Genomic DNA, 55880 nt, shown 5'->3' with positions numbered 1-55880 from the left:
TTCGACGCGCGGACGGTCGTCGGGGTGGATGAGCCCGAGCGCGTCCTCGAGCATCAGCGTCTCGGTCGGGGGCAGCCCCCAGATGTCGTACCAGGTACGGGTGACGCGGACCTGACCGGTCGCCACCTCGAGCTGCCAGTTGGCGACCCGGGCGAAGGCTTGGGCCTCTTCGGTATGGGCTGGATACTGGTTTGCGAGTTCGCTCCAGGCGGTATCCATGACCATCACCAGCCATTGCGTCTCCTGGTCTTGGTAGGGCGATACCGTCAGCTGCGCCCTCAGCTGTCCGTTCTTGGTCGTCAGCAGGATATTCAGTCGCCGCGGCGATGCCTCGTGAGTGGCGATGTCGAACTGTGCGAGTAGCGCGGGGGAGGGGTTTGCCAGCAGGTCGCTGAAGCATGTGCCACGCAGGTCGGTGTTGGGCTTGCCGACCAGTTCGAGAAGCGGGCGATTGATTTCGGTGATGCGCAGTCCTTTGTCTAGGAGAAGCGCTCCTTGCGGGATGGCTGAGAGCAGAGACATAAAGGGATCGAGGGACGTTTTTTTTCGGTTCCGGGGAATGGTGTCGTTCCTGAATCGATCGGGGAGTTTGGCCGGTTCATATGATTTGGATGTCCGTTTTCCGGTCGGGGTTTACCAGCAGCCACTAACGCCGCCGCTACCGGATGCCCCCTTCTTCCCTGATTGGTCCAGGCTCAGTGTCGCGCACTTGGTGTCATGTGTGCTTTGTGCGCCGATGGGGATTGCTTCTATGGTGTAGGTGCTGCGGCTGAGGTCCTTGACTGAAATGGTGTACCTGGTATCCATGCTGTCGTCGCTGCTGCAGGACAGGTTTGGGACTGCGTCTGCATAAGACATTTTCTCGGTGTAATAACGCTCCATGAACTGAGCGTATTCGCCGATGCAGGACTTGGCTCGTCCACGATAGGTCTTGGTGACCTGGTCGATATAGGATGGATAAGCGATCGCTGCCAGTATTCCGATGATGGCAACGGTGATCATCAACTCGATCAGCGAGAAACCAGCGCTGTGATTCTTTCTCATGACCTAGTACTCCAGGATCTCTCGCCAGGAGGCGCGGTTGATCGAACTCTCCGGTGCACGGATCTGGATCGTCTCGGTGTCACTGTTGTCGAGAACGACCTGCATGAAGTTGGCGACGAAGGTCGGCTGGTTCGGAACGTGCGAGAATCCGACCCCGGATACCGGGATTGGCTCGCCGCTGACCTCGAGCGCGTCACTCTGGTCGAATTCTCCGTCTCGGTCAATGTCGAAGATCCCCTCGCTAAGCCTGGCTCCGGTGAAGGGGTCGATCGCCATGACGAAGCCGTTACCCGTGGGTTGGCAACTGTCACTCGAGTCGGGTATACGGGTGGTACCGAACAGGACCTCCCCTTGGAATTGGTTGGGCAGGGTCATGCGTTCACCCTCGCGACCATTGATCGGCGAGACGAGATCGATGTACCACCCGCTCTTGCCCTCGAGATCCTCGCTGTCACCGGCGGAAACGACCCTGACGGCCAGCTCGTCGACCAGCCCTTCGGCCTCGATCTGACGCGCGACGAGGTTGGAGCGGCTGGAGATGGTTTGACCTTCGTCGACCAGGCCGTACCAGCTTTGCACTTGCGTGTCGGTGATGTCGGTCTCGTTGAGATAACGGCCAGTGCCGAAGAAGACCCAGCGTAGGTCGCTGTCGGGATCGACGCCGACCAATGGCGCGACGGTGATGGGTTGGGAGGTGTTCGAGGCATCCGTTGCACTGAACAGTAACCTGCTCTGTGGGGTGTTGCTGGAGAGGTTCTCGAATCTCCACAGGTTGCCCTTTAGGTCGCCGGCATAGACAGTGTCGGTGAAGCCGTCACCGTTCGAGTCCCATGCATAGATCGCGGACAAGGCGTTGTCGGTTTCCGTCGTCGGCTCCACGCTTACCGCGCTGCCATCGGCCACGTCGATCATCAACAGTTGGGCCGTGCCGCTCTGGTTGTCCGGGCCGTTGCCGAGCAGAACGCGCCACTCGCCGTCGTCGACCTGAGCGACGATCGGCTTGCCGATGTTGCGACCGAGTCCGGGGATGTCCTGCTCATCCCTTTCCCAGAGCAGCGAAATGTTGGTCGGATCGGTGACATCCAGTGCGAATACCCCGGGGCCACCTCGCCCCAGGGTCCCGATCAGCACGCTCTTCCAGGCCCCGGAGGTATAGACGTCTGCCACCGTCAGCTCACCATCGACGAAGTAGCGATGGGCATAGTCGGGGTTGGCCAGGGATACGAGGCCCTTCGAGAAGACAGCGTTGGGGATGAATGCGTAGATCTCTTCTCCGGTGGCGGCGTCGAATGCGTGCAGCATGCCGTCGTTTGCGCCGACGTAGAGTGTTGCTGAACGACTCTGCTGGTTGCGACTGAAATTGGCATAGCTACTGGCGCCGAGGAAGGTTGCACCGACATAGAAGGACGGGTCGGGTGAGGACACATGGACCGGTGCTGAGTTGACGATGTCGCCGAGCAGGTGCTGGCGACTCCTCAGGGTTCCGCTCGGCGTTTCGTTCGAGGTGTCTCCACGGAGATAGTCGACGATCGAGCTCGATTGCAGGAGGGCTTGCTGAGCGCCGCTGAGATTATCCCAGGTGAAAGGTTCGGCGGTTTGCGAGTCCGGGCGGTTGAAGAAGATCTTGCGGGCATCCCAGGCAGGAAGGGCGTCGTTTGCGCTCCACTCCGGTGTTTCGCTGAGCACTCCGGTCTGGGTGTCCATGCTGAAGGCCTCGACATCTCCGTCCCAGGAACCGCTGACGAAGCTTGCCTGGTAGCTTCTGGTGTCGGTACTCAGCTCCGATGAGTTGGTCGCCAGTCCGCTCCCGGTTCCCACGGTCTCCTCGACGATGTTGCTGAATGCCTGGGTCAGGCTTTCGATCATCTTGTCGGCCTCGCTGGCGACATAGAAGTTGTCGGGGCGCTTGTCGCCTGTCGACAGGATGTCGCCGGTTGTGTGCCACCAGCTGTCGGGGAGTGGTTCGGTCTGCTCGTAGGTTCGGTAGTCGTTCGGTACGGAGAAGCCGCCGTACTTGGTGGCGAGCCAGTACTGGTTGCGCGCTCGGGATTCCAGTTTCTGTGCCTCGCGGACATCGACCCAGTAGGTCGACACGGTTTGCTTGTCGATAAGATCTGGACGGATATCGCGGGTATGGGCGTCATAGGCGAGCCCCACGATGTAGGCCGAGTTCTCGCGTCCGGTGAAGGGGGTGCTGATGGTGATGCCTTCGAGCAGTGCGACGCGCTGGGTTGCGGTTACGACGTCGATGCTGCTGTCACCGCTGACCTCGCTCGGTGTTGCTGGCTCGTCGCTGCTCCTGCTGTTTCCCGGGAGGTTCTTGTCCCTGTGGGTATTGGCGTCGCCGATACCGAGAATGACGCTCTTCTGGCAGTAGTGCTGGATGGGGTCCTGCCATGAGGTGATGACGGGGAAGCCATCGGCAAGCTGGTACTTCTGGTCGTCGGAGCCCGAGATGTCCGAGTATTCGGGGACATTTCCCTGATGCTTGAAGTAGCGTAGTGCGGCATAGAAGAGTTCGCTGACCGGGTCGATGCTCTTGTGGTTCGCACTGGTCATCTCGCCGAACTTGTTGAGATAGTTGATGACGCCGCTATCCTCGACACCAGCTGCGATGAGCGTCGAGGTGATATCCGATGGGGTTGGGTTTGGGGTCAGGACGCCGGTCGCCAGGTCCCATTCGGGGTTCGGGTTCTCGATGGTGAGCCCGGAGTCATCGATCATGTTCTCGCCGATGAAGCGCATCCCGGCCCTGAGTACTCCACCGTCCCGATATTTGTTCGAGTCGTTCAGATATCCGAAGACCGCATAGCGAATCCTGCTGGAGTACTCCTGAAGTAGCCCCTCTGGCTTGTAATGGCTGCCGTATCGCACGCAATTGTCTTCGAGGGAAACACTCGGGTCGCAGACCTTGACGCGGACATGAGCCTCGAAGGTGCTCGACTGGGAATCGGAAGACTTCAGCGGGTAGGGTATGTCGCTATCCGTTGTCGATACGGACAGGTTGTCGACATAATACGTGTGGCCGCCATGGATGACGATACGGTCGAAGCTGCTATAACTACTGTCGGTGATCCCGCTGATACTGCCGAGCTGCTGGTTTCTGTCGTCGTAGACCTCTAAGGAAATTTCGCCGTCATCATATGATGTAAGGACGAAGCGATACCATTCGTTTTCCGGTCTGTTCCAGCTCTGTCTAGAGCCAAGGGATGATGGGTTGCCATCGCTACGCTTCTCGATGCCAAATTGTGTGCTGGTGAATACGACGCCGTAGCCGTCGAAATCGGAGTCGCTGATGGAAAGACGGTCGGCATTTCCTCCGCCGCTGTTGGAAGGGCGATAAATCCAGCCGGTGAATATGAAATTTCTATCGACCGTCTGGGACATTGTCTTGTAGCCGCCGTTGGGGTCGTTCGAATCTGTCTTTCTTAGACTTCCTGTTATCGCGTCGACAGAGCGCGAACTGTCTCTTGAAACCTCTCCGTTGCGATATTGAATCCAGCCGGATGAGAAGTCAGAGTCGTCGAACACCTGTTGGCTCGTCTGTGTGTCACTAGTCGAGCTGAAATCGTTCGGCAAGGTGAAATACATCCTGTTGCCGAGGCCATTGATGCGAATGTTTATCCAGTCCGCCTCGAATGGGGTTGCGCCAGAGATAAGTGATGCATTACTTCCGGATTGAGGTGTTCTTCTCTCGGGATACACATTGGTGCCGCCTTGGCCGTCATGCCTCGCTTTTTGTAGCCAGGTTTCTTCGACAGTGTCGCGGTATCTGTATCCCCCCGAGAGTGCTGCGCGGAAGGGGTCAATGGTTTGGGTTGCTGCCCAGTTCATGAAGTTGCCACTCCATTCGCCATCCCCTGAGCATCTGCGATTATTCGTGGTGGATGAAGGGTAGAAGTGGCGCTCCTCCTCGGCTGAATCGATCCCTTCATAGCGATAGCATTTATTTGAATCGAAATAACCTGCGTAGGCGCGATCCTCGGTGTATGCGCCGAGATTGGCGACACTGTTGATCGTGGGCCATTCCACGGAAGGAACCAGCGCGAGATTACCGGGGACATTGGTTCCTACGGACAGAGGGATCTGTGAAACCATGTCTGCGCATGCAAGCTGTGAGATCAGGAGCGTGGCGAGTGTCAGCTTGATTCTGGCGGCCGATCTTCTGATGTGATTCTCGAGTTCAGTATGCATGGAGCTTGCCCCGCGAGTTCAGAGGTTCCTTTCGAAGATGCCGGAGAGGACGACGAGTGCGCGATCCTGTACCGCTGTCGGGCTTGCGCTTCGCGCGATGACGCGATAGTAAGCGACCTCGCCGCCGCTGCCGCTGCCGCCATACTGCATGTTGTTGGCACTGTTGCCGGAGTTGAGTGAGGTCGTACTGGGGGCTTTGCCGAGATAGTGGATCTGGTATTGTGGTGCACCGATGACCATGCCATCGTTGATTCGGTATTCGGTGTCGACGGTGATCCAGTTGGTGCCGTCGCTCTGGAAGGTTTCTGGTGGAACAGGGGAGCAGTTATTGGCACTGGTCGGAGAGCAGTCGATTCCACCGAGTGCGCTGATCTCCCAGTCCTCGGCGATCGCGCTCTGGGCTGCACGTAGCGCGGCCTCGCTCATCTGCATGGCGAGCGAGCGGTCGTAGGTGTTGGCGCTCATCTTCTCCTGGACCCTTGCCTGTTTGATTCCGGAGAGGCCGATCAGGGTGGCGACCATGAGCAGGATCATGGAGATGGCGAGCGCCGCGCCGCGCTGCGAGGATGGCGTGCCCGAAATCGGCTGCTTGATCGTGTTCATTGTGCGCGATTTCTCAATGAGACCAGATAGGTTTGCTGTCTGATGATCCGGCCATCCGTTGCGCTTGCGTCGACAGAGATGTTCTGTGCGGTACTGGCGAATGTCAGGGTGATCTCGACTGCGTTGACCTCATTCCAGTTCGTCGTCGTGTCGACGAACTGATCGCTGCCGGAGAGGCGGTAGCGCAACTGCATGTCGGTGACGCCGGGGATGATCTCGGTGGCGGATGATGTCGGGGTTCCTGAGCTTCCGACCTCAAGCATTGCGCGATACAGGCCTCGGCCGCCTTCAGTCGCTCGTCCATTGTTGCCGATATACCAGAAGGTGGCATTGAGCCTGGAGACAGAGGCGTTCTTTGGAAACTGGTGGTTCTTGGCCGCTGCCGGCTTGCATGCGTGGGGATGGTCAAGACCCGTGGTGCAGTTGCCGGGGGTCCCGCCCGTATCGCTGTAGCCGATGATCCCGGATGATTGGTTGTAGGTGTTCGCTTGGAAGAGTGTCGCGTGGTCGTTGTCGCAGACGATCAGGATCTCGCCAGCGTCGATGTCCGTGGATGCCGGGTCGATCGTGATCCGGGCATTGTCGACGTCGTGTGTGGAGACGGCAAAGCCGTTGTCGCGGATCGACTGCAACTGTAATGCATCGGTGCCATTGACGCGTCCGCCGTTGCTCGATGAAAAGTCGATCGCTGATGCGGCCTCGTCACCCTGATATCCCTGGATTGGACGCCATGTTGCCCACCACTCCGGGGAGGTGTTGAGTACGCTGGAAATCCGCTCGTTGCCACAGCCAGTACTGCCCGCCTGACGGATGTCCCGGCTCAACAGCTCGAAGGCCGTGCGTTGGTTCTCGATCGTCTCCGCGAGCGCCTCGATCGTTCGTTGACTCTGACGGTTGGCGATGAGCGCGCTGATCGTGCCGCCGGTGACCACCAGGCCGAGCAGCATGGCGATCATGAGTTCGACCAGGGTGAAGCCCTTGCTCGATCGGAGTGGAGTAAGCGGCTCTTTCACAGTAATAACTCGATGGTGAATTGCTGCTGATCGCTGCCGGACGTGCCGCGAGAGTCATCCCATTGCACAATGATGGTACAACTGTTGCCGGTGCACGAGACGCTGCCAGTTGCATCTTCCCCGAGCGTCGAGTAAATCTGGTCACGCCAATTCGCCAATGTGACCTCCGGGAAAGACGTGCCTGTCGGTTTGTCCTCGGTAAGACCGATGTCGAAATCACCAGCGGCGGCGCGGGCCGGGATCGCACGCATTGCCTCGGAAATCGAGTAAGCGTGAACGATGGCTGCGTTTCTGTTGATCGCGCTCTGATTGTTCATCAGTGCGCGCATCTGCAGTCCGGAGATGCCGAGCAGTCCGATCGAGAGGATGACGACGGCGACGAGCACCTCGATCAGAGTTGCCCCGGAGGACGATCTTTTTAAATTGATAGGCGACAGTTTGTTCATGACTAAGTCTTCGCCAGTGGTTTCAGCAATCGTCCTTATTCGTTTCGCTGCAGGTCCTGATCCTGCCGCTGGCACTGATGATGAGGTGGCGTGCCTTGTCTTGCAGGTTGACGCTGAAGGTGCCGCTGGATAGGCCGCTGCTGCCCTGGGAAAAACCGGAGGGGAGATAGCTGATGAAGTCCTTGAAGGAGTTCCCAGTGGTGATGGTGACGGCTGGGATGTTTTGTTCGTGTACGATGATGGTCTGATCGTTGCCGTCGATCTGACCTCTCGTGCCTCGGTCGGAGAAGATGATCCAGCCGCTTTCCCAGCCGGAGTCGCCGGTAGCGCAAGCGGGTGAGCTGCTCGATGTGGTGGTCGATTTGCAAACGGTGACGCGTGTGCCGCGCTTGATCGCCTCGGAACGCGCGACATGGAGCGCCTCCAGGAGGTCGTTGTTGATCACTGCGATACGGTTGGTTGCAATGATCTCGCGGAAGCTGGGTATCGCGACGCTGAGGATGATGGTGAGAATGCTGATGGTCACGATCAGCTCCAGCAAGGTGACACCTTGTTGACGGCTGGTGTCTCGAGGTGGTGGGAGTGCTTTCATAAGCCCTGGGCTGACCGCTGTCGGTTCGATCGTTGGCGACTGACCACGACACTAGTCTAGTGCAAGGGTCGTGGTGCCGATCGGGCATGCTCCACAGTTGAAGCCTAAACCCCAGGAAGGGTAGGGGTTCTGGGGGTACGATGAACCCCTTATACTGGCCGTCCATTCGATAACACTTATGTACGCGGAGACGAGGACGAGTCATGCATAACAACCGCACCACCATCACCCAGTACATCATCGAGGAGCAGCGTCACGTCGCCGGGGCCACGGGCGATTTCAGCGGGCTGCTCAACGATGTGGTCACCGCCTGCAAGGTGATCAGCAACATGGTCAACCACGGCGCCCTGGTCGGTGTGCTGGGCAGCGCCGGGCAGGAGAACGTGCAGGGCGAGACGCAGAAGAAGCTCGACGTGCTCTCCAACGACGTCTTCCTCAAGTCGAACGAGTGGGCCGGTCACCTCGCGGCGATGGCCTCGGAGGAGATGGAGGCGATCTACCCGATCCCGGCACGCTATCCGCGTGGCAAGTATCTGCTGACCTTCGACCCGCTCGACGGCTCCTCGAACATCGACGTCAACGTCTCGGTCGGTACCATCTTCTCGATCCTGCGTCGCCCGGACGACACCGCCGAACCGACCGAGCAGGACTTCCTCCAGCCCGGCACCGAGCAGGTCGCCGCCGGTTACGCGCTCTACGGCCCGTCGACGATGATGGTGTTGACCACCGGCAACGGCGTCAACGGCTTCACCCTCGACCAGAACATCGGCGAGTTCATCCTCACCCACCCGGGGATGATGATCCCCGCCGATACCCGCGAGTTCGCCATCAACGCATCCAACATGCGCTTCTGGGAGCCGCCGGTGCGGCGCTATGTCGACGAGTGCCTGGCCGGGCGCGAGGGTGAGCGCGGCGAGGACTTCAACATGCGCTGGATCGCCTCGATGGTCGCCGAGGTGCACCGCATCCTCACCCGTGGCGGGGTGTTCATGTACCCGATGGACGAGAAGATCCGCGCCAAGGGGCAGGGCGGCAAGCTGCGTCTGCTCTACGAGGCCAACCCGATGTCGTTCATCGTCGAGCAGGCCGGCGGCGCGGCGATCACCGGGCGCGAACGGATCATGTCGCTACAGCCCGAGGCGCTGCACCAGCGCGTGCCGGTGATCCTCGGCTCGCGCAACGAGATCGAGCGTATCCAGGGCTACCATCGCGAGAGCTGATAGCTGACGACGGCCCTCGCCCGATCGGGCGGGGGCCGTCGTCGTTCAGGGTCGCAGATAGACATAGCCGCGCGACTGCAGCTCGGCGATCCGGGTCACCCCGCCCTGTTCGACGATGCTGAAGCCGGGCACCAGGTCCTCCAGCGCATAGCCGTAGCCCTTGAGGGTGTTGCCGCAGATCTCCAGGGCGACGCCCTGCGCGCGCAGCCTCTCGGTGGCGTCGCGGATGCGGTCGGTGGTCTCGATCTGGTCGAGCGCGCGGATCGCCGGGCCGTGGGCGACCAGCACCACGTTGAGCCGCTCGGGCCCGCCGGCGCCGTCGATGTGGTTCTGGATGTTGTTGAGCACGAAGGCGACCTTGGCGGTCTCGGAGACGTGATAAACGACGTCGAGCGGGGGTTGCTCGGCGAGTGCGGCGGGGGCGATGAGCGCGGACAGCAGCGCGAGGGTGGCGCGGGCGTGCATGGTTGGCTCCTCCCGGTGCGGGGTGTCGGTTGTGCACCGGGAGGGGCGGACCCTGGGGTCCGCCGGCAGGGGTCACAGTGTCTGCGAGGCGAAGTCGGCCAGACGCGAGCGCTCGCCGCGCATCAGGGTGATGTGCCCGCCGTGCTCCCAGTGCTTGAAGCGGTCCACCACATAGGTCAGGCCCGAGGTGGTCTCGGTCAAGTAGGGGGTGTCGATCTGACCGATGTTGCCGAGACAGACCACCTTGGTGCCGGGGCCGGCGCGGGTGATCAGGGTCTTCATCTGCTTGGCGGTGAGGTTCTGCGCCTCGTCGAGGATGATGTACTTGTCGAGGAAGGTGCGCCCGCGCATGAAGTTCAGCGAGCTGATGCGGATGCGGTTGCGCAGCAGGTCGTTGGTCGCCTCGCGCCCCCAGTCGCCGCCGCCCTCGGGGCGGGTGAGCACCTCCAGGTTGTCCATCAGCGCGCCCATCCAGGGCGTCATCTTCTCCTCCTCGGTGCCGGGCAGGAAGCCGATGTCCTCGCCCACCGGGACCGTCACCCGGGTCATGATGATCTCGCGATAGCGGTTCTGGTCGAGCACCTGCGCCAGCCCGGCGGCGAGCGCCAGCAGCGTCTTGCCGGTGCCGGCGGTGCCGAGCAGGGTGACGAAGTCGAGCTCGGGATCCATCAGCATGTTGAGCGCGAAGTTCTGCTCGCGGTTGCGTGCGGTGATGCCCCAGACGTTGTGACGCGTCACCCGATGGTCCTCGACCAGCTCGATCACCGCCTCGGTCTCGGCGGGTTTGTCGCGCACGATCGCCTCGAAGCCGTCGTCCTGATCGAGCGAGAGACACTGCGCCGGGTACCAGTCGGCGATGTCGGGGCCGGAGACGCGGTAGAAGGTGTGGCCATCCTCCTGCCAGGCGTCGACCGCCTTCTGGTGTCGCTCCCAGAAGTCGGCGGGCAGCTCGTCGTGACCGCTGTAGAGCAGCTCGGCGTCGTCGAGCACGCGGTCGTTGCTGTAGTCCTCGGCGACGATGCCGAGGACCGCCGCCTTGATACGCAGGTTGATGTCCTTGGAGACCACGATCACCTGGCGGTCCGGGCGCTCGCGGCTGAGCACCTGGGCGATGCCGAGGATCTGGTTGTCGGCGACGGTGCCGGGGAGCGCCTCGGGCAGGTCGAGTTTGAAGGCCGTGGTCTGGAAATAGAGCCGGCCACTGGCCGCCTCGAGCCCGCCGCCGTTGCCGGCGAGCGGGCCGAGCGCTAGTCCGGCGTCGATCTCGGCCTTGTCCGCCCCGCCCATCAGCTGGTCGAGGAAGCGGCTGACCTGGCGCACGTTGCGCGCGACCTCGGACATGCCCTTCTTGCCGCGGTCGAGTTCCTCGAGCACCACCATCGGCAGGAAGAGATCGTGCTCCTGGAAGCGGAACAGTGCGCTCGGGTCGTGCATCAACACGTTGGTATCGAGGACGAACAGACAGGTAGTGTCGTTTTCGCGTTTGATCATGACGGTCTGCAGGGAGCGGTTGGGGCGTGGCCTGGCGCGCAGGGTTGCGTCGGTCGCGCCGTTGCGGACGCCCGCGCGCCGGGCCTCGGGGGGCGGGCGCGACCGGTCGGGGTCGTACCCGGCGGTACCCTGGAGGTCCGTCCGGCGGGGTGAGGATGGGGGGAGGCGAGGGGCCTGCGGCGGGCGTGGCGGGACATGATGCGATGGCGCGCCCTCTCCGCCTGCTACTGGGCCAGGCCCCTGGCCGCTTCAAGCACCTCGTCGACGTGCCCCTTGACCTTCACCTTGCGCCACTCCCGCACCAGGGTGCCGGTGGCGTCGATGAGGAAGGTGCTGCGTTCGATACCGAGGCTCTCGCGACCATAGAGCGTCTTGAGCTTGATCACGTCGAAGGCGCGGCAGAGCTGCTCGTCGGTGTCGGCGATCAGCTCGAAGGGGAAGGATTGCTTGGTCTTGAAGTTCTGCTGCGCGCGCAGCCCGTCGCGCGAGACGCCGAGGATGAGGGTGTCGGCGGCGCCGAAGTCGGCGTGGGCGGCGGCGAAGTCCAGCCCCTCCTGGGTGCAGCCCGGGGTACTTGCCCTGGGGTAGAAGTAGAGCACCAGGTTGCGGCCACGATAGTCGGTCAGCCGGATCCGCTGGTCGCCGGTGGCGGTCAGCTCGAGGTCGGGGACCGGGTCACCGATGGCAATGCTCATGCGTCTTGCTCCCTGTAGCGATGGCTCATCCGCCGATGTGCGGTCGCCGTCGCCGGATTGGAAGCGGGCATCGCCGTCGACTCAGCTCTTGAGCGGCTCGAGCACCGCGTCGAGGTTGAGTCCGTCGCAGTAGTCCATGAACTCGTCGCGCAGTCCGGCGATATGGATGTCGGCGGGGATGCCCACGGCGATATGCACCGAGAACATCGGGGTGCCGGTATGGGCCGCGGCATAGGTGCTGGTGGCCATGTCCTCGATGTTGATCCGGCGCTCGGCGAAGAAGGCGGCGAGGTTGTTGACGATCCCCGGATGATCCATCGACACCACGTCGACCGCATAGGGCAGCAGGTTGGCCCCGGCGTTACGCTGGCCAGTGCGCTTGGAGACGATGGTCATGCCGAGCTGGCGCTCGAGCTCGGGCAGCGCGTTCTCGATCTTGGCGAGGGTGTTCCATTTTCCTTCGACCAGCAGCATGGCGGCGAACTCGCCACCCAGGACGCTCATCCGGCTGTCCTCGATATTGCAGCCGTGCTCGAGCACGGTCCGGGAGATCTGATCGACGATACCGGGGTGGTCTTCGCCGAGCGCCGAGATCACGAGGTAGGTCTTCTGCCTGGTCATGTCCTTGCCGAAGGTGGAGGGTTGAGGAGACAACGCTGAGTGTAGCATGGCGTGTCTGCGCACCCCTATCGGCGGCTTTCGGCCGCCAGCTAACAGCCGCCAGCTACCAGCCGCCAGCTATCAGCGATCAGCCGCAGTGAGGCAGGGTCGGCTACTTTGGCTGGCGGCTGGCGGCTGGCGGCTGGCGGCTGATGGCTCGAATCCCCCTCACCCCGGCTCGGCCCACATCCGCAGCAGGTTGACATAGCTGCGGTCGACCCGCTGGGCGGCGGGGTCGTCGGGGGCGCGCTCGAGCAGGGTCTCGCGGGCCTGGCCGAGTTCGTAGAGCAGCTCGCGGCGGGCCGGGTCGCGCACCAGGCTCTGGATCCAGGTCACCGCCACCAGCCGCTCGCCCCGGGTCACCGGGGCGACCTGGTGGAGGCTGGAGGCGGGGTAGAGCACCGCGTCGCCGGCCTCGCCCCGCACCCGCTGCTCGCCGAAGCTGGTCCGGATCACCAGTTCGCCGCCGTCGTAGTCGTCCGCCGGGCTGAGCCACAGGGTCAGCGCCAGGTCGCTGCGCATCCGTCCCCCGGCCCCACCCATGATCGGCTCGTCGACGTGCTCGCCGTAGTGCATCCCCGGGCGGTAGCGGGCGAAGATCGGGTCGGCGACCCGCTCGGGCAGGGCGGCGGCGCGGAACACCGGGTGATGGCCGAGCGCCGACATGATGATGCGCGCGAGTCGCTGCATCCGCTCGGGGTCGGGTTGCAGCTCCTGGTTGTGCTTGACCCGTGCCGCGCTGCGCCCGGCGCTGCGGGTGCCCGCGACCGCCGGCAGTTCGGCCAGCGTGGCGTGGACCTTGTCGAGTTGAGCCGGGCCGAGTAGCTGGGGGATGATCTGCAACATGGGATCTCCTTGGTCGGGATCTCGGTGATGGTCGCCCCGCGCCCGGGGCGATCGGATTGGTCGAGACACGAGGGAGGCGGCGACATGATCCTGCAGGTCAGCATCGATGACCGGACCCATCGACTCGAGGTGCCCGAGGCGCTGCTCGAACAGGCGGCGGCGTTCTTCGCCCAACTCGATCGCGACATGGACCGTGGCTGGCAGCTCGGACGCACCTGGGTCGAGCACCCGGATCGCGAGCAGCGCTGCCGGATCGTCGCCGACAAGCTGCTCACCGCGATCGAGGACGGCAACACCCGGCTCGGGCTGCTGATGGCCGGCTATCTGCTCGATCGCCTGCCCGAACTCGAATCCGTGGCGCTCGCCGTCGATGGCGAGATCCACGACCATCGTTTCAATCTCGTCGTCGCGCCTGATGCCGCGCCCGTCGTCGATGTCGAGATCGCCACCCCGGCGCTCGGGCTCGACAAGCTCGCGGCGCTGGCACGCGCCGGCGAGGAGGTCACGGCGGTGTTCAAGGTCGGTCGCGGCTATCGCTTCTCGGTGTTCGACCACGCCAGCGGCGCCTGGCGCGACGGTCCGCTGTGCGGCGCCGAGGCGGAGGCGGCGCGGCTGCGCGAGGCGGCCTTCAAGGCACGCTATGAGGCGCTGCAGCGGGGGCGCGCCGACTGAGCGCGAGGCGGGCATGGAGGCGTTGACGCAACTCGACTGGCAGGGCTGGTTCAGTCTGGCGATGGTGGCCTGCTGCTTCGTGTTGTTCGCCTTCACCCGGGTCGCCCCCGACATCGTCACCAGTGGCGCGCTGACCCTGCTGCTGGTCAGCGGGGTGCTCACCGCCGAGGAGGCCCTGGCCGGTTTCGCCAACCCCGGCATGCTCACCGTCGGGGTGCTCTACGTGGTGGTCAGCGGGCTGGCCGAGACCGGCGCCATCGGCTGGCTCGGCCCGCGCCTGCTCGGCCGCCCGCGCGGACCGCGCGCGGCGCGGGTGCGGCTGATGGCGCCGGTGGCAGCGCTCAGTGCGCTGCTCAACAACACCCCGGTGGTGGCGATCTTCATCCCCGCGGTGCAGGACTGGGCCAGACGTCATCGTCTGGAGCTGTCGCGGTTGCTGATCCCGCTGTCCTATGCCGGGATCGTCGGTGGGACCTGCACCCTGATCGGCACCAGTACCAATCTGGTGGTCAACGGGCTCTATATCGAGCACCAGGGCGGCGCCGGGCTGGGGTTGTTCGAGCCGTTGTGGATCGGTCTGCCGGTGACCCTGGTCACCCTCGGCTTCCTGCTGCTCGCCGGCGACTGGCTGCTGCCGCGCCGCCAGCCCCCGGCGGCCGGCTACGGCGACCTGCGCGAGTACGTCGCCGAGATGCTGGTCGAGCCGGGCAGTGCGCTGGTCGGGCGCTCGATCGAGGCCGCCGGGCTGCGTCAGCTCCCGGGGCTGTTCCTGGTCGAGATCGAGCGCGGCGCCCAGGTGTTGCCCGCCGTCTCCCCGCAGGCGGTGCTCCAGGCCGGCGATCGGCTGGTGTTCGTCGGGGTGATCGACTCGATGATGGAGCTGCAGCGCACCCGCGGGCTGATCCCCGCCACCGACCAGGTGTTCAAGCTCGACCTGCCACGCCCCGGGCGCTGCTTCGTCGAGGCGGTACTCTCCGACAAGTCGCCGCTGATCGGACTGAGCGTGCGCGACGGGCGCTTTCGCAACCGCTACGACGCGGTGATCATCGCGCTCTCGCGCAACGGCCGACGGGTGCGCGGCAAGATCGGCGACATCGTCCTCGCCCCCGGCGACACCCTGCTGCTGGAAACGCGTCCGGACTTCGTCGAGCGCCAACGCAACGTCCGCGACTTCCTGTTGGTGAGCCAGATCGGCGACTCGCACCCGCTCGAGCACGGTCGCGCCCCACTGGCCATCGCCATCGTGCTGGCGATGGTGGTGGTGGTCGCGTTCGGCTGGCTGAGCATGCTCGAGGCGGCGCTGCTGGCCGCCGGCAGCATGATCCTCACCGGCTGCACCAGCGGGCGCATCGCCCGGCGCGCGCCCGACTGGCAGGTGCTGGTGGTGATCGCCACCTCCTTCGGCATCGGCGCGGCGCTGGAGAAGACCGGCGCCGCGGCGCTGCTCGCCGGCGGTCTGATCGGGCTCGCCGACGGCCAGCCGTGGTCGGCGCTGGGTCTGGTGTTCGTCGCCACCGCGCTGCTCACCTCGCTGGCCACCAACAACGTCGCCGCGGTGCTGGTGTTCCCGATCGCGGTCGAGACCGCGCGCACCATGGGGGTGGCGCTCGAGCCCTTCGTGCTGACGCTGATGATCGCCGCCTCGGCGAGCTTCGCCACCCCGATCGGCTATCAGACCAACCTGATGGTGTTCAACGTCGGCGGCTACCGCTTCGGCGACTTCGTCCGCGCCGGGGTGCCGCTGACCCTGCTGGTGGGCGTGGTGACCGTCGCGCTGACGCCGTTGGTGTGGCCCTTCCGGCCCTGAGTTAAGCTCGGGGCATCGTCCCGTCACTGGCCCGGAGGTCCGGATGTCGCCCTTGTGCTCTCGCCCGTTGCGTCCCCTGTTGCTGTTGTCGCTGTCCCTGGGCTGGTGCGCCGTCGCCGTCGCCAACCCCTGGCCCGGGGTCGAGCGCCCGAGCGCCGGTCCGGCGCAGGTCATCGGCGCCCCGGCCAATGGCTGTCTCGCCGGTGCCGTGGCACTGCCCGCGAGCGGGGTCGGTTATCTCGACGTACGCCGTTGGCGTGGTCGCTACTACGGCCATCCGCGTCTGCTCGCGCTGATCGAGGCGCTCGGCCGGGCGCAGCAGGCGCGCGACGAGCGGCTGGTGATGGTCGGCGATCTCTCGCAGCCGCGCGGCGGGCGGATGTCCGGCGGTCATCGCAGCCACCAGCACGGGCTCGACGTCGACCTGTGGCTGACCCTGGCGGCGTCGCCGACCGATGCGCGAGCGCTGCTCGACGAGGGCGACCCGCCGAGCCTGGTCGGCGGCGATCGGGTCAACGGGCGCTGGGGCGAGGATGCGCGCTTTCTCATCGAGTGGGCGGCGCGCCGCCCCGAGGTCGACCGTCTGTTCGTCAACCCGGCGATCAAGCGCGCGCTCTGTGACGCCACCGGTGGCGCCGGCGACTGGCTGCGCAAGGTACGCCCGTGGTGGGGACACGACGCCCACACGCACGTGCGTCTGGCCTGCCCGGAGGACAGCCCGGCCTGCGAGCCGCAGTCCCCGATCCCGGCGGGGCCGGGCTGTGGCGCCGAACTCGACTGGTGGTTCAGCGCCGAGGCGCGTAGCCCGGGCGGCGGAGGGCGCGCCGTCGAGCCGACCCCGCCGGCGGCCTGCGCGCTGCTGTTGCGCGCCCCCTGAGCCGGTCCGCCCGATGACGCGCCAGCCCGCTGGCCATGCGGGCTCGGCGCGTTTCGCTGTACCCGTTGCATGGCTTCCGGTATGTTTCTCGCATGCGTCTCGAAAAGATCAAACTCGCCGGCTTCAAGTCCTTCGTCGACCCCACCAGCGTCGCCTTCCCCAGCAACCTCGTCGGGGTGGTCGGCCCCAACGGCTGTGGCAAGTCCAACGTGATCGACGCGGTGCGCTGGGTGATGGGCGAGAGCTCGGCGAAGATGCTGCGCGGCGAGTCGATGGCCGACGTCATCTTCAACGGCAGCACCGGGCGCAAGCCGGTGGGCACGGCGAGCATCGAGCTGGTGTTCGACAACAGCGATGGTCGCGCCGGCGGCGAGTACGCGCGCTTCGCGCAGATCTCGGTCAAGCGTCAGGTCACCCGCGACGGCCAGTCGACCTACTTCCTCAACGGTGCGCGCTGTCGTCGGCGCGACATCCAGGACCTCTTCCTCGGCACCGGCCTGGGGCCGCGCTCCTACGCCATCATCGAGCAGGGGATGATCTCGCGGATCATCGAGGCTCGCCCCGAGGACCTGCGTCTGTTCCTCGAGGAGGCCGCCGGCATCTCCAAGTACAAGGAGCGCCGCCGCGAGACCGAGAACCGGATGCGCCACACCCGCGAGAACCTGGAGCGGCTCGACGACCTGCGCGAGGAGGTCGGCAAGCAGCTCGAACACCTCGAGCGCCAGGCCGCCACCGCCGAGAAGTACACCCGGCTCAAGGCCGAGGAACGCCAGCTCGGGCTCGAACTCAAGGCGTTGCGCTGGCGCGCGCTGGCCACCGAGATCGCCACCGACGATCGGCGCATCGCCGAGGCCGAGACCGGCGCCGAGGGCCATCTCGCCGAGCAGCGCCGGGTCGAGTCCGACCTCGAACAGCGTCGCGCTGCGCGCGCCGAGGCCGGCGAGGTCTTCAACAGGGTCCAGGAGCAGTTCTACGCGGTGGGCGCCGAGATCGCCCGCACCGAGCAGGCGATCGAGTTCGCCAGCCAGGCGCGCGCGCGCACCGAGTCCGAGCTGGCGCGGCTCGACCAGGAGCAGGGCGACGCGGTGCGTCATCTCGAACGCGATCGCGCCCGTCTGGTCGAGCTGGAGCAGGCGCTCGCCGCCGACGAGCCCGAGCTGGCCCGCGCCGAGCAAGCGCTCGCCGAGGTTGCCGGCTCGGTGATGACCGCCGAGGAGCAACTGCGGGTGTGGGAGGCGGAATGGGACCGCTTCAACCGCGAGGCGGCGCAGCCGGCCGAGCAGGCGCAGGTCGAGCGCGCGCAGATCAATGCCATCGAGCAGCGAATCGAACGCGATCGCGAGCGGCTGCGCCGGATCGAGGAGGAGGTCTCGCGGCTGCGCTCGGCCGACGTCCACGAGCGCATCGAGGTGCTGGAGGAACAGGAAGAGGTCTCTCTGGCGCGGATCGACGACTTCGAGCAGCGCCAGCACACCCACGCCGAGACGCTCGCCGAGCACGATCGGGCGCTGCGCGCGCTCGCCGCCGAACTCGATCAGGTCCGCACCGAGCTGCAGCAGACCAAGGGGCGTCACGCCTCCCTGCAGGCGCTGCAGGAGGCGGCGCTGGCCGAGGCCGACGGCGCGCGCGCGCAGTGGCTCGCCGAGGCCGGGCTGGAGGACGCGCCCCGTCTGCTCGACGGGCTGACGGTCGAGCCGGGCTGGGAGCGGGCGATCGAGTGCGTGCTCGGCGAGCGTCTCGGCGCGCTCGGTTGCGCCCAGCCGCAGCGCCTGCTCGCGCGGCCCGAGTCGATCCCGCCGGGGATGATGTTGTTCGACACCGCAGCAGTCGCCGAGCCCGCGCCGGCCCATGCCCTGGCGGCGCGGGTGCGCGGCGGCGGCCCGCTGACCGCGCTGCTCGCCGGGGCATGGGCCGCCGAGGACCTGGAGCAGGCGCTCGCCGATCGCGCCGGACTTGCCGCCGGCGCGTACTGGGTGACCCGCGAGGGGCTGCGCGTCGGTCGCGACTGGTGGTGCGCGCCGCCGAGCGACGACGACGGCGTGCTGGCGCGCGCCGAGGCGATCCGCGGTCTCGAGCAGCGGCTCGATGATCTGGCGGCGCGCGAGCAGGCGCTGCTCGAGGACGACGAGCAGCGTCGCGCCGCGCGCGCCGAGGCCGAGCAGGCGCGTGCTGCGAGCGCCGCCACCCTCGCCGAGTACCAGCGCGAGCTCTCCACGCTGCGCTCCGAGCTGGCCGGGCTGCGCACCCGTGACGAGCACCAGCGTGCCCGTCTGCAGGCGCTCGCCGAGGAGCGGACCGAGCTCGAGGAGCAGCGCGCCGAGGCGCTGCTGGAGATGGAGGACCGGCGCGAGCGCTTGCACGACCTGCTCGCCGAGGTCGACGCCCTGGCCGAGCGGCGCGAGTCGCTCGACGGCGAACGCGAGCGGCTGCGCGCGGTGGTCGCCGAGGGGCGCGAGCGCGAGCGAGGCTGTCGCGAACAGGCGCAGACGTTGCGGGTGCGGGTTGAGTCCAACCGCACCGCGCAGACCGCCACCCGTCACAGCCTGGACCGCGCCGAGGAGCGCGGCGCCCAGCTCGCCGAGCGGCGCGAGACCCTGCTCGACAGCCTGGAGGCGGGGGTCGAGCCGCTGGCCGAGCAGCGCGAGCGGCTGGAGGAGCAGCTTGAACTGCGCCTCGAGGTCGAGGCCCGGCTGGGCGAGGCGCGTGCCCGGGTCGAGACCCTCGAGGCCGAGCAGCGCGCGCTCGAACAGGAACGCCAGCGTCTCGAACAGCTGCTCGCCGGCGCCCATCAGGGCTTGGATGCGCTGCGCCTGGCGCGACAGGAGCGGTTGGTACGCCAGCGCACCCTGGAGGAACAGCTCGCCGAGTCCGCCGCCAACGCCCCGGCGCTGCTCGAGGGTCTCGACCCCGAGGCCACCGAGGAGGTCTGGCAGCAACGCCTGACCCAGACCGGCAATCGCATCCAGCGACTCGGCGCGATCAACCTCGCCGCCATCGACGAGTTCAAGGAACAGTCGCAGCGCAAGACCTACCTCGACGCCCAGCACGCCGACATCTCCGACTCGCTCGAGACCCTGGAGCAGGCGATCCGCAAGATCGACCGCGAGACCCGCACCCGTTTCAAGGCGACCTACGAGCAGGTCAACAGCGGCTTCCAGGCCATCTTCCCGCGGCTGTTCGGCGGCGGTCACGCCTATCTGGAGCTGACCGACGACGACCTGCTGGAGACCGGGGTGAGCGTGATGGCGCGCCCGCCGGGCAAGCGCAACTCCAGCATCCATCTGCTCTCCGGCGGCGAGAAGGCGCTCACCGCGGTGGCCCTGGTGTTCGCCATCTTCGAGTTGAACCCGGCGCCCTTCTGCATGCTCGACGAGGTCGACGCCCCGCTCGACGACGCCAACGTCGGGCGCTTCTGCGAGCTGGTGCGCTCGATGTCCGACCGGGTGCAGTTCATCTTCATCAGCCACAACAAGGTGACCATGGAGATCGCCGACCACCTGCTCGGCGTCACCATGCACGAGCCCGGCGTCTCGCGCCTGGTCGCCGTCGACGTCGACGAGGCGGTGCGCCTGGCGGCGGTGTGAGAGCGAGCGACCAGCGACCAAGGGATTGAACCGCCAAGGCGCGAAGGACGCAAAGAAAAGTCCATGCTTACCGCTTCAGCACTGGCGCCAATCCCCGCTGGTGGCTGCTTGCTGGTAGCTGATCACTTTGTTCATCCTTTGCGCCCTTTGTGTCTTTGCGGTTCACCGTTACTGATCGCGCTCGCGCGGCGCTGCCCCTCTACAGCGCCGGGCCTCGGCATTGTTATACTCATGCGCACGAAAACGCGGGCCTGGGGCCGAGTCGCGCCATGGCCGTCCGCTGGAATCCCGCGCCTCTGCGCGGGGCGAGATCCCGTCACCCGTGCAGCAACCGAGAGCCGAATGGACGCCGATACGCTTCGCCTGATTCTGTTGGTCGTGGGGGCCATCCTGATCCTTGCCCTCTATCTCTGGGAGCGTGGTCACGAGCTCGAGGACCCCGCCGGTCCCGATGACGATGACGACGCCGGGCCCGCGCGCGCCTCGACCCGCGCCAAGCGCGAGCCGGCGCTCGGCGACTTCGATGCCGGTGACGAGCCGCGCGATCCCCGTCATCGTGAGGCGCGAGAGGACGCCCCCGAGGACTTCGATGACGCGCTCGAGGCCGCGCACCAGCAGGCGCTCGAGCCGCCTGCGCCCTTGTTGCTGCAGGTGAGCGTGGTCGCCCCGGACGAACGGCCCTTCACCGGCGAGGCGCTGATGGACGTGGCCGAGACCTGTGGCCTGCACCCCGGCGAGATGGAGATCTTCCACTACACCGATACCCTCGACGGCGAGCCGCGTTACGCCTTCAGCATGGCCAACATGGTCAAACCCGGTATCTTCCCTTTCGATGAGATGGAGACCTTCTCCACCCCCGGGCTGTTGCTGTTCGCCCAGCTCGAGGGTGAGCCGGAGGATATGGCGGTGTTCGACGAGATGATCGCCACCGCCCGCAAGCTCGCCACCATGCTCGACGGCGAGGTCCACGACGATCACCGCAAACCGCTGTCGATCAAGAAAGAAGAAGAGATGCGCCGCGCAGTGCGTGAGAACGAGCGCCTGTGGGCCGGAGTGACCCTGAATTGAACCCGCCCGATTCGGCGCGCGCCCGCGCCGAGGCGCTGCGCGCCGAACTGCTCCACCACAACTATCGCTATTACGTGCTCGACGATCCGGAGATCCCGGACGACGCGTACGATCGTCTGTTGCGCGAGCTGCAGGCGCTCGAGGCCGAATACCCCGAGCTGGTCAGCCCCGACTCACCGACCCAGCGTGTCGGCGCCGAGCCGCTGGCGGCCTTCGCCGAGGTCGAGCACCGGTTGCCGATGCTCTCGCTCGACAACGCCAAGAGCACCGAGGAGCTGGCCGCCTTCGCTACCCGGGTAGGCAGGGCGCTGGGGCGCGAGGCAGTCGACTTCGTCGCCGAGCCCAAGCTCGACGGGCTGGCGATCAATCTCACCTATGAGGACGGGGTGCTGAGCCGTGCCGCCACCCGCGGCGACGGTCGCCGCGGCGAGGACGTCACCGCCCAGGTGCGGACCGTGCGCAGCGTGCCGCTGCGGCTGCGCGGCGCCGACTGGCCGCACCTACTCGAGGTGCGCGGCGAGATCGTGCTGCCGACCGCAGGCTTCGTCCGGCTCAACGCGCGGATGCGCGAGAGCGATCAGCGCACCTTCGCCAATCCGCGCAACGCCGCCGCCGGCAGCCTCCGCCAGCTCGACCCCGCGGTCACCGCGACCCGACCGTTGGCCTTCGTCTGCTACGGCTTCGGCGCGGTCGAGGGCGGGCCGGCGTGCGCGACCCAATATGAGATGCTGCAGGCACTGCGCGATTGGGGACTGCCGCTCTCGCCGCAGCTCGAACGGGTGCGCGGGCTGGACGGCTGCGATGCCTACCAGCGCCGCATCGGCGCGCTGCGCGAACAGCTGCCCTATGACATCGACGGGGTGGTGTTCAAGGTCGACGCGCTGGCCGATCAGGCCTCCCTCGGCTTCGTCGCCCGCGCGCCGCGCTGGGCGATCGCCTTCAAATACCCGGCCCAGGAGGCGCTCACCCGGGTCGAGGCGGTCGAGTTCCAGGTCGGGCGCACCGGCGCCGTCACCCCGGTGGCACGGCTCGCCCCGGTCCAGGTCGGCGGGGTCACGGTCGCCAACGCGACCCTGCACAACATGGACGAGGTGGTGCGCAAGGACGTGCGCATCGGTGACACCGTCTATGTGCGGCGCGCCGGGGATGTCATCCCCGAGGTGGTGCGGGTGCTGGTCGAGCGTCGTCCCGCGGACGCCGAGGCGGTGGCGCTGCCCGCACACTGCCCGGTGTGCGGGGCCGATGTCGTCCGTCCCGAGGGCGAGGCGGTGGCGCGCTGCTCCGGCGGGCTCTATTGCCCGGCGCAGCGCAAGGAGGCGCTCAAGCACTTCGCCTCGCGTCGCGCGCTCGACATCGAGGGGCTGGGCGACAAGCTGATCGATCAGCTCGTCGAGCGCGAGCTGGTGCACGGACCGGCCGATCTGTTCCGGCTCGATCAGGCACGGCTCGCCGGGCTCGAACGCATGGGCGAGAAATCGGCGGCGAACCTGATCGCCGCGCTCGATCGCGCCCGCTCGACCGATCTCGCCCGCTTCGTCTATGCGCTCGGCATCCGCGAGGTCGGCGAGAGCACGGCGCGCGCGCTGGCGCGTGGCTTCGGTTCGCTGGACGCGCTGATGGCGGCGCGCGAGGGCGACTTCGTGCAGCGGCGCGGGGTGCGCGGGATCGGTCCGGTGACCGCCGCGGCCCTGGCCGCGGCCCTGGCCGATGCTGCCGATCCAACCTCGGGGGTGACGCCGGTCGATTGGCTGCTCGGGCTCGGCGTACGCGGTCTGACCCGGCCCCGCGCCGAGACGCTGGTCGAGCACTTCGGCACCCTCGAGGCGCTGCGCGCAGCCGGCGCCGAGGACCTGCGCGCCGAGACCCGGAGCCTGATCGAGGGCATCGGTCCGGTGGTCGCGGCGCACATCGTCGCCTTCTTCGCCCAGCCGCACAATCGCGAGGCGATCGCGGCCTTGCGCGAGGTCGGCGTGCACTGGCCGGAGCAGGGCGCGGCGGAGGCCGATGACGCCCCGGTCGAGCCCGAAGCCCGACCGCTCGCCGGTCTGACCCTGGTCATCACCGGCACCCTGAGCCGCCCCCGGCCCGAGATCAAGGCGTGGGTCGAGTCGCTGGGCGCGCGGGTGAGCGGCAGCCTCTCGGGCAAGACCGACTATCTGCTCGCCGGCGAGGCCGCCGGCTCCAAGCTCGCCCGCGCCCGCGATCTCGGCGTCGAGGTCCTCGACGAGGCCGGCCTCGAGGCGCTGATCGGCGGCGCTGGGTAGGGGCGCCAGCCGCCAGTCGCCAGCCGTCAGCCGCCAGCAAATTGAACCGCTAAGACTCAAAGGGCGCAAAGAAAGCGTTTTAAAAGCGCTTTAGCGGCCGCTTTTCATGTGGAAGCTGGTACTCGACGACAGCGGTAAAGACGATCGAGACGAGCAGGGGAGGCTCTGCCCGCCAGTCACCAGTTGGTGGGCGGGCTCGTCTGTCGCCGCTGACGCCGGTGTGCACGCCCACTGGCGGCTGGGGGCTGATCGCTGGTAGCTGGCGACTGTCGCCCCTTCCCCCATTGCCCGGCGGCGGCGGCTGATGCAAGATTGGGGCGCGGGCTGGCGGTCTCGCCCGCGGGGTTTCACGGCGGCATGCCGCCCTCACCGCAGGGATCGATCATGAGCGAACTGTCCCCCGAGCAGCAGATCCTGATCACCATGCGCAAGACGCTGACCGCGATCGTGCGTGATCTCACTCCGCCGCAGGGGATGCGCCATCCTCTCTCGGCCTCCACCATCGACGACGTGCGTCGCTGTCTCGGCATGATCGCCGAGCGCGAGCGTCTGCTCGCCGAGCGCGACGGGCGCGGCGGCGAGCGTCCGGTCTATGCCGATCAGCCCGGCGCGGCGCAGGTGGTGCCGATCGACAGCCTCAGGTCGCGCAAGGACTGAGCCGGTGAGGAGCCAAAACCGGTGCGCGGTCGGGCTGGCCGTGCTGGCGGCGCTGTGGGGCGGCGGCGCGGTGGGCGATGACGGCCTGAGTTTCCCGGTCGATCCGCCCTGGGACTATGTCGGCGACGCCGGCCCGGAGCACTGGGGGGAGTTGGATCCGTCCTTCGCCACCTGCGCCGAGGGGCGTTCGCAGTCGCCGATCGATATCCGTGGTGCGCGCCGCATCGTCTACACGCCGCTGCTGTTTCGCTATCGCTCGCACCTGCTCGAGCTGGTCAACACCGGGCGGGGGATCCGACTGCTCACGCCGCCGGGGAGCGCGCTGGTCATCCGGGGCAGCGCCTACGATCTCTCCTACGTCGACTTCCATGTCCCTGGCGAGCACCGCATCGAGGGCGAGCGTTACGATGCCGAGCTGCAGCTGGTGCATCATGATCGTCAGGGTGGTCATGCGGTGGTGGCGGTGGGCCTGCGCGCCGCCGAGCGCGACAATCGCATCTTCGAGCGTATCCTCGATCATCTGCCGGCGCGCCCGGGCGAACGCACACGTCATCGTCAGATCGGGGTCAATCCGCTCTTCCTGCTGCCGCTCGATCGCGGCTATTTCCGCTATCACGGTTCGCTCACCCAGCCGCCGTGCCGCGAGTCGGCGCTGTGGCTGGTGTTCGGTGAGCCGCTCGAGGTGGGGGTGCGGCAGCTGCAACGGCTGCGTGCCGTGATCGGCGAGAATGCCCGCCCGGTTCAGCCGCGCAACGGGCGCGAGGTGCTGGCGCTGCCGCGCTACTGAACCGGGCGGGGGTGTCCCGCGTCCCGCCGGGACGCGGGGACTCGGGTCAATCCTCCTTGGGCGTGACCGTGACGATCTCCTCGTTGAGCTCGACCATGGCGCCGTCACGCATCTCGGTGAGCTGCTCGCCGAGCGCGCGACGCTTGAGCATGGCGCTGAGCTGCGGCTTGGCATCCTCGAAGCTCGGCGGCTCGGCCTTGCGGGTTTCCTGCAGTTCGATGACGTGCCAGCCGAACTGGGTCTGCACCGGCTTCTCGGAGTGGCTGCCGGGCTTCATCTCGGCAACCGCCTCGGCGAAGGGGGCGACCATCTGCCCGGCGTCGAACCAGTCGAGTTCGCCGCCGTTCTTGCCGGTCGGGCCGAGCGAGTGCTCCTTGGCCAGCTCGGCGAAGTCGGCGCCCTTGTCGAGTTGCTTGATCAGCTTCTTGGCCGTTGCCTCGTCCTTGACCAGGATGTGACGGGCCTTGTATTCGGTGCGGGCGGCACGCTCGACGACCTGGTCGTAGGCCTCCTTGAGCGCCTTGTCGGTCGGCTCGATGTCCTCGGCCATGGCGCCGAGCGCGGCGCTGGAGAGCACCTTCATGCGCTGCAGTTCAAGTGCCATGGCGACCTCGCGACTGTCGTCGAGGTCACGCCGCTCGGCCTCCTGGGAGGCCACCACCAGGTTCATGAACTCGTCGAAGGCGCGCTGCTGCACCGCCTGGGTGTCGGCCTCGGGGTTCTGCTGCAGCCGTTCCACATAGAACAGCCGGAAGAGGTCGAGCGGGTACTCGACACCGTTGACGGTGGCGATGACGGTGTCGGCGTCGGGCTCGGCCAGCGCGCTACCCGGTCCGGCGGCGAGCAGTGCGCAGACCAGGAGCGAGAGGGTGGATCTCTTCATGGTGAAACTTCCGTGGGTTGGGGTGAATGGGCAGGTGCCGGATCGCTCACGGGGCGACCTGTCGACGAATCCGCGTTCGGCGCTTTCTGCGACCCCGGACGGCGACGTCGGTTCCTTGGCGTTCAACCCGCCGTGGGCGGAAAGACCTGCTTGAAGGGGCGTACCTCGACCTCGGCGTAGACACCGGCGGCGCGATAGGGGTCGGCCTCGGCCCAGGCACGGGCGGCGTCGAGATCGGGGAATTCGGCGACCACCAGCGAGCCGGTGAAGCCGGCGCTGCCGGGGTCGGCGGCGTCGATCGCCGGGTGCGGACCGGCGAGCACCAGGCGCCCGGCGTCGTGCAGTTCGCGCAGTCGCTCGAGGTGCGCGGGGCGGGCCTTGAGGCGGCGTTCGAGGCTGTCCGGGGTATCGACGGCGATGATGGCATAGAGCACGTCAGTCGGCCTCCTGCGGGCGGGGTTCGTCTTCGATGTGACGGGCGAGATAGAACGCCTGGAGCAGCACGAAGACCAGGGTCATCCCCATCATACCGAACAGCTTGAAGTTGACCCAGATCTCCTCGCTGGCCTGGGCGCTGGTGCAGAGCGCGAGCAGCTCGCCCTGGAACTGGGCGGCGCAGCTGCTGAGGTCGACACTGGCAAGCCCGCTGCCGGCGAGCAGCGTTTGATGGGCGGCGAAGAAGCCGCTGGCGACATAGACCACGAACAGGTTGGTCAGTCCGAGCACCAGGAAGAAGACGACCCACATCAGGTTGAGCCGGCGCCACACCATCGGTTCGACGCTGACCGCGTGCCCCATGGTGCGCTCGACCAGGGTGCGTTGGCCGACCAGTTGGCTGGCGAGGAAGGCCGCGGCGAACAGCCAGTTGACGATGGTCGGCTTCCACATCACGAAGATCGGGTCGCGCAGGGCGAGGGTCATGCCGCCGAACACCACCAGCAGCCCCAGGGTGACCAGGTGCATGGTCTCGACCCGGCGCTGGCGCCACCAGGTCCAGCCGAGCTGCAGCGCCGCGGCGAGGATCGCCACCGTGGTGGCGACATAGATGCCGGCGAGCTTGTAGGCGACGAAGAACAGCAGGATGGGGAAAAAGTCGATCAGCAGTTTCATGGTGTGTGGTGGTGTCCTTCGTTGGCCTCTGGTCCGTGCCCGGCGCCGGATGGTCGCGCGACCGCTCCGGCGGCACCCGACTCCTCTTCAAGAGCATACGGGCAAGGGCCGGTCGCGGTAAATGGGGCCGCGCCGGCGTTGTAATCAACAGGGGCGGGCGCTGTATAGTGCCCGCTCGTCCTGAAGGCTTTGATTCGAGAGGAGGTGTGGATGGAATCCATGACGACATGGATCGGGGTGCTCAACGGCTGGGTCTGGGGGCCGCCGATGCTGGTGTTGATCCTCGGCACCGGGCTGTTCCTGCTGCTCGGCCTGCGGCTGATGCCCTGGCTCCGGCTCGGCTACGGCTTTCGCATGCTGTGGTCGGGACGGCGTGGGCGTGGCGAGGGGGACATCACCCCGTTCAACGCGCTGATGACCTCGCTGTCGGCAACCGTCGGGACCGGCAATATCGCCGGTGTCGGCACGGCGATCGCGATCGGCGGTCCCGGGGCGCTGTTCTGGATGTGGTGCACCGCACTGGTGGGCATGGCGACCAAGTATGCCGAGGGCGTGCTGGCGGTGAAGTACCGCGAGGTCGACGCCAAGGGCAACCATGTCGGCGGTCCGATGTACTACATCAAGAACGGTCTCGGGCGGCGCTGGTTGTGGCTGGGCGCGGCCTTTGCCGTGTTTGGTGCCATGGCCGGGTTCGGTATCGGCAACATGGTGCAGGCCAACTCGGTGGCCGACGCGCTCAACTCCAAGTTCGCGCTGCCCAAGGCCTGGGTCGGCGGGGTGATGGCGCTGTTGGTCGGGCTGGTGCTGATCGGCGGTATCCGCTGGATCGCCCAGGTCGCCGGCAAGCTGGTGCCCTTCATGGCGATCGCCTATGTGCTCGGCGGGCTGGTGGTGCTCGGGCTCAATGCCGAGGCGCTGCCCGGTGCGGTGGTGCAGATCGTCGAGTATGCCTTCTCGCCCACCGCCGCGGTCGGCGGGTTCGCCGGCGCGACCGTGATGATGGGCATCCAGATGGGGGTGGCACGCGGCGTCTTTTCCAACGAGGCCGGGCTCGGCAGCGCGCCGATCGCGCACGCCGCGGCGAAGAACGACAACCCCGTGCAGCAGGGCACCATCGCCATGCTCGGCACCTTCATCGACACCCTGATCATCTGCACCATCACCGGGCTGGTGATCATGGTCACCGGCGCCTGGACCAGTGGTGAGACCGGCGCCAGCCTCTCGACCGCGGCCTTCGGCGCCGGTCTGCCCGGGGTCGGCGGTTATGTGGTGGCGCTGGGTCTGGCGCTGTTCGCCTTTACCACCATCCTCGGCTGGAGCGTCTACGGCGAGCGTTGTGTCGAGTATCTGTTCGGGGTGCGCGCGATCCTGCCGTTCCGGTTGGTGTGGGTGGCGGCGATCCCGGTCGGCGCGATGGTCAAGCTGGAGTTCGTGTGGCTGGTGGCCGACACCCTCAACGCGATGATGGCGCTGCCCAACCTGCTGGCGCTGGTGCTGCTCAGCCCGGTGGTGTTCCGGCTGACGCGCGAGCACTTCGCCCGCGCCTGAGGTCGGGCTCCCGGGGTCAGGCGGCGCCGGAGCCGCCCTGGCAGGGCGGCGACTGCGGTGCGGCGCCGCCCTTCTCGTGCCATTCCTCCGGGGTCCAGGTGTGCTGACTGAGTGCGTGCAGGCCCTGCTCGAACTCGTCGGCGAGCAGGCTGTTGATGGCTCGGTGACGCTCGATCAGCGGCTGTCCGGAGAAGCCCTCGCTGACCACCAGCAGCTTGAAGTGCGACTCGGCGTCGGGGGCCACGGCGTGCATGTAGCTCTCGTCGACCACGTCGAGGTGCATGGGGTCGAATGCCTCGCGGATGCGGCGCTCGATGCGGGTCCGTCGGTTCATTGCTCATCTCTCCCTTGGTTCGATTGGATCGGCGGCGCTGCGCCGCCGGTGATCTCGATGTGCTCGGTCCAGCGCAGTGACTGTTGCATGGTCGCCAGGACCTGATCGAGCGCGGGGTCGTGACGCGGATCGGCGAGCGCGGCGTGGTCGATGCCCTCGACCCGGCCATAGAGCGCGCGGCGCAGGTGCTCGCGGGTGTGGATCTGGTGGCGCAGGTCCTCGATGAGGTGTTCGAGTTCGCTGCGGGTGGGCGCCTGACCGAGGGTATGGAACAGCTCGGCGAGCGCGGTGAACAGCCCCCGGGCACGAGTATCGAGCCCGAACTCGCGCGGATCCCAGTCGCGCAGCGTGGTGTCGCGTCCGACCCAGACCCGGTAGCTCTCCTTGTGCAGGGCGTGATAGAGCGCCTGCTCCGAGATCAGGAACACCAGCAGATGATGCCGGTTGGCGTCGTAGGGGGCGTCGCGTACCTGCCAACGGCACTCGCGCACCAGGCGATGGATGCGGATGTGTTCGCGGAAGTCGGCGGCCTGGAGCTGGTCGAGGATGAGCACCGTCGGTTCACCCTCGCTCTGCGCGCAGGCCTCGCTGACGGCAAGGTCCAGGGGCGCGATCGGCGGTTCCTCGCGACCGAGTTCGTCGCGGCTCGGTGGCAGGATCACCTCGGGCTGGGGAGGATGGGCGTCGGTGAAGTCGTGATAGACGATCTGGTCCATCCCCAGTGCCCGGGCCAGGGCGTTGGCGAAGGCGCTCTTGCGTCGGCCACCGTCGCCGGCGACATTGAGCGCGCGCAGCCCGCGCGGCCTGCTCTCGAGCAGACAGCGGATCTCGAATTCGTAGTCGTCGTTCGACTCGAACCCGTGCTCGGCCATGCGTTCGCGCAGACTGGACATGTACGGATGATAGCCGCTTGGTCGCGGCGGGAGCCAGCCTTCCAGCCGTCGGGCATTTGAGCCGCCGAGATATCAGCGACCAGCTATCAGCCTCCAGCGACCAGCGATCAGCCTCCAGCCTCCAGCCTCCAGTCGGGGAGACTGCGACTTGCCCGGTCTGCGGATCTGCAGACTGTCCGCTTGCTTTGCGTCCTTCGTGCCTTCGCGGTTCGAACCAGCTTCCAGCGATCGGCTTCCAGCCTCCAGTCGGGGAGACTGCGCCTGGCCCGGTCTGCGGATCTGCAGACTGTCCGCTTGCTTTGCGTCCTTCGTGCCTTGGCGGTTCGAACAGCTTCCAGCGATCAGCCTCCAGCCTCCAGTCGGGGAGACTGCGACTTGCCCGGTCTGCGGATCTGCAGACTGTTCGCTTGCTTTGCGTCCTTCGTGCCTTCGCGGTTCAATCCATGCTGGCGGCTGGCGGCTGGCGGCTGGCGGCTGGCGGCTGGCGGCTGGCGGCTGGCGGCGCCCAACCTAGCCGCCGGCGTCCGCCTTGGCAAGCAGGGCGTTGAGGCGCGCGACCTCGGCCTCGGCCTCGACCTGGTTGGTGACGTCGTGCTGGATGCCGAGGTAGTAGATCAGCCGCCCCTCGCGGTCGAACAGCGGGCGGATGGTGAAGCGGTTGTAGAAGCGGCTGCCGTCCTTGCGGTAGTTGCGCAGGGTGACGGTCACCGGGTGGTTGCCGACCATCGCCTCGCGGATCTGCGCCACCCCTTCCTGATCGTGGTCTTCGCCCTGAAGGAAGCGACAGTTACGTCCGAGGATCTCCTCGCGGCTGTAGCCGGTGATCAACTCGAAGGCGGCGTTGGCATAGACGATGGGGTTGTCGTCCTGGTCGGGGTCGGAGAGGGTGATACCGTTGACGCAGGTGTCGAGGATCTGCGAGAGCACGAAGGGGATCACCCCCGCATCTTTGTCGACGACGAATTCCATGTGGTGACCTCGCTACAAGATTGATGGATCGTGCCTCGCCGGGTGTTTGCCTCAGTGCTGCGATACGGCTGTCGGGGCCTGTTCGAGCAGCCCCCTGATGTTGCCGACGACGCGCTCGCCGCCTTCCTGGATGGCGGCGCGGATCAGCTTCTCGAAGGGACGCATGAACAGCTCGAGCCGCGACAGTTCGAAGACGAAGGTCAGGCGTGTGCCGTCGGCGCTCGGCTCGAAGCGGTAGCTGATGTAGATCGGGGCGCTGAGTCCCTGGAAGTCGATGCGACGGTCCTGCTCGAAGACGCAGACCTCGAAGGTCGCCTCGGTGCGGCGACCGTGATCGACCCGTACCTGTCGGCCGCGGCTGCCCAGCCGGATCGGACCGGGCGAGAGCGCCTCGAGCGAGACCACCTCGGGCGACCAGCGCTGGTAATTGCTGAAGAAGTCGAGGGCGACGAAGGCGAAGACCTGATCCGGCGGGCGGGCGATGTGCGTGCTCGCTTGTGTTCTGACCATGGGTATCGGCTGCCGTGTGGCTGGAGTCGGCGCGTCCGTGCGCGGGCGGACGCTGGACGGGCATGCGCGATCGGGCCCGAAACGGCCCGCTGGTCTATCTGGCGGCGGGGTGGGGGGAATTCCAGGGGGGCTGTCGGGGGGGACGAACCACAAAGACGCGAAGGACGCCAAGGAAATGTCCAGTCAGCGGTCTTCGTTGATCGCTCGGATTGAGCGACGCTTATGGCCGAGGACTGAGGGTTGACGCCGGTCCACGATCGTCTTGCTGATGCGTCCACCCTGCCTCCCTGCTGACAAGGGGGAGAGCAAGGTGGCGCTCGGAGGTCGAACGCTCGAAAAACCTTTGCGTTCTTTGCGACTTGGCGGTTCAGTCTCCTGAATACCGTACTCGATCAACCCGCCTGCAGCAGTGCGAGGATCTCGGGTTTGTCGTTGAGGCGTGCCCAGTCGGCGGCGGTGTTGCCTTCGAAGTCCTTGAGGGTGCGATCGGCGCCGTGTTTCAGCAGGGTCTCGACGGCGGCGGTGCGGCCCTGGGTGGTGGCCCAGATCAGCGCGGTCCAGCCCTTGGTCTGCTCCTGGTGGTCGATCATCGCGCCCTGCTGCAACAGCATCTCGACGATCTCGGCGTGGTTGTTGGAGGCGGCGAGCATCATCGCGGTGTAGCCGCCCTTGTCCTCGGCGTCGACGGTGGCGCCGGCGGCGAGCAGGCGCTCGACCACGGCGGTGTGACCGTTGAGCGCGGCCTTCATCAGCGGGGTCCAGTCACAGCTGTCGCGCACGTCGGGGCGTCCGGTGCGCGAGAGCAGTCCATCGAGCGCGCCGAGATCGCCCTGTTCGGCGAACTCGAGCAGGGCGGGGTCGCCCGCCCCCTGGTCGTCCGGACCGCCGCAGCCGGTGAGGGCGGCGAGCAGCAGGGTGACGAGAAGGAGAATGCGTGCGGGAGTCATGGCGTTTTCCGAGTTGAATGATTGGTTATTATTCACCCGGCCTGACGTCCCGCGACAATGCGAATCCGCAATCTGGCGCCGTTACAGCAGTCCGCGACAGAGGCCGTCGTGACACTGCACCAGGATGCTGTCGGTGCCCTCGCAGGGGACCTTGTGGATCTCGCCATCGGAGCGGTTGTCGATCAGCACCGCGCCCTCGTCGGTCAACACGCAACCGCGCAATCTCGCATATTGCTCGGCATAGGCCGCCCAGGTGACGTCACGCTGCTGCGGGGTGAGGCTGAGCATCTGGGTCTGCGCCTGCGGCGGCTCGGGCGCGAGCGGCGGTGCCTCACGGAGCATCGGTGTGGCGTCGATCACCGGGGCCGGTCCCTGCTGAGGGCGGACGTCTCGCGAGGCGTTCGCCGGGTTGTCGGTCTGTGTCGCTGCAGTCAGCGGTTGGCGCTGTGTGGTCTCGCTGCCCTCGATGGGCGCGGCGGGGATGGCCGCCAGCGTCCCTGCCGGAGTCGCCTCGCCGTCGGTGCTCGGGGCGGGTTGCGGCAGCGGCGGGGCGGCCTCGGCGAGTCGCTGGTGATGGGTCTGCCAGGCCCGTTCGAGCGCGGCGAGCGACTGGGTCAGCAGCGGCTGCAAGCGGCTGGTGACGTCGCGTCGTTCCGGCTCGGGCTGATCGGCGCGTGGGCGGATCAGGGCGGCGGCCGAGGCGACCCGCACGGCAGTCCCCTCGTCGATGAAATAGCTGGCGACCTCGAGTCTGGTGTCGGTCGGCAACTGCCCCGGGGGCAGGTCGAGGACACGGGCGAGCGTCGAGTCGGGCGTGACGGGGCGCTCGAGCAGCAGTCGTTCGGGGTCGCTCTGGGTGATCCGCCAGCCCTTGCTGCGGGCCGCGCCCATCGCCAGCGATCGCACCTGGTCGCGCTCGCTCGCCGCGAGCTGGATCTGGGGCAGGCTCGAGAGGTTGGCCGGGATCAGCGACTGGGGTCGGGTGTCGGGGCCGCTCGCGCAGCCGCCGAGCAGCCAGGCGGCGAGCATGAACAGGGGGAGATGGGCAGCCAGACGTCGGTTCACGCCGAGTCCTCTTGTCGGTTCTGGATGACGGGGAAGAGGCGGTCGCCTGATTGGGGGGGGGCGACGGGCAGGTCGGACACAGGACCGGCGGTCGCGTGTCCGACCCAGGGGCGGAAATCTACGCCAAGCGTCTGGCGCTGTCGAGCGGGGGAGGGGTCAGGCGGCGCTGCCGTCCTCGCCGATCAGCAGGGTGGTGTCGTTGAGATAGGTGTGCTTGGGAATGACCAGGTTGGTCGGGGCCGGCACGCCCTTGAAGACGCGCGCGGCGAGATCGAAGCGCGAGCCGTGGCAGGGGCAGAAGAAGCCGCCCTTCCAGTCCGCGCCGAGGTCTTCGGGGGCGAACTCGGGGCGGTAGGTCGGCGAGCAGCCGAGGTGGGTGCAGATGCCGATGGCGACCAGATACTCGGGCTTGATCGAGCGGGTCGGGTTCTGGCAGTACTCGGGCTGCTGCGGCACCTCGGAGGCGGGGTCGACCAGCTTGGGGTCGTTGCTCGCCAGCATCTCGAGCATCTTCGGTGTGCGATGCACCACCCACACCGGTTTGCCGCGCCACTTGACGCGCAGCAGCGCGCCGGGCTCGATCTTGCTGATATCGGCCTCGACCGGCGCGCCTGCGGCACGGGCGCGCGCGCTCGGGTTCATCGAGGCGACGAAGGGTACGAGGGCGAAGCCGGCACCGACGGCGCCGACCGCGCTGGTCGCTGCGACCAGCAGGCGACGCCGTGTCTTGTTGACCGCTGTAGCGCTCATGATTCAAGGCTCCTTGTGTGATGCGTATCCCTGCATGGATGTCGGGTGGCGCTCGGGGCAACCGTGATCGCCCGGCGTCCGCTCGGGATGCGTGTCGTTGCGAAAAAGAATCTCTTAACGATGAATCCCAGTGTCTCGCCTTTCTTGACTAAAACACCCTGATATTTGTCAATGCAAAACGCACATATGTGCGTTTGAATGCATCCTCGAACCTACCCGAGACAGCCAAGCGGAGGCACTGTGCCCGGTCGAAGACGACGCGTCCGCCGGATCGGACTCGATCCCGGGCGGATCTGTTTCAAGCCCTGTGGCCGCCACGGTCACACCCTGGAGACGGTGATGTTGCGCGCCGACGAGATGGAGGCGCTGCGGTTGTGCGATCTCGAGGGGCTCTACCAGGAGGAGAGCGCCCGGCGCATGGGGATCTCGCGCACCACCCTGTCGCGCACCATCGCCCGGGCCCGCGCCAAGGTCGCTGGCGCACTGCTCACCGGACAGCGGCTGGTGATCCAGATCCCGGAGCACGGGGAAGAGCCGCCGCAAGGTATCCAACACTCTGACAACGACCACCCCCGTTCGGTGCCCGGTTGTGCCGGACAGAGAGATGAGACCTGATGAAAAAGATCGTGATGACCGCCAACGACGCGCTCGGACTGGCCGGCGAGATGTCGATGCACTTCGGCCATTGCAGCCATTTCGTGGTTGCCCAGCTCGATGACACCGACCGGCTCGTCGGCGCCGAGGTGGTGGCCAACCCCTTCGCCGACGCCCATCAGCCGGGGCAGCTGCCGACCTACATCCAGTCGCTCGGCGCCGATGTGGTGCTCGCCGGCGGTATGGGCGCCAAGGCCATCGAGCTGTTCGCGCGCAATGGCATCGAGGTGGTCACCGGCGCCCGTCCCGGCGTCGGCGAGACCCTCAACGCCTATCTCGCCGGTGAACTGAACGGCGTCTCCCAATGCGCCCACGACCACGCCCACTGAATCGAACAACGAGGAATTGCCCCATGAAGATCGTGATCTCCGCAGCCGGCCAGGGTCAGGACGCCCCGGTCGACGCCCGACTCGGACGCTGCGCCTATTTCGCCGTGGTCGATACCGAGAGCGGTGACTTCCAGAGCATGCCCAACCCCTTCCTCGAGACCAACGGTGGCGCCGGCACCCGCACCGCGCAGTGGATCGCCGGCCAGCGCGCCGAGCTGCTGATCACTGGCCGCTGTGGCCCCAAGGCGGCGATGGTGCTCGAGCGCGCTGGGGTGCGGGTCGTCGAGGGTGTCTCCGGCACCGTGGCCGAGGCCGTCGAGCGCCATGCCGGGCAGGGCATGGCGCTCGCCGCCGCCGTGGCAGGCCGCGAACCCTGCGACGGCATTGCGCGCTGCGGTGGTGGTCGTGGCATGGCACATGGTCGTGGTGCCGGTGCCGGTGCCGGTGCCGGGCGCGGCATGGGCGTTGGTCGCGGGCTGGGCAACGGTCGCGGTCGGGGCTGAGCGATGCGGGCGCTGACCATCGCCGTGGCCAGTGGCAAGGGCGGCACCGGCAAGACCACGGTGGCGACCAATCTGGCGCTGGCGCTCGAGCGCGTGCAATACGCCGACTGCGACGTCGAGGCGCCCAACGGGCACCTGTTCCTGCGCCCGCACTTCGACCGGCGTGAGCCGGTCGGGGTGCGCGTTCCGCGCATCGACCCCAGGCGCTGTACCCTGTGCGGCGACTGTGTCGAGGCCTGTGCCTTCAACGCCCTGGCGCTCACGCCCGACGAGCTGATGGTGTTCGACGAGCTCTGCCACGGTTGCGGTGCCTGCGACTACGTCTGCCGTGTCGAGGGCGCGCTCGGCGAGGTCGAGCGCCCGATCGGCGAGATCGCCGCCGGTCAGGCCGACACCCTGCCGGTGCTCCAGGGCGAACTCGCCATCGGCGAGCGCTCGGCGGTGCCGGTGATCAAGGCGCTCAAGCGGCGTCTGGAGCCGGGCCTCGCGACCATCCTCGATGCCCCGCCGGGCACCGCCTGCCCGATGGTCGAGACCCTCGATGGGGTCGACTTCTGTCTGCTGGTCACCGAGCCCACCCCCTCGGGGCTGCACGACCTGGGCCTCGCCGTCGCGGTGGCGAGGGCGCTCGGGGTGCCCTGTGGAGTGGTGATCAACCGCTGCGACATCGGCGATCAGGGCGTGGCGGAGTACTGTCGCGCCGAGTCGCTCCCGGTGCTGCTCGAGATCCCCTTCACCCGCGCGCTCGCCGAGGCCTACGCGCGTGGCGAGCCCTGGGTGCGTACCGCGCCCGAGTGGCGCGCGCGCTTCCAACAGCTCTATGCACAGATCGAGGGGATGCTCCCGTCATGATGAAGGAACTCACCATCATCAGCGGCAAGGGCGGCACCGGCAAGACCACGGTGAGCGCCGCCTTCGCCACCCTGGCTCAGCACAAGGTGGTGGCCGACTGTGACGTCGACGCCGCCGATATGCACCTGCTGCTCGACCCGCGTGAACGGACCGGCGGCGACTTCGTCGGCGGCGCGACACCACGGATCGACCCCGAGCTGTGCGCCGAGTGCGGGGACTGCGCCGCCTGGTGCCGGTTCGAGGCGATCGAGCTCGACTTCGACGCGGGCTATCGCATCAACCCCTTCGCCTGCGAGCACTGCGGGCTGTGCGCACGGGTCTGTCCCGAGGAGGCGATCGTCCTGGAGACCCGTCCGAACGGTCGCTGGATGGTCTCCGACAGCCGTCACGGCACCCTGGTCCACGCCCAGCTCGGCGTCGGTGAGGACAACTCCGGCAAGCTCGTCACCCTGGTGCGGCGCGAGGCGCGACGTCAGGCCGAGGCCGAGGGCGCGACGCTGATCCTCAACGACGGCCCGCCCGGGATCGGCTGTCCGGTGAGTGCCGCCATCACCGGTGTCGATCTGGTGCTCGCCGTCACCGAGCCGACCCTCTCCGGGCTGCACGACCTGCAGCGCGTCGCCGAACTCTGCGTCCACTTCGCCATCCCCTTGGTCGTCTGCATCAACAAGGCCGATCTCAACCTGGAGAACGGTGTGACGATCCGGGAGTGGTGTGGTGCGCGCGACATCGATGTGATCGGTGAACTGCCCTTCGACCCCGTGGTCGCCCGCGCCTTGGTCGCGCGCAAGAGCCTCGCCGAGTACGACGGCGGTGCCGCATCACGGGCGGTGATCGAACTGTGGGAACGGGTGAGATCGCGCCTGGGGGTGGAGTGAGACGGGCGCTTGGGGAGATGGAGCCGATGAGCGGATTCGAACCGCTGACCCACGCATTACGAATGCGTTGCTCTACCAACTGAGCTACATCGGCTACTCAAGCTCGAGAATTCTAGCCAGCTTTCCGCCGGACATCAATCCCTGTCTGGGGAAAGCCTCCAGCCGCCGGAAGATTGAACCGCGAAGCCGCCAAGGACGTGAAGAAAGCGACCAGCCTTCAGCAAGCAGCCTCCAGTGTCGGTTTGCAGTCAACCTTGGCGGTACGAGATAAGCCTGTTCTTCTTGCCGGAGGCTGACCGTAGGAAGTCTTTCTTCTCTCCGTGTTCTTTGCGGCCTTGCGGTTCGATCCGCTGGCTGTCGCCTGATGGCGATGTTGGGTTGCCCGTCCTGGCATCCCGGCGATTCGTCGATCAGGTAGTGCATGAGCAACCCAACCGACGGGCTGGAGGCTGGTCGCTGAAGGCTTTTCTCCCCTTTGCGTGCTTTGTGTCTTTGCGGTTCGAACCAGCTTCCAGCGATCAGCTTCCAGCCTCCAGTCGGGGAGGCAGGTGTTGCATGATCGTCGATTGACAGGCAAGACGTTATCTTCACGGTTCATCATCCCGGCGGCTGGCGGCTGGCGGCTGGCGGCTGGCGGCTGGCGGCTGGCGGCTGGCGGCTGATCGCCCTCGATCAGTCCCGCGCGGCGTCGAGCGCATAGGGCGCGGCGTCGAGGATGGGGTCGCGCTCGAGCACCAGGTCGGTGAGCAGGCGGGCCGAGGCCGGGCCGGTGACCAGGCCGTTGCGGTAGTGGCCGGCGTTGAAATAGAGCCCGTCGATGCCGGGGTAGGCGCCGATATAGGGGATGCCGCTGGGCGAGCCGGGTCGCAGTCCGGACCAGTGGTCCTCGATCGGGGTGCGCTTGAGCAGCGGGTAGAGTTCGACGGCGGCGCGATAGAGCTCCTCCTTGGCCTCGGCGGTGGTGCGCTTGACGAAGCCGGCCTGCTCCAGGGTCGAGCCGAAGAGGATGCGACCGTCGCGCCGGGGGATGATGTAGCGCTCGCGGTGCAGGGTGATGTGATGGACCTGGCCGGGGTGGGCGTAGAAGAGGATCATCTGGCCGCGCACCGGCTGGATCTCGGGGCTGTTGCCGAGCTGTTCGAGCAGCTTGGCGGTCCAGGCGCCGGCGCAGATGATGACGCGCTCGGCGCGGATCTCGCCCTTGGGGGTGCGCACCCCGACCGCGCGCCCGCCCTCGATCAGCAGCTCCAGCACCTCCTCCTGCTCGCGCAGCGTCACCTTGCGCTCGATGGCGCGGCGCAGCGCGCGGGTCAGGCGCGGGTTGCGCACCTGGCCGATGCCCGGGAGCAGCAGCGCCTGCTCGGGACGGGGGCCGAGCTCGGGCTCGCTGGCGTGGAGCTGGCGGGCGTCGAGCACCTCGATGGCGGTGTCGTGGCGCGCGGCCCAGTCGAGTGCGCGCTGGCGCTCCTCGGTGTCGAGCACCAGCATGCCGTTGACGGTGAGCTCGGGGTCGATCCCGGTCTCGTCGAGCAGTTCGGTGGCCAGCGCCGGATAGACCCGCTGGCTCCAGGCGGCCAGCCGCCCGACCGCGTCGGGATAGCGCCAGGGGTAGAGTGGGGAGAGGATGCCGCCGCCAGCCCAGGACGACTGCTGGCCGGTCTTGCCCATCTCGACCAGGGTGGTGTCGACACCGGCGCGCGCCAACTCGCGCGCGGTCAGCAACCCGATGACGCCGCCACCGATGACCAGGATCTCGCTCATGCAACTCCTCTCCTCGCGGCCTGGCGGGCGCCGGGCCGTCTCGCTCAGGGACCGGGGCGGCCTGTCTGGCCGCCTCCAGCCTCATTAGGTGCGGTTCGGTCGGTCGAGGTGCAAGCGCGAGGGGCGGGGTTCAGTCCTCGGCCGGCTCCCTGGTCAGCTCGCGCGGCAGCGCGAACACCACCTGCTCGCGGATGCCGGGCTGTTCCTCGACCTGCTCCACGCCCCAGTCGCGCAGCTGGGCGATGACCCGCTCGACGAGGACCTCGGGGGCCGATGCGCCGGCGGTGAGGCCGATGCGCGAGATGCCCTCGAGCCAGCCGCGCTCGATGTCCTCGGGGCCGTCGATCAGATAGGCGCTGCAGCCGCGCTTTTCGGCCAGTTCGCGCAGCCGGTTGGAGTTGGAGCTGTTGGGCGAGCCGACCACCAGCAGCAGCTCGCAGCTCTCGGCCAGGGTCTTGACCGCGTCCTGGCGGTTCTGGGTGGCGTAGCAGATATCGCTCTTCTTCGGTCCCTGGATGGCCGGGAAGCGCTCGCGCAGTGCCGCGACGATGGTGGTGGTGTCGTCCATCGACAGCGTGGTCTGGGTGACGTAGGCGATGCGCTCGGGATCGGCGATCTCGAGTCCGGCGACGTCCTCGGGACGTTCGACCAGGTGCACCGGGGCGCCCTCGGGGTCGCACTGGCCGAGGGTGCCGTCGACCTCGGGATGACCGCGATGGCCGATGAGCACGGTCTCGATGCCGTTGCGACAGTGCCGGGTGACCTCGAGGTGGACCTTGGTGACCAGCGGGCAGGTGGCATCGAACACCCGCAGCCCGCGCGCCTCGGCCTCGCGCCGTACCGCTTGGGGCACGCCGTGGGCGCTGAACACCAGGGTGGCGTCGTCCGGCACCTCGTCGAGGTCCTCGACGAAGATGGCGCCGCGCGCGCGCAGTCCCTCGACGACGAAGCGGTTGTGCACCACCTCGTGACGGACATAAATGGGCGCACCGTAGCGTTCGAGGACGCGCTCGACGATGGCGATGGCGCGATCGACGCCGGCACAGAAACCGCGGGGATTGGCTAGCAGGATAGTCATGGCTCGGAACAGGATAGGCGGTCGGCGGGGATTGAAAACAGCGGGTGGTGTTCGGGGTTATTGCGCGCGGCCGGTGGCGCCGGCCGCGCCCGGGTTCAGGTCTCGACGGAGAGAATGGCGATGCGTAGCTGTAACGCGCGTCCGGCGAAGGGGTGGTTGAAGTCGACCCGCACCCGCTCGCCCTCGGTCTCCAGCACCATGCCGCTGGTCTCCTGGCCGGCCGGGGTCTCGAAGGCGATGACCTTGCCCGGCTCGGGCTGGAGTTCGGGCGGGAATTCGCTGCGTTCGAGCCAGAAGACATTGTTCTCGTCGTAGGTGGCGAACAGCTCGGAGCCGTCGCCGGCGAACTCGGTCTCGCTGCCGGCGAGCAGTCCGTCGATGGCCGTCTCCAGTGCCGGGGTCAGGGTGCCGTCGCCGACGGTGCAACGAATCGGTTCTTCCTTGAAGGTGGAAAAGGCGACGAAACCGTCCGGGAAGCGGACCTGGAGGTGAAAGGCGATGCGTCGTCCCGCGGCGACCGCGAGCGGTGGCTCGCTGACGGTCTCGGCGGGCGTGGACAGGGTGTCGTTGATGACCATGGTGCAGTGGGTCCATTGCAACGGCGAGGGCGGGACCGGATGGCCCGCAAGGGCTCGACGTCTCCCGCCCCCGCTACGGATAGGGTGGGCGCCGCTACAACAGCTCCTGGGTCACGAAGAGGTAACCGAGCGAGGTCGCGACGACCGCGATCGCGACGTACGGGATCAGGACGCAGACGCCGGGCAGGTCGTTGCAGAGTGCGCTGAACTTGCAGAGTTTGCAGTGCTTCATCTGTCTCGACCCTCCTGTTGCCATGCGCCCGGGCGCCGGCCTGTCCGTGTTCGCGCCGCGCCATTGGCGCGCGCGGGGGCGATCGCTGCCAGTATCGATCCCGCCTCGGAGTCCTGGCCGTGTCACGTCTCTTCAAGCGTGTCCCGTGATGCCGTCGCGTTAGATGGCAAACGCCGCTATCGTTACCGATATACAGGGGACGATCAAGCACGACGCGTCGCCGCGATGACGTGCGCCCGGTCTCGGCTGGGCGATAATGCCCGCCAGTCCCCAACCGCAACCAGATCAGCGAGCTTCATTTGGACATCTCATCCCCATCCGCCGCCGTGCCCACCGTGGGCTTCGTCAGCCTCGGCTGCCCCAAGGCCACGGTCGACTCCGAACTCATCCTCACCCGGCTGCGCGCCGAGGGCTATCGGGTGGTGCACGACTATGACGACGCCGAGCTGGTGGTCATCAACACCTGCGCCTTCATCGACGCCGCCGAGCGCGAGTCGCTGGAGGTGATCGGCGAGGCCCTGGAAGAGAACGGCCGGGTCGTGGTCACCGGCTGTCTCGGCGCCCGCGCCGAACGTATCCGCGCCGCCTATCCCGAGGTGCTGGCGATCACCGGACCGCACGCGCTCGAGGAGGTGATGGCGGTGGTGCACGAGGCGCTGCCTGCCCCGCACGACCCCTTCACCAGTCTGGTGCCGCCCCAAGGCGTGCGGCTCACCCCGCGTCACTACGCCTATCTCAAGATCTCCGAGGGCTGCGACCATCGCTGCACCTTCTGCATCATCCCCAGCCTGCGCGGCGACCTGGTCAGTCGTGGTCTCGGTGAGGTGCTCGGCGAGGCCGAACGGCTGGTCGAGGCCGGGGTGCGCGAACTGCTGGTGGTCGCCCAGGACACCAGCGCCTATGGCCGCGACCTCAAGTACGCGCCGGGCTTCCACGGCGGGCGACCGCTGCGTACCGACATCACCACCCTGGCGCGCGAGCTCGGCCAGTTGCCGGCGTGGACGCGACTGCACTACGTCTACCCCTATCCCCAGGTCGACGAGCTGATCCCGTTGATGGCCGAGGGGCTGATCCTGCCCTATCTCGACATGCCGCTGCAGCACGGCAACACCCGGGTGCTGCGCGCGATGCGCCGTCCGGCAGCCACCGAGCGGGTGCTCGAGCGTCTCGCACGCTGGCGCGCGCAATGTCCCGAGCTGGTGCTGCGCAGCACCTTCATCGTCGGCTTCCCCGGTGAGACCGAGGCCGAGTTCGAGTCGCTGCTGGACTTCCTCCGCGAGGCGCGGCTCGACCGCGTCGGCTGCTTCCCCTACTCGCCGGTGGACGGCGCGGCGGCCAACGATCTGGCCGATGCGGTGCCTGCCGAAGAGCGCGAGGAGCGCCGCGAGCGCTTCATGGAGGTCCAGGCCGAGATCAGCCGCGACAAGCTCGCCGCGCGGGTCGGCGAGCGCATGACGGTGCTGGTTGACGAGGTGCACGAAGACGAGGTGGTGGCGCGCAGCTATGGCGATGCGCCCGAGATCGACGGCAACGTGCTGGTGCCGGGGGCCTGGGAGATCGACCCCGGCGACTTCATCGAGGTCGAGATCACCGCCTCGGGCGATCACGACCTGTGGGCCGAGCCGGTCGATCCGGCATGAGCCTTGGCGCCGGGCGGCGGGGTGCCGCCCGGCGGCCGATCAGAAGGCCGGGCCGGGGGTCTTGCCGAGCTTCTTGAGGATGATCGCCAGCGGGCAGAAGCCGGTGAAGGCCGACTGCAGCAGGTTGGCGCCGACGAAGCCGGTGAACCACAGGAAGTGGATGCTGACGGTGGCCGCGAGGATGGCCGAGAGCAGCACAAAGGCGCCGGCGACGGCGAAGACGATACGTTCGATGGACATGGGTGCTTCCGTTTCGGTTGCGATGGGTGTAAGCGGCGGAGTATTAACCAATGCTTATACTTGATTCAAGATCGGGCAGTCACCGAGACCGTCGGCTGTCTTGGAGGTGGTGTCATGGATGCCAGTGAGTTCCCCCGGCTGATCGCGGCGCTGCAGCGCCCCGAGGCCTATCCCCATCCGGTCGATCGGATCGAGCACATCGAAACCCATATCTCCCACGTGTTGCTCGCCGGCGACTTCGCCTACAAGCTCAAGAAGCCGCTCGATCTTGGTTTTCTCGACTGCTCCACCCTGGCGTTGCGTCGTCACTGCTGTGAGGAGGAGATTCGCCTCAACAGCCGGCTCGCGCCGACGATCTATCTCGACGTGGTGGCGATCGGCGGCGAGGCCGCGCACCCGCGCATCGGCGCCGCGGGCGCGGTGTTGGAGTACGCGGTACGGATGCGCCGTTTCGCGCAGTCGGCGTTGCTCGCGCACCGCCCCCTCGACGGTCCCCTGATCGACCGGCTCGCCGAGCGCTTGGCCGATTTCCACGCCGCCATCCCGGCCGCCGCGCCCGATGCCCCCTGGGGGGCGCCCGACATGGTGCTCGCGCCGATGATCGAGAACGTCGAGCAGATCCGGGCGCGGGTCGAGGCGCCGGCGCTGCTGAGGCGTCTCCAACGCATCGAGGACTGGACCCGGGCACGCTGGCGGGTGCTGCGTCCGCTGCTCGAGCAGCGTCGCGCCGAGGGCTGGATCCGCGAGTGTCACGGCGACATGCATTGCGGCAACATCGCGCTGATCGACGGCGAGCCGCAGATCTTCGACGGTATCGACTTCGCCCCCGAGCTGCGCTGGATCGACACCGCCAGCGAGCTCGCCTTCCTGGTCATGGACCTGGAGGCCGCCGGTGAGCCGGGGTTGGCGCAGCGTCTGCTCAACGGCTATCTGGAGCGTGGCGGTGACTACGGGTTGCTGGCACTGCTGCGTCTCTATCAGTGCTATCGGGCGATGGTGCGCGCCAAGGTCGGCGCGATCCGCGCCGGTCAGACGGGGCTGGCGGTGCCTGAGCGCGCCGCCGCCTGGGATGCGTGCGCGCGCTATCTGGCGCTGGCCGAGGGCTATACCCGGGCGAGACGGCCGCGGCTGCTGATCGCCTGCGGGCTGTCGGGCTCGGGCAAGAGCCACATGGCCAGCGCGCTCTGCGAGCGGCTGCCCTTCGTCCATCTGCGCTCGGACGTCGAGCGCAAGCGACTGTTCGGGCTCGAGGCGCAGGCGCGCACCAATACCGGGGTCGATGGCGGGATCTATTTCCCCTCGGCTACCGATTGGACCTACGAGCGGCTGCTGCACCTGGCCGAGACCATCCTCGCCAGTGGCCACGATGTGCTGGTCGATGCCACCTTCACCGCGCACCAGCGGCGCGTCGGTTTCGCTGCGCTGGCGCGGCGTCATCACGCCGGGTTCGCCATCCTCGCGCTGGAGGCGCCGCTGGCGGTGCTGCGCGAGCGCGTCACCCGGCGTCTGGCCGCCGGTAACGACGCCTCCGAGGCGACGCTCGCGGTGCTCGAGCGCCAGCATGCGCGCTGCGAGCCGCCGCAGGGCGAGGAGTGCGACCGGCTGGTGCGCGTCGACACCAGCGCCGACCCCGCCATCGAGCGGGTGAGCGAGCAGCTCGAGACCGTGTTCGCCGGACAGACCCAGTCCTGCGACCTTGCCGAGCCGCCCCACTGAGTCCGTCTCATCCCTGCAGCACCAGCGCCGCGCCGGCGAGCATCAGCACGCCGGCGGGCAGGCGCGCACGCAGCCCGCGCTCGCCGAAGCAGAGCGCGCCGTAGAGCATGCCGAAGAGCAGGCTGGTGCGCTTGAGCGCGATCATGTAGGCGACCTCGGTCGCGGCGATGGCGAGGAAGTGGGTGTAGACCATCACCGCGCTCAGCGCCGCGACCGCCAGCACCGCCCAGGGATGGCGCGCCAGCGCGAGCAGCCGGCGCGGGCGCGGCAGCGCCAGCACCAGCAGTGCGACGACCCCGAGCAGGGCGAAGTAGAAGGCGCCGAACTGCGCCGGCGGCAGATACTGCATCGCGCCCTTGCCGAGGGTGGCGGTGAGGGCGTAGATCGCCGCCACCGCGAGCATCAGCCGCGCGCCGCGCTGCTCGAGGATGGCGCCGAGCGGGCGCAGCCAGCTGCGCCAGTCGCGCGCCCGGGCATGGCCGACGTTGAGCAGCCAGGCCCCGGCCACCACCAGCACCACCCCAAAGGCGCCGCGCGCGCTCACCGTCTCGTCGAGCAGCAGCCAGGCGACCAGCAGCACGAACACCGGGGTGAAGGCGAGATAGGGCAGGGTGAGCGAGAGCGGGTGGTCGCGGATGGCGCGCATGTAGAGCAGCATCGCCGCGATCTCCAGCGGCACCAGTGCCGCCAGCCAGCCCCAGAAGGCGGGCGCGAGGGTGGCGAGCGGCGGCAGGTCGGCGAGCAGCGGGGCGAGCAGCACGCCGCTCAGGGTGAGGCGCACCAGCGCCAGCTCGGCGGCCGAGAGCGCGCCGAGCCAGGCCTTGGTGGCGGCATCGGCGCTGGCCAGGGCGAGGGCGCAGAGCAGCGACAGGCTCACCCAGTCCATGGCCGCGGCGCCGGATCAGTCGGCGGCGGCGGGTTGCATGCGCCGCGGCAACGCCTCGGTCAGCACCTCGCAGCCGGCGCCGGGGAGATGGGCGTGCTCGCTGATCCAGCGGCGCCAGACGCGCGCGCCGGGACGGCCCTGGAAGAGTCCGAGCAGGTGACGGCTGATCGCGGTCAGCGGCACCCCGGCGTCGAGCTCGCGCTGGATATAGGGCAGCATCCGCTCGATGACCTGGTGGCGGGTCGGCGGCGGGGTCGGGTCGGCGAAGATGCGCGCGTCGGCCGCGGCGAGGATCCAGGGGTTGTGGTAGGCCTCGCGACCGATCATCACCCCATCGAGGGTCTCGAGCAGGGCGCAGGCCTGGTCGAGGTCCTGCACCCCGCCGTTGAGGCTGATCGAGAGCGCGGGGAAGTCGCGCTTGAGCTGCAGCACCACGTCGTAGCGCAGCGGCGGGATGTCGCGGTTCTCCTTCGGGCTCAGCCCGGAGAGCCAGGCCTTGCGCGCGTGCACGATCAGCGCGTCGCAGCCGGCCTCGACCTGGGCGCCGACGAAGTCGACCAGCTCGCCGTAGCTGTCGCGATCGTCGATGCCGATGCGGCTCTTGACCGTCACCGGGACCGCCACCGCGTCCTTCATCGCCCGCACGCAGTCGGCCACCACCCCGGGCTCGGCCATCAGACAGGCACCGAAGCGCCCGTTCTGCACCCGGTCGGAGGGGCAGCCGACGTTGATGTTGATCTCGTCGTAGCCGTACTCGGCGCCGAGTCGGGCGCAGGTGGCCATGTCGGCGGGATCGGAGCCGCCGAGCTGCAGCGCCACCGGATGCTCGCTCGGATCGAAGCGCAGGAAGCGCTCGCGGTCGCCGTGGAGCAGCGCGCCGGTGGTCACCATCTCGGTGTAGAGCAGGGTGTGACGGCTGATCAGCCGGAGGAAATAACGGCAGTGGCGATCGGTCCAGTCCAACATCGGGGCGATGGACAGACGACGGTCTAGCGGTGCAGGCATGGCGCGGGTCGGGCTCGGGCTGGGGACGCCGGCGGAGGCGTGGCCGGGTCGTTGATCTCGAGCGGGGATTGTCCGCGACCGGGCCGATTTTTTCCATCATCGGCGCGCTCGCGGCGAGGTCCGCCCGCCGGGCGGCGGGCGGGCAGCCTCAGGCCGCGCCCTCGGGGAGCGGGTCGCCGGGACGGCGCACCGGCTCCTTGAGGGTGACCAGCTCCTCGGCGCTGCCGGGGTGGATGGCGACGGTGTTGTCGAAGTCGGCCTTGGTCGCGCCCATCTTCACCGCCACGGCGAAGCCCTGGAGCATCTCGTCGGCGCCGTCGCCGATGACGTGGACACCGACCACGCGCTGCTCGGGACCGGCACAGACCAGCTTCATCGCGGTCTTGGCGCCGTGCTCGTTGAGCGCGTAGCGCATCGGGGTGAAGCTGGTCTCGTAGACGGTGAGCACGTCACCGAGGCGCTCGCGCGCCTCCGGCTCACTCAGCCCGACCTTGGACAGCGGCGGGTGGGCGAAGACCACGGTGGGGATGTTGTCGTAGTCGAGCTTGCGCTCGCTCTGGCCGTCGAACAGGCGCTCGGCGAGGCGGCGCCCGGCGGCGATCGCCACCGGGGTGAGCTGGTCGCGTCCGGTGATGTCGCCGAGCGCGTAGACGCCGGGGACATTGGTGTTCTGATAGGCGTCGGTGGGCACCATGCCGTTGGGTTGGACCTCGATGCCGGCGGTCTCGAGCCCGAGGTCGCGGGTGTTGGGCGCGCGCCCGACGGCCCAGATCACGCTGTCGAAGCCCTCGAGCCGGGTGCCGTCCTGGGCCACCAGGGTGGTGCCCTGGGCGTCGCGCTCGAGTGCGGCGACGGCGAACTCGAGATGGGTCTCGATGCCCTGGGCGTGCATGTTCTCGGCCAGGGTGGCGCTGAGCAGGGGGTCGAACTGGAACAGCAACCGGTCCTCGAGCGCCACCACGGTGACCTCGGAGCCGAAGCTGCGCAGCAGCCCGGCCAGCTCGATGCCGATATAGCCGGCACCGATGATGGCCACGCGCTTGGGTTGTTGCTGCAGGGCGAAGAAGCCGTCGGAGGTGATACCGAGCTCGGCGCCGGGCAGACGCGGCACGATCGGGCGCCCGCCGGTGGCGATGACGATGTGATCGGCGCTGAGACGCTGACCCTCGACCTCGATGGTGTGGGCGTCGACGAAGCGGGCGTGGCCATCGACCCGGGTGATGCCGAGGCGCTCGACATAGCCGTCCCAGAAGCTGTTGATGGCACTGATGTAGCGATCGCGCCCGGCCACCAGCTTGGGCCAGTCGAGCTCGCCGCCGCTGGCCTGGACGCCGAAGCCGGGGGCGTCGCGCACCGCCTCGGCGAGGTGCGAGGCGTACCACATCACCTTCTTGGGTACGCAGCCGACGTTGACGCAGGTGCCGCCGAGCGCCTTGGACTCGATCAGGGCGACGCGCTTGCCGAAGGCGGCGGCCTTCTCGGCCACCGCCAGGCCGCCGCTGCCACCGCCGATCGCGATCAGGTCGAAATGCTGGGTCATGGTTCTGCTTCCTGATAATGCTGTGACCGAGGATCATACCCGTGGCCCGGATGAGGCGCAGCGGGTGGTCCGAGAGCGGTCCTGTCCATAGCAAAGGGGTCGGTAACCCATGGGTTGCCCGACCCCCTCGAATCTGCCGACGCCGGCCGGCGTCGGCAGCTGTGGTCCTCCGGCGTGCTCCCGGATCAGGCGCTGGCGCGCTCCTTGAGCCAGCCCTCGACCGCCTCCGAGCCACCGATCAGCTCACCGTTGACGAACACCTGCGGCACGGTACGGGCGTTGGCCACGGCGCGCAGCGTCTGCTCGGTGTAGTCCTCGTTGAGCACCAGCTCCTCGAAGTCGATGCCGGCGTTGCGCAGGGCCTCCTTGGCCTTGACGCAGAACGGGCAGCCGTCGCGGGTGAACACGCTCACGTCCATCGGCTTGGGCGCGTTCGGGGCGAGGTGGGCGAGCATGGTATCGGCGTCGGAGACCTCGTAGGGGTCGCCTTCGACCTCGGGCTCGATGAACATCTTCTCCACCACGCCGTCGCGTACCAGCATCGAGTAGCGCCAGGAGCGCTTGCCGAAGCCGAGATCGTCCTTCTCGACCAGCATCCCCATGCCCTCGGTGAACTCGCCGTTGCCGTCGGGGATGAACAGCAGGTCATCGGCGTGCTGGGTCTTCTGCCACTCGTTCATCACGAAGGTGTCGTTGACCGAGACGCAGGCCACGGTATCGACCCCGTGCTCCTTGAACATCGGTACCAGCTGGTTGTAGCGCGGCACGTGCGAGGAGGAGCAGGTGGGGGTGAAGGCACCCGGCAGCGAGAACACCACCACGGTCTTACCGGCAAAGATCTCGTCGGTGGTCAGGTCGACCCACTCGTGTCCGCTACGGGTGTGGAAGGTGACCTGAGGAACGCGGCTTCCGGTGCGATCTTGCAACATGTGTCGATTCTCCATGGTTGTCGCTGTGGGATTTGGGTCAAAAGTTCTTGAGCGATCGTCGCGCCCCCGAAGAGGATGGCGTGTCGACGGTGCTAAGATTACGTCCTGATGGCCGATGCGTGAAATGGATAATAAAAATTGATCTGATTGTCTGAGACGATCGTTCGGCTCGGTCTGGCGCACACCTGATCGTGTCTGTTGCCATCCAGACAGCACCGCTCACCCGCTGCGGTTCCGGCGACGCTCGGCGCACACCCACACTTAGGATGCGGCAGTTCCCCCTGTGAACCAAGGGGACTGCCCAAGCGATCGGCCAAGTGTGCGACGATCGGATCCTCCTCGACGGACGCAGGAGTCCCCCAGAATGACAGGTTCCGAGGATCCGAAGGTGCCCGCTCAGGACGAGATGGCACAAGACCTCTATGTACAGGCCAGACGGGCATTGGAGCGCGGCGATTTCGACCGGCTCGGTCGGTTGCTCGGGCAGGGTGAGATTGATCTCACCACGCTGACCGAGGAGCTGCGCATCTATCAGGCTGAGCTCGAGGTGCAGAACGCCGAGCTGCGCGAGGCCCAGGTCGCCTCCGAGCGCATGGCGCAGCGTTACAACACGCTGTTCTCGGCAATGCCGCTGGCGCAGCTGGTGGTCGATGGTAACGGCCTGGTGCTCGATGCCAATGCGCTTGCCGAGCAGCTGTTCGGGCTGGGCAATCGGCATCTGCGTCATCATTTCCTGCAGCGATTGGTGATCCCGCTCGATCGTGAGCGGCTGGCCTCGGCGTTGAGTCGGGCGCGACAGAGCGAGGGCGAGGTGGTCGAGGGGGTGCACTTCCTCGCCGATGGCGGTGATGTCTTCGGTGGCGAGCTGCACATGGCGCGACTGGCCGTCGACGCCGACGAGCCGTCGCAGTTCGTTTGCGCGGTGCTCGATCTGAGCAAGCTGCTGCGCCAGCAGGATGCGCTGCGCCGCTCCGAGGAGAAGCTCGAGTTCCTCGCCCATCACGACACCCTCACCCACCTGCCCAATCGCACCCTGCTCAACGACCGGCTCGCCCAGGGGGTGAGTCGCGCCCACCGTCATCATGGGGTGATGGCGGTGCTGTTCGTCGATCTCGACCGCTTCAAGATCATCAACGACCGCTATGGTCATGGCGCCGGCGACGAGCTGCTGCGCGAGGTGGCCGAGCGGATGCAAGGCCAGCTGCGCGACAGCGACACCCTGGCGCGGGTCGGCGGCGACGAGTTCGTGGTGTTGCTCGAGGACGCCGACTGCGCGCGGCGCGCCGGACGGGTGGCCAACCGGTTGCTGCAGGTCTTCGGCCCGCCCTTCCAGGTCGGCAGGGAACGCTTCCAGGTCAGCGCCAGCATCGGCATCAGCCTCTATCCGGTCGATGGCACCGATCCGGACACCCTGCTCAGGCACGCCGACATCGCCATGTACGAGGCCAAGTCGCGCGGGCGCAACGACTTCCAGTTCTTCCATGCCGACATGGCCGGCGGCGTGGTCGCGCAGCTCGAGCTGGTGCACGCGCTGCGCGGCGCGCTGCGCCGGCACGAGTTCGTGCTCTATTTCCAACCCCAGATCGATCTCGGCAGCGGTCGCCTGCTCGGGGTGGAGGCGCTGCTGCGCTGGCACCACTCCCGTCAGGGCCTGTTGCCGCCGGCGCGCTTCATCGCCCTGGCCGAGGAGATCGGCGTGCTCGGCGAGGTCGGCGACTGGGTGCTGGAGACGGCCTGCGCCCAGCTCGCCGCCTGGCGCAACAGCGGGCTGGAGGTGCCGCGCATGGCCGTCAATCTGGTGTTGCAGCAGCTCGAGCAGGCGCATTTCGTCGAGCGTGTCGAGGGGGTGTTGCAGCGCTATCAGCTGTCGCCCGGGGCGTTGCAGCTGGAGGTCACCGAGGCGATGCTGATGCGTCAGGCCGAGCGCGCGCTGGCGCACCTGCATGCGCTGCGCGCGCTCGGCGTCGGCATCGCGGTCGATGACTTCGGTACCGGCTACTCCTCGCTCGGGCGCATCCATCGACTGCCGATCGACCAGCTCAAGATCGATCGCTCCTTCGTCGGTGACATCGGTCGTGACTCGGCCGACGAGACCACGGTGCGCTCCATCATCGGTCTCGGCAAGACCCTGGGCCTGGAGGTGCTCGCCGAGGGGATCGAGTGCGACGACCAGGTGCTCTTCCTGGCGCGCGAGGGTTGTCGGGCGGGGCAGGGATTTCTCTACGGACGGCCGGTCTCGGCGCGCGAGATCCTCGAGACCTATGGCCGTTGATCCTCGTGCAGTTGAATATTAGCGAATATTGATTGACGTCAACGCTGTCGTCTCGGGCGCGGCCTAGGCTAGCCCCGAGGACGGCCTCAGGCGACGTCCTCCGGCCCTTGGCCAGGGATGACGCCTGGGCCGGGTCCACGGGTCGCGGTTCCCTGTCGCGACCGCGCCGCCTGCCCCAGGGACGGGGGCCGGTGGCGTTTCCCTGAATCATCTATGGGAGTTGAGCGATGACGCGCATGAAACGACTGATGCTTGCAGCCACCGTCGCGGGTGTCTCCGCGCTCGGTTCCATGTCCGCCAACGCCTTCTGGGGCTGGGGGCCGTTCGGGATGTTCCCGGGTGGCTGGGGCGGTCCCTGGGGTGGCCCCTGGTATGGCGGCGCGCCTTATTACGGCTATCACCATCCCTATGGCTACGGCTATCCCTATCACGCCCCCTATGGCGCCTGGGGTGCCCCCTACGGTTGGGGCGCGCCGGTCTACGGTCAGCCCTACTACGGCTACCCCGCCGCCAACCAGCCGACGGCCAGCAACGACTGAGTCAGCCCGTGCGCCCCGCCCGCCGGCGGGGCGCTGTCATCGTCGCCCGCGCGGCTGCTATCATCCCCGCCACACGCACCGACGGCGGTCCCGCCAGGCCGCCGTCCGCACCCTGTGGAGGTCTGCGCCATGCGCATCCTGGTGGGGGACATCGGGGGCACCAAGACGGCGCTCGCCATCGCCGCGCCGGACGCCGGCGGTGGTCTCGTGCTGCACCATCCCGAACGCTATCCGAGTGCCGAGCATGCGGGGCTCGAGTCGATCGTGCGCCATTATCTGGTCACGCACGCGGTCTCCTGCAGCGGTGCGGCGTTCGCCATCGCCGGCCCGGTGTCGGGGCGCCGCAGCCAGGTCACCAACCTGACCTGGCAGATCGACGCCGATGCCCTCGAGCGGGCGCTCGGTCTCTCGCGAGTGTTGTTGCTCAACGACCTCGAGGCGGTGGCCTGGGGAATCGCGGCGCTGGCGCCGGAGGATGTCTGCGAGCTCCAGCCGGGTGAGCCCGGGGCCGTCGGCAACCGCTGCGTGATCGCCGCCGGGACCGGGCTCGGCGAGGCCGGTCTGTTCTGGGACGGACATCGCCATCATCCCTTCGCCACCGAGGGCGGGCACGCCGAGTTCGCCGCGACCGATGCCCGTGAATGGGCGCTGCGTGAATTCCTCCGGCGCCGTCACGCCCGGGTGAGCTGGGAGCGGCTGGTCTCCGGGATGGGCATCAGCGCCCTCCACGCCTTCTGTTGCGAGTACGCCGGCGGGCGGTCACCGCAACCCGTGCTCGAGCCGGCCGCGGTCGCCGCCGGCGCGCGCGAGGGCGATGCCCGCTGTGTCGAGACGATGGCGCTGTTCTTCCGTCTCTATGGACGCGAGGCCGGCGACCTGGCGCTCAAGCAGATGGCGCTCGGCGGGGTCTATCTCGGCGGCGGCATCGCCCCGCGCAACCTCGAGGCGCTGCGTGCCAGCGCCTTCCTCGATGGCTTTCTCGACAAGGGGCGGATGCGCGGGTTGATGACGCGCATGCCGGTGCGGGTGATCCTGCAGCCGCAGGTGGCGCTGCTCGGTGCGGCGCGCGCCTGGCAGGATGATCAGTCGCCCGGGCGGCCCGTCGTGGCAGCCGGGTGAGGTCAACGACGAGTGCGCGCCGCGAGCGCGCGTCACAGGAGAACAACCTTTGAGCCAGCAACTGAAGATCACCGGGATGAGCTGTCAGCACTGCGAGCGTCGCGTCCGCGAGGCGCTGGTCGCGGTCGCCGGGGTCGAGTCGGTGAGCATCGACCTCGCGGCCGGTCGCGCGCGGGTGGAGGGCGCGGTCGAGTCCGCCACCCTGATCGCCGCCGTGGAGGCTGCCGGCTACCAGGCCGAGCCCTGCTGAGTGCGCTCATCCGCGCGCCCGCCCGGGGCGCGCATCCTGCGCTAACACGTCTTTCAATACGCCCTCGCCAGTTCGTGCCGGCGGGGGCGTCGTTCGTCATGGAGAACCTGGAGAATCTGTCGTATGTCGAGTCGTGAACGGATCGGTGCCTGGATCGAGTCCGATCCCGTCCAGCGCGTGATCATCGCGCTGATCGTCCTCAACGCCGTCACCCTGGGGTTGCAGACCTCGCCGGCGTTGGTCGCCGGCTTCGGCGGCGTGCTGCACCTGATCGATCAGGCGGTGCTCGCGGTGTTCGTGGTCGAGATCCTGCTCAAGCTCTATGCGCGGGGGGGGCGCTTCTTCGCCAGTGGCTGGAACCTGTTCGACTTCACCGTGGTGGCCATCGCCCTGGTCCCGGCCAGCGGACCGCTGGCGGTGTTGCGCGCGCTGCGCGTGCTGCGGGTGCTGCGACTGATCTCGATGGCGCCGCGACTGCGCTTCGTGGTCGAGGCGTTGCTCAAGGCGCTGCCCGGGATCTCCTCGATCGCGCTGCTGATGCTGATCCTCTTCTACGTCTTCGCGGTGATGGCCACCGGGCTGTTCGGCGAGCGCTTCCCGGAGTGGTTCGGCGGGCTCGGCGCCTCCATGTACACCCTGTTTCAGGTGATGACCCTGGAGAGCTGGTCGATGGGGATCGTGCGTCCGGTGATGGCGGCCTATCCGCTGGCCTGGCTGTTCTTCATCCCCTTCATCCTCATCGCCACCTTCACCATGCTCAACCTGTTCATCGGCATCATCGTCGACACCATGCAGACACTGCACGATGCCCAGCACCAGGGGGTACGCGATGAGCTGGAGCGCTCGATGCACCGTGACAGCGTCCAGCTCGAGCACGAGCTGCAGGCGTTGCGCGCCGAGGTGCGCGCGCTGCGCGAGGCGTTGGGGCGCTGAGTCGGGCGGGGTGGTTCTGCTATGATCGGTCGCGATCGCGGGACGGATGTCCGCTGCGCGACCGCGCCGTCGGCATCATCAATGGGGATCGGATTCTCGTGCGAGGGGAGCGGATCGTGACACAGCCAGCGCGGCGCGCCAGCGACGCCCACTCTCCCGGTCTTGCGGGACCGGGCCGTCACTGGTTGGCGCTCCTGCTGCTCGGGTGGATGGCGCCGGTCATGGCGCTCGGGCTGAAGGTCGAGGTCAGCGGGCTCGAGGGCAAGGAGCGCGACAACGTCCTGGCGTTGCTCGATATCTATCAGGAGCGCGACGCCGCCGGACTCGATCTGCCGCGGGTGCGCGCGCTGCACCGTCTCGCCCCGCAGCAGATCCGCGACGCCCTGGCTCCCTTCGGTCTGTATCGGGTGGCGATCGATGCCGCCCTCGAGCAGTCCGCCCCGCCCGACGGTCCCTGGCTGGCGCGCTATCGGGTGAGTCCCGGCGAACCGGTGCGCATCGGCGCCGTCGACTACCAGGTGCGCGGTCCCGGCGAGGACGATCCGGCCTTCCCCGAGCGCTTCCCGATGCAGCGCGGCGACGTGCTGCTGCACGCCGACTACGAGCGCGCCAAGTCGGAGCTGCGCTATGCCGCCTCGGCCAACGGCTATCTCGACTACCGCCTGCCCCGTCACCAGGTGCTGGTCGACCCCGAGGCCGACAGCGCGGCGGTCCACTTCCATCTCGACACCGGTCCCCAGTACCACCTCGGTGAGGTGACCTTCAACCAGGACCTGCTCGATGACGGGTTGTTGCAGCGCTATCTGCGTTTCGCCCCGGGGGCGGTCTACGATCCCGATCTGCTGCTCGAGCTGCAGAGCAGGCTGCTCGGCAGTGAGTACTACAGCGAGGTCGAGATCGTGCCGCACAAGGAGGCGCGCGACGATGAGGGGCGTATCCCCATCGAGGTCATCGCCACCCGCAACAAGGCCAACAAGTACCGTCTCGGCGTCGGCTTCGCCACCGACAGCGGGCCGCGCTTCAGCATGGACTGGCGGCGGCGCTATCTCAATCGCTGGGGCCACAAGTTCCGCACCGAGCTGATCCTCTCGCCGCGTCACTCGGAATGGAACCTCGACTACCGTATCCCGGTCCAGGACCCGACCCGCGACTATCTCACCATCAGGCCGCAATCGGTCTATGACGATACCGCCAGTCGCAAGGGCTGGGTCCACACCGTGCAGTTCGCCCACTCGCGCCTCACCGGCGAGGGTTGGCGGCGCACCGGCGGGTTCGACTTCCGCTACGAGGACGTCGCCATCAACGACGCCCCGGCGCAACGCACCAGCGAGCTGGTGCCCAACATCTCCTGGTCGAAGACGGTCTCCGACGACCCGGTCAACACCAATCGTGGCTATCGCATCAAGTACACCTTGCTCGGCACCTTCGGCGGCGTGCTCGCCGAGCACTCCTATCTGAGCGGTCAGATCCAGTTCAAGTGGGTGCGCCGCTTCGCCGAGCGCTATCGGCTGATCGCCCGCACCGATCTCGGTGCCACCCTCGCCGATTCGGTCGACGACCTGCCGGCGAGCCGCCGCTTCTATGCCGGTGGCGATGCCTCGATCCGGGGCTGGGACTACGATGCCCTGGGCCCGATCGACCCGCTCACCGGTCAGACCGTCGGCGGGCGCTATCTCGCCGTCGGCAGCCTCGAGCTCGAGCGCGAGATCCGCGGCCCCTGGAGCGCGGCGCTGTTCACCGACTTCGGTAACGCCTTCGATCCCGACTACGATCAGCAGATCGCCTACAGCGCCGGGGTCGGGGTGCGCTGGGCCTCGCCGATCGGGCAGGTCCGGCTCGATCTCGCCTTTGCGCTCAGCAAGGACAACGACAACGGCGGCTGGCCCCCGGCGCGGCTGCACATCGTGATCGGTCCCGACCTATGAACGACGCCGCCCGCGCCGCGCCGCCCG

General features: G+C 67.6%; 54 protein-coding genes and 1 tRNA gene (1 of these 55 running past the window's edge). 23 read left to right on the top strand and 32 right to left on the bottom strand.

The window, feature by feature from the left end; genetic code table 11:
* From EBL84_RS02560 to EBL84_RS02530, 7 genes are all read right to left on the bottom strand, one after another.
* On the bottom strand, positions 1-522 hold the 5' end (the start) of the coding sequence (locus tag EBL84_RS02560) for an EAL domain-containing protein (RefSeq protein WP_123139391.1). Its footprint begins 2247 nt before the window's first position; only the first 522 of its 2769 coding nucleotides appear in the window; the start codon lies at positions 520-522; its stop codon lies beyond the left edge, outside the window.
* A gap of 111 nt (positions 523-633) precedes the next feature.
* Complete coding sequence (locus tag EBL84_RS02555) at positions 634-1044, bottom strand: type IV pilin protein (protein WP_123139390.1); 411 nt, start codon at positions 1042-1044, stop codon at positions 634-636.
* Positions 1045-1047: 3 nt separating this feature from the next.
* Positions 1048-5238, bottom strand: coding sequence for a pilus assembly protein (locus tag EBL84_RS02550; protein ID WP_148040256.1), 4191 nt, complete (start codon positions 5236-5238; stop codon positions 1048-1050).
* A gap of 18 nt (positions 5239-5256) precedes the next feature.
* Positions 5257-5841, bottom strand: a complete 585-nt coding sequence (locus EBL84_RS02545) for a PilX N-terminal domain-containing pilus assembly protein (RefSeq protein ID WP_123139388.1) — start codon at positions 5839-5841, stop codon at positions 5257-5259.
* On the bottom strand, positions 5838-6854 hold the full coding sequence (locus EBL84_RS02540; protein WP_190287865.1) for a prepilin-type N-terminal cleavage/methylation domain-containing protein: 1017 nt from the start codon (positions 6852-6854) through the stop codon (positions 5838-5840). Before EBL84_RS02540 ends, EBL84_RS02545 begins: the two co-directional genes overlap by 4 nt.
* Positions 6851-7300, bottom strand: a complete 450-nt coding sequence (locus EBL84_RS02535; protein WP_123139386.1) for a prepilin-type N-terminal cleavage/methylation domain-containing protein — start codon at positions 7298-7300, stop codon at positions 6851-6853. Before EBL84_RS02535 ends, EBL84_RS02540 begins: the two co-directional genes overlap by 4 nt.
* A gap of 22 nt (positions 7301-7322) precedes the next feature.
* Positions 7323-7892 (bottom strand): GspH/FimT family pseudopilin, encoded by a 570-nt coding sequence (locus EBL84_RS02530; protein ID WP_123139596.1) that lies wholly within the window; start codon positions 7890-7892, stop codon positions 7323-7325.
* Between the two features lie 203 nt (positions 7893-8095).
* On the opposite strand from EBL84_RS02530, the gene EBL84_RS02525 reads away from it, so the two are divergent.
* Positions 8096-9112: a class 1 fructose-bisphosphatase gene (locus EBL84_RS02525; protein ID WP_123139385.1), complete on the top strand. Its 1017-nt coding sequence runs from the start codon at positions 8096-8098 to the stop codon at positions 9110-9112.
* A gap of 45 nt (positions 9113-9157) precedes the next feature.
* Here the strand turns inward: EBL84_RS02525 and EBL84_RS02520 are convergent, their stop codons facing one another.
* The 5 genes from EBL84_RS02520 to EBL84_RS02500 all read right to left on the bottom strand — a co-directional run bounded on the left by EBL84_RS02520 (position 9158) and on the right by EBL84_RS02500 (position 13269).
* Positions 9158-9577 (bottom strand): DsrE family protein, encoded by a 420-nt coding sequence (locus EBL84_RS02520; protein ID WP_123139384.1) that lies wholly within the window; start codon positions 9575-9577, stop codon positions 9158-9160.
* A 72-nt stretch (positions 9578-9649) separates the two neighbouring features.
* Positions 9650-11068 (bottom strand): PhoH family protein, encoded by a 1419-nt coding sequence (locus EBL84_RS02515; RefSeq protein ID WP_123139383.1) that lies wholly within the window; start codon positions 11066-11068, stop codon positions 9650-9652.
* 224 nt (positions 11069-11292) lie between these two features.
* On the bottom strand, positions 11293-11763 hold the full coding sequence (locus EBL84_RS02510; RefSeq protein ID WP_123139382.1) for a peroxiredoxin: 471 nt from the start codon (positions 11761-11763) through the stop codon (positions 11293-11295).
* A gap of 81 nt (positions 11764-11844) precedes the next feature.
* The gene (locus EBL84_RS02505) at positions 11845-12384 is read right to left on the bottom strand and encodes a glycine cleavage system protein R (RefSeq protein ID WP_005222440.1); all 540 of its coding nucleotides are present in this window, start codon (positions 12382-12384) and stop codon (positions 11845-11847) included.
* A 207-nt stretch (positions 12385-12591) separates the two neighbouring features.
* Entirely contained in the window at positions 12592-13269 is a 678-nt protein-coding gene (locus EBL84_RS02500; RefSeq protein ID WP_123139381.1) for a Fe2+-dependent dioxygenase, read from the bottom strand.
* Between the two features lie 84 nt (positions 13270-13353).
* Between EBL84_RS02500 and EBL84_RS02495 the strand changes: the two genes are divergently transcribed.
* The 8 genes from EBL84_RS02495 (at position 13354) to EBL84_RS02460 (ending at position 24985) form a co-directional block, all read left to right on the top strand.
* Positions 13354-13941, top strand: a complete 588-nt coding sequence (locus EBL84_RS02495; protein ID WP_123139380.1) for a hypothetical protein — start codon at positions 13354-13356, stop codon at positions 13939-13941.
* A 13-nt stretch (positions 13942-13954) separates the two neighbouring features.
* Entirely contained in the window at positions 13955-15748 is a 1794-nt protein-coding gene (locus EBL84_RS02490) for an SLC13 family permease (protein WP_123139379.1), read from the top strand.
* Positions 15749-15791: 43 nt separating this feature from the next.
* A complete protein-coding gene (gene mepA / locus EBL84_RS02485) occupies positions 15792-16625 on the top strand; it encodes a penicillin-insensitive murein endopeptidase (RefSeq protein WP_123139378.1) in 834 nt (277 codons plus the stop codon).
* A 92-nt stretch (positions 16626-16717) separates the two neighbouring features.
* Complete coding sequence (gene smc, locus EBL84_RS02480; protein WP_123139377.1) at positions 16718-20209, top strand: chromosome segregation protein SMC; 3492 nt, start codon at positions 16718-16720, stop codon at positions 20207-20209.
* 342 nt (positions 20210-20551) lie between these two features.
* Positions 20552-21277 carry a cell division protein ZipA C-terminal FtsZ-binding domain-containing protein gene (locus EBL84_RS02475; protein WP_123139376.1) on the top strand — a complete coding sequence of 242 codons (726 nt, stop codon included), beginning with the start codon at positions 20552-20554 and terminating at the stop codon, positions 21275-21277.
* Positions 21274-23541, top strand: a complete 2268-nt coding sequence (gene ligA / locus EBL84_RS02470; RefSeq protein ID WP_123139375.1) for an NAD-dependent DNA ligase LigA — start codon at positions 21274-21276, stop codon at positions 23539-23541. The genes EBL84_RS02475 and ligA overlap by 4 nt, the downstream gene beginning before the upstream one ends.
* Before the next feature lie 384 nt (positions 23542-23925).
* On the top strand, positions 23926-24198 hold the full coding sequence (locus tag EBL84_RS02465) for a segregation and condensation protein A (protein WP_123139374.1): 273 nt from the start codon (positions 23926-23928) through the stop codon (positions 24196-24198).
* Between the two features lie 4 nt (positions 24199-24202).
* Positions 24203-24985, top strand: coding sequence for a carbonic anhydrase (locus EBL84_RS02460; protein ID WP_123139373.1), 783 nt, complete (start codon positions 24203-24205; stop codon positions 24983-24985).
* A gap of 46 nt (positions 24986-25031) precedes the next feature.
* On the opposite strand, the gene EBL84_RS02455 is transcribed toward EBL84_RS02460, so the two are convergent.
* The 3 genes from EBL84_RS02455 to EBL84_RS02445 form a co-directional block, all read right to left on the bottom strand.
* The gene (locus EBL84_RS02455; RefSeq protein WP_123139372.1) at positions 25032-25868 is read right to left on the bottom strand and encodes a peptidylprolyl isomerase; all 837 of its coding nucleotides are present in this window, start codon (positions 25866-25868) and stop codon (positions 25032-25034) included.
* Positions 25869-25990: 122 nt separating this feature from the next.
* Entirely contained in the window at positions 25991-26302 is a 312-nt protein-coding gene (locus tag EBL84_RS02450) for a YciI family protein (protein ID WP_123139371.1), read from the bottom strand.
* 1 nt (position 26303) lies between these two features.
* Positions 26304-26978, bottom strand: coding sequence for an inner membrane-spanning protein YciB (locus tag EBL84_RS02445; protein WP_123139370.1), 675 nt, complete (start codon positions 26976-26978; stop codon positions 26304-26306).
* Between the two features lie 210 nt (positions 26979-27188).
* On the opposite strand from EBL84_RS02445, the gene EBL84_RS02440 reads away from it, so the two are divergent.
* Positions 27189-28526: a sodium:alanine symporter family protein gene (locus EBL84_RS02440; protein ID WP_123139369.1), complete on the top strand. Its 1338-nt coding sequence runs from the start codon at positions 27189-27191 to the stop codon at positions 28524-28526.
* A gap of 16 nt (positions 28527-28542) precedes the next feature.
* On the opposite strand, the gene EBL84_RS02435 is transcribed toward EBL84_RS02440, so the two are convergent.
* The 7 genes from EBL84_RS02435 to petA form a co-directional block, all read right to left on the bottom strand.
* Positions 28543-28860, bottom strand: a complete 318-nt coding sequence (locus tag EBL84_RS02435; protein ID WP_123139368.1) for a BolA family protein — start codon at positions 28858-28860, stop codon at positions 28543-28545.
* Entirely contained in the window at positions 28857-29753 is an 897-nt protein-coding gene (locus EBL84_RS02430; RefSeq protein WP_123139367.1) for a hypothetical protein, read from the bottom strand. Before EBL84_RS02430 ends, EBL84_RS02435 begins: the two co-directional genes overlap by 4 nt.
* A 510-nt stretch (positions 29754-30263) precedes the next feature.
* The gene (locus EBL84_RS02425) at positions 30264-30722 is read right to left on the bottom strand and encodes a PAS domain-containing protein (RefSeq protein ID WP_123139366.1); all 459 of its coding nucleotides are present in this window, start codon (positions 30720-30722) and stop codon (positions 30264-30266) included.
* Between the two features lie 51 nt (positions 30723-30773).
* Entirely contained in the window at positions 30774-31232 is a 459-nt protein-coding gene (locus tag EBL84_RS02420) for an SRPBCC family protein (RefSeq protein WP_123139365.1), read from the bottom strand.
* Positions 31233-31624: 392 nt separating this feature from the next.
* Positions 31625-32179 carry an ankyrin repeat domain-containing protein gene (locus tag EBL84_RS02415; RefSeq protein WP_123139364.1) on the bottom strand — a complete coding sequence of 185 codons (555 nt, stop codon included), beginning with the start codon at positions 32177-32179 and terminating at the stop codon, positions 31625-31627.
* 81 nt (positions 32180-32260) lie between these two features.
* Complete coding sequence (locus tag EBL84_RS02410) at positions 32261-33244, bottom strand: hypothetical protein (RefSeq protein ID WP_123139363.1); 984 nt, start codon at positions 33242-33244, stop codon at positions 32261-32263.
* Between the two features lie 156 nt (positions 33245-33400).
* Positions 33401-33994, bottom strand: coding sequence for a ubiquinol-cytochrome c reductase iron-sulfur subunit (gene petA, locus EBL84_RS02405; RefSeq protein WP_123139362.1), 594 nt, complete (start codon positions 33992-33994; stop codon positions 33401-33403).
* A 240-nt stretch (positions 33995-34234) separates the two neighbouring features.
* On the opposite strand from petA, the gene EBL84_RS02400 reads away from it, so the two are divergent.
* The 5 genes from EBL84_RS02400 to EBL84_RS02380 are packed head-to-tail and all read left to right on the top strand — an operon-like array spanning position 34235 to position 37210.
* On the top strand, positions 34235-34609 hold the full coding sequence (locus EBL84_RS02400; protein ID WP_123139361.1) for a DUF134 domain-containing protein: 375 nt from the start codon (positions 34235-34237) through the stop codon (positions 34607-34609).
* Positions 34609-34977: a NifB/NifX family molybdenum-iron cluster-binding protein gene (locus EBL84_RS02395; protein ID WP_123139360.1), complete on the top strand. Its 369-nt coding sequence runs from the start codon at positions 34609-34611 to the stop codon at positions 34975-34977. The genes EBL84_RS02400 and EBL84_RS02395 overlap by 1 nt, the downstream gene beginning before the upstream one ends.
* A gap of 23 nt (positions 34978-35000) precedes the next feature.
* Complete coding sequence (locus EBL84_RS02390; RefSeq protein WP_123139359.1) at positions 35001-35480, top strand: NifB/NifX family molybdenum-iron cluster-binding protein; 480 nt, start codon at positions 35001-35003, stop codon at positions 35478-35480.
* A 3-nt stretch (positions 35481-35483) separates the two neighbouring features.
* Positions 35484-36332, top strand: a complete 849-nt coding sequence (locus EBL84_RS02385) for an ATP-binding protein (RefSeq protein WP_123139358.1) — start codon at positions 35484-35486, stop codon at positions 36330-36332.
* Positions 36329-37210, top strand: coding sequence for an ATP-binding protein (locus EBL84_RS02380; protein WP_223806116.1), 882 nt, complete (start codon positions 36329-36331; stop codon positions 37208-37210). Before EBL84_RS02385 ends, EBL84_RS02380 begins: the two co-directional genes overlap by 4 nt.
* 18 nt (positions 37211-37228) lie before the next feature.
* Here EBL84_RS02380 and EBL84_RS02375 read toward each other — a convergent pair.
* The 5 genes from EBL84_RS02375 to EBL84_RS17030 all read right to left on the bottom strand — a co-directional run bounded on the left by EBL84_RS02375 (position 37229) and on the right by EBL84_RS17030 (position 40859).
* Positions 37229-37304, bottom strand: a tRNA-Thr gene (locus EBL84_RS02375).
* 578 nt (positions 37305-37882) lie between these two features.
* Entirely contained in the window at positions 37883-38971 is a 1089-nt protein-coding gene (gene thiO, locus EBL84_RS02370) for a glycine oxidase ThiO (protein WP_123139356.1), read from the bottom strand.
* A 130-nt stretch (positions 38972-39101) separates the two neighbouring features.
* Positions 39102-40049, bottom strand: a complete 948-nt coding sequence (gene ispH / locus EBL84_RS02365; RefSeq protein ID WP_123139355.1) for a 4-hydroxy-3-methylbut-2-enyl diphosphate reductase — start codon at positions 40047-40049, stop codon at positions 39102-39104.
* A 95-nt stretch (positions 40050-40144) separates the two neighbouring features.
* The gene (locus tag EBL84_RS02360; protein WP_123139354.1) at positions 40145-40627 is read right to left on the bottom strand and encodes a peptidylprolyl isomerase; all 483 of its coding nucleotides are present in this window, start codon (positions 40625-40627) and stop codon (positions 40145-40147) included.
* Positions 40628-40721: 94 nt separating this feature from the next.
* Entirely contained in the window at positions 40722-40859 is a 138-nt protein-coding gene (locus tag EBL84_RS17030; RefSeq protein ID WP_165913451.1) for a hypothetical protein, read from the bottom strand.
* A 335-nt stretch (positions 40860-41194) separates the two neighbouring features.
* Here EBL84_RS17030 and rimO point away from each other — a divergent pair, with 335 nt between their 5' ends.
* Positions 41195-42499, top strand: a complete 1305-nt coding sequence (rimO, locus tag EBL84_RS02355; protein ID WP_369957591.1) for a 30S ribosomal protein S12 methylthiotransferase RimO — start codon at positions 41195-41197, stop codon at positions 42497-42499.
* Positions 42500-42538: 39 nt separating this feature from the next.
* On the opposite strand, the gene EBL84_RS02350 is transcribed toward rimO, so the two are convergent.
* Positions 42539-42739 carry a DUF2892 domain-containing protein gene (locus EBL84_RS02350; protein WP_123139352.1) on the bottom strand — a complete coding sequence of 67 codons (201 nt, stop codon included), beginning with the start codon at positions 42737-42739 and terminating at the stop codon, positions 42539-42541.
* A 114-nt stretch (positions 42740-42853) separates the two neighbouring features.
* Here EBL84_RS02350 and EBL84_RS02345 point away from each other — a divergent pair, with 114 nt between their 5' ends.
* The gene (locus EBL84_RS02345; RefSeq protein WP_123139351.1) at positions 42854-44455 is read left to right on the top strand and encodes a bifunctional aminoglycoside phosphotransferase/ATP-binding protein; all 1602 of its coding nucleotides are present in this window, start codon (positions 42854-42856) and stop codon (positions 44453-44455) included.
* A gap of 7 nt (positions 44456-44462) precedes the next feature.
* Here EBL84_RS02345 and EBL84_RS02340 read toward each other — a convergent pair whose 3' ends face one another.
* The 4 genes from EBL84_RS02340 to EBL84_RS02325 form a co-directional block, all read right to left on the bottom strand.
* Positions 44463-45341: an EamA family transporter gene (locus EBL84_RS02340; RefSeq protein ID WP_123139350.1), complete on the bottom strand. Its 879-nt coding sequence runs from the start codon at positions 45339-45341 to the stop codon at positions 44463-44465.
* Positions 45342-45356: 15 nt separating this feature from the next.
* Positions 45357-46346 carry a tRNA dihydrouridine(20/20a) synthase DusA gene (gene dusA, locus EBL84_RS02335; RefSeq protein WP_123139349.1) on the bottom strand — a complete coding sequence of 330 codons (990 nt, stop codon included), beginning with the start codon at positions 46344-46346 and terminating at the stop codon, positions 45357-45359.
* A 148-nt stretch (positions 46347-46494) separates the two neighbouring features.
* Positions 46495-47886, bottom strand: coding sequence for a glutathione-disulfide reductase (gene gorA, locus EBL84_RS02330; protein ID WP_123139348.1), 1392 nt, complete (start codon positions 47884-47886; stop codon positions 46495-46497).
* Between the two features lie 185 nt (positions 47887-48071).
* Positions 48072-48815: a glutathione peroxidase gene (locus EBL84_RS02325; RefSeq protein WP_123139347.1), complete on the bottom strand. Its 744-nt coding sequence runs from the start codon at positions 48813-48815 to the stop codon at positions 48072-48074.
* A gap of 364 nt (positions 48816-49179) precedes the next feature.
* Here EBL84_RS02325 and EBL84_RS02320 point away from each other — a divergent pair, with 364 nt between their 5' ends.
* From EBL84_RS02320 to EBL84_RS02295, 6 genes are all read left to right on the top strand, one after another.
* Positions 49180-51087, top strand: coding sequence for a bifunctional diguanylate cyclase/phosphodiesterase (locus tag EBL84_RS02320; protein ID WP_123139346.1), 1908 nt, complete (start codon positions 49180-49182; stop codon positions 51085-51087).
* 236 nt (positions 51088-51323) lie between these two features.
* Positions 51324-51626: a sulfur globule protein CV3 gene (locus EBL84_RS02315; RefSeq protein WP_369957542.1), complete on the top strand. Its 303-nt coding sequence runs from the start codon at positions 51324-51326 to the stop codon at positions 51624-51626.
* 129 nt (positions 51627-51755) lie between these two features.
* Complete coding sequence (gene glk, locus EBL84_RS02310; RefSeq protein WP_123139344.1) at positions 51756-52745, top strand: glucokinase; 990 nt, start codon at positions 51756-51758, stop codon at positions 52743-52745.
* 49 nt (positions 52746-52794) lie between these two features.
* On the top strand, positions 52795-52995 hold the full coding sequence (locus EBL84_RS02305) for a heavy-metal-associated domain-containing protein (RefSeq protein ID WP_123139343.1): 201 nt from the start codon (positions 52795-52797) through the stop codon (positions 52993-52995).
* Between the two features lie 123 nt (positions 52996-53118).
* Positions 53119-53928 carry an ion transporter gene (locus tag EBL84_RS02300; RefSeq protein WP_123139342.1) on the top strand — a complete coding sequence of 270 codons (810 nt, stop codon included), beginning with the start codon at positions 53119-53121 and terminating at the stop codon, positions 53926-53928.
* Positions 53929-54137: 209 nt separating this feature from the next.
* Positions 54138-55853 carry an autotransporter assembly complex family protein gene (locus tag EBL84_RS02295; RefSeq protein ID WP_223806950.1) on the top strand — a complete coding sequence of 572 codons (1716 nt, stop codon included), beginning with the start codon at positions 54138-54140 and terminating at the stop codon, positions 55851-55853.
* The last annotated feature ends 27 nt before the right edge of the window (positions 55854-55880 follow it).

Source organism: Marichromatium sp. AB31, assembly GCF_003718685.1.
GTDB classification, from domain to species: Bacteria; Pseudomonadota; Gammaproteobacteria; order Chromatiales; family Chromatiaceae; genus Marichromatium; species Marichromatium gracile.
Note: the sequence above shows the minus strand (reverse complement) of the source record. Positions and strands in the feature narration are given on the sequence as shown.

Bases quoted from the DNA above. Each gene is read 5' to 3' on its own strand.
- EBL84_RS02455 (WP_123139372.1), bottom strand. From the start codon at position 25,868: ATGAAGAGATCCACCCTCTCGCTCCTGGTCTGCGCACTGCTCGCCGCC.
- thiO (WP_123139356.1), bottom strand. From the start codon at position 38,971: ATGAGCGAGATCCTGGTCATCGGTGGCGGCGTCATCGGGTTGCTGACC.
- EBL84_RS02525 (WP_123139385.1), top strand. From the start codon at position 8,096: ATGCATAACAACCGCACCACCATCACCCAGTACATCATCGAGGAGCAG.
- EBL84_RS02490 (WP_123139379.1), top strand. From the start codon at position 13,955: ATGGAGGCGTTGACGCAACTCGACTGGCAGGGCTGGTTCAGTCTGGCG.
- petA (WP_123139362.1), bottom strand. From the start codon at position 33,994: ATGAGCGCTACAGCGGTCAACAAGACACGGCGTCGCCTGCTGGTCGCA.
- ispH (WP_123139355.1), bottom strand. From the start codon at position 40,049: ATGACTATCCTGCTAGCCAATCCCCGCGGTTTCTGTGCCGGCGTCGAT.
- EBL84_RS02395 (WP_123139360.1), top strand. From the start codon at position 34,609: ATGAAAAAGATCGTGATGACCGCCAACGACGCGCTCGGACTGGCCGGC.
- EBL84_RS02385 (WP_123139358.1), top strand. From the start codon at position 35,484: ATGCGGGCGCTGACCATCGCCGTGGCCAGTGGCAAGGGCGGCACCGGC.
- EBL84_RS02390 (WP_123139359.1), top strand. From the start codon at position 35,001: ATGAAGATCGTGATCTCCGCAGCCGGCCAGGGTCAGGACGCCCCGGTC.
- smc (WP_123139377.1), top strand. From the start codon at position 16,718: ATGCGTCTCGAAAAGATCAAACTCGCCGGCTTCAAGTCCTTCGTCGAC.
- EBL84_RS02360 (WP_123139354.1), bottom strand. From the start codon at position 40,627: ATGGTCATCAACGACACCCTGTCCACGCCCGCCGAGACCGTCAGCGAG.
- EBL84_RS02505 (WP_005222440.1), bottom strand. From the start codon at position 12,384: ATGACCAGGCAGAAGACCTACCTCGTGATCTCGGCGCTCGGCGAAGAC.
- EBL84_RS02495 (WP_123139380.1), top strand. From the start codon at position 13,354: ATGATCCTGCAGGTCAGCATCGATGACCGGACCCATCGACTCGAGGTG.
- EBL84_RS02520 (WP_123139384.1), bottom strand. From the start codon at position 9,577: ATGCACGCCCGCGCCACCCTCGCGCTGCTGTCCGCGCTCATCGCCCCC.
- EBL84_RS02465 (WP_123139374.1), top strand. From the start codon at position 23,926: ATGAGCGAACTGTCCCCCGAGCAGCAGATCCTGATCACCATGCGCAAG.
- EBL84_RS02510 (WP_123139382.1), bottom strand. From the start codon at position 11,763: ATGAGCATTGCCATCGGTGACCCGGTCCCCGACCTCGAGCTGACCGCC.
- EBL84_RS02500 (WP_123139381.1), bottom strand. From the start codon at position 13,269: ATGTTGCAGATCATCCCCCAGCTACTCGGCCCGGCTCAACTCGACAAG.
- gorA (WP_123139348.1), bottom strand. From the start codon at position 47,886: ATGACCCAGCATTTCGACCTGATCGCGATCGGCGGTGGCAGCGGCGGC.
- glk (WP_123139344.1), top strand. From the start codon at position 51,756: ATGCGCATCCTGGTGGGGGACATCGGGGGCACCAAGACGGCGCTCGCC.
- EBL84_RS02440 (WP_123139369.1), top strand. From the start codon at position 27,189: ATGGAATCCATGACGACATGGATCGGGGTGCTCAACGGCTGGGTCTGG.
- EBL84_RS02315 (WP_369957542.1), top strand. From the start codon at position 51,324: ATGAAACGACTGATGCTTGCAGCCACCGTCGCGGGTGTCTCCGCGCTC.
- EBL84_RS02475 (WP_123139376.1), top strand. From the start codon at position 20,552: ATGGACGCCGATACGCTTCGCCTGATTCTGTTGGTCGTGGGGGCCATC.
- EBL84_RS02295 (WP_223806950.1), top strand. From the start codon at position 54,138: ATGGCGCCGGTCATGGCGCTCGGGCTGAAGGTCGAGGTCAGCGGGCTC.
- EBL84_RS02340 (WP_123139350.1), bottom strand. From the start codon at position 45,341: ATGGACTGGGTGAGCCTGTCGCTGCTCTGCGCCCTCGCCCTGGCCAGC.
- EBL84_RS02415 (WP_123139364.1), bottom strand. From the start codon at position 32,179: ATGACTCCCGCACGCATTCTCCTTCTCGTCACCCTGCTGCTCGCCGCC.
- EBL84_RS02535 (WP_123139386.1), bottom strand. From the start codon at position 7,300: ATGAACAAACTGTCGCCTATCAATTTAAAAAGATCGTCCTCCGGGGCA.
- EBL84_RS02380 (WP_223806116.1), top strand. From the start codon at position 36,329: ATGATGAAGGAACTCACCATCATCAGCGGCAAGGGCGGCACCGGCAAG.
- EBL84_RS02425 (WP_123139366.1), bottom strand. From the start codon at position 30,722: ATGGAATTCGTCGTCGACAAAGATGCGGGGGTGATCCCCTTCGTGCTC.
- EBL84_RS02420 (WP_123139365.1), bottom strand. From the start codon at position 31,232: ATGGTCAGAACACAAGCGAGCACGCACATCGCCCGCCCGCCGGATCAG.
- EBL84_RS02345 (WP_123139351.1), top strand. From the start codon at position 42,854: ATGGATGCCAGTGAGTTCCCCCGGCTGATCGCGGCGCTGCAGCGCCCC.
- EBL84_RS02550 (WP_148040256.1), bottom strand. From the start codon at position 5,238: ATGCATACTGAACTCGAGAATCACATCAGAAGATCGGCCGCCAGAATC.
- dusA (WP_123139349.1), bottom strand. From the start codon at position 46,346: ATGCCTGCACCGCTAGACCGTCGTCTGTCCATCGCCCCGATGTTGGAC.
- EBL84_RS02555 (WP_123139390.1), bottom strand. From the start codon at position 1,044: ATGAGAAAGAATCACAGCGCTGGTTTCTCGCTGATCGAGTTGATGATC.
- EBL84_RS02350 (WP_123139352.1), bottom strand. From the start codon at position 42,739: ATGTCCATCGAACGTATCGTCTTCGCCGTCGCCGGCGCCTTTGTGCTG.
- EBL84_RS02435 (WP_123139368.1), bottom strand. From the start codon at position 28,860: ATGAACCGACGGACCCGCATCGAGCGCCGCATCCGCGAGGCATTCGAC.
- EBL84_RS02300 (WP_123139342.1), top strand. From the start codon at position 53,119: ATGTCGAGTCGTGAACGGATCGGTGCCTGGATCGAGTCCGATCCCGTC.
- EBL84_RS02530 (WP_123139596.1), bottom strand. From the start codon at position 7,892: ATGAAAGCACTCCCACCACCTCGAGACACCAGCCGTCAACAAGGTGTC.
- EBL84_RS02445 (WP_123139370.1), bottom strand. From the start codon at position 26,978: ATGAAACTGCTGATCGACTTTTTCCCCATCCTGCTGTTCTTCGTCGCC.
- EBL84_RS17030 (WP_165913451.1), bottom strand. From the start codon at position 40,859: ATGAAGCACTGCAAACTCTGCAAGTTCAGCGCACTCTGCAACGACCTG.
- EBL84_RS02515 (WP_123139383.1), bottom strand. From the start codon at position 11,068: ATGATCAAACGCGAAAACGACACTACCTGTCTGTTCGTCCTCGATACC.
- EBL84_RS02545 (WP_123139388.1), bottom strand. From the start codon at position 5,841: ATGAACACGATCAAGCAGCCGATTTCGGGCACGCCATCCTCGCAGCGC.
- mepA (WP_123139378.1), top strand. From the start codon at position 15,792: ATGTCGCCCTTGTGCTCTCGCCCGTTGCGTCCCCTGTTGCTGTTGTCG.
- EBL84_RS02430 (WP_123139367.1), bottom strand. From the start codon at position 29,753: ATGTCCAGTCTGCGCGAACGCATGGCCGAGCACGGGTTCGAGTCGAAC.
- EBL84_RS02325 (WP_123139347.1), bottom strand. From the start codon at position 48,815: ATGTTGCAAGATCGCACCGGAAGCCGCGTTCCTCAGGTCACCTTCCAC.
- EBL84_RS02320 (WP_123139346.1), top strand. From the start codon at position 49,180: ATGACAGGTTCCGAGGATCCGAAGGTGCCCGCTCAGGACGAGATGGCA.